Raw genomic sequence first — 57,671 nt, 5'->3', positions numbered from 1 at the left:
TGAATGGATATGCAACTGCGCCGTGGTATGCCCCTTGTCGATTACGGTTTTCTGAAACCAACTACGAGAAAAGTACTCCTTACGTACACTGGCTTTGTTGTCGTGTCCTTATCAGAAAGAGATTCTTCATGATGAAACGAAGCACTTGCTTACAGACACTCTCTATCAAGGCCGCAGTATGTTTAGCCGTACTTCTCATGGCGACCGGCAATCCGATGTTAGCCCAATGGGTGCAAACCAACGGACCGCATGGCGGTGATATTCGATGCATGGCCGTCTCGGATACGAATCTCTTTGCGGGGACTTATGGTAGCGCCGGTGTCTTTCTTAGCACCAACAACGGCGCAAGTTGGACTGCGGTCAATACTGGCTTGACGAACAATATCGTCTTGTCTCTAGCCGTCTCCGGCACGAATCTCTTTGCCGGGACTGAAGGCAGCGGCGTCTTTCGTTCCACCAACAACGGCACAAGTTGGACTGCGGTCCGTATCGGCTTGCCGAGAATTAATGTCCGGTCTCTAGCCGTCTCCGGCACGAATCTCTTTGCCGGGACTGAGGTCGGTGTCTTTCTTACCACCAACAACGGCACAAGTTGGACTGCGGTCAAAACCGGCTTGACGAACTCCGATGTCAATGCTCTAGCCGTCTCCGGCACGAATCTCTTTGCCGGGACTGAGGGCGGCGGTGTCTTTCTTAGCACCAACAGCGGCACAAGCTGGACTGCGGTCAGTACCGAATTGAAGATTAGTTATGTCTTGTCCCTTGCCGTCTCCGGCACGAATCTCTTTGCCGGGACTTATGGCGGTGTCTTTCTTTCCACCAACAACGGCACAAGTTGGACTGCGGTGAATACCGGCTTGCCGGAAACTATTGTCCGGTCTCTAGCCGTCTCCGGCACGAATCTCTTTGCCGGGACTTGGGACGGTGTCTTTCTCTCCACCAACAACGGCGCAAGTTGGACTGCGGTCAGTACCGGCATGACGAACAGTTATGTCCAGTCTCTTGCCGTCTCCAGCACGAGTCTTTTTGCCGGGACTGAGGGCGGCGGCGTCTTTCTTTCCACCAACAACGGCAGAAGCTGGAATCCGGTCAATACCGGCTTGCCGAAGAGTGGTGTCAGTTCTTTTGCCGTCTCCGGCACGAATCTCTTTGCCGGGACTAGGGTCGGTGTCTTTCTTTCCACCAATAACGGCATAAGCTGGACTCAGGCGATTACCGGCTTGACGAACACTGGTGTCACTTCTCTTGCCGTCTCCGGCACGAATCTCTTTGCAGGGACTGGGTACGGTGGCGTCTTTCGTTCCACCGATAACGGCACAAGCTGGACTAATGATAATTCCGGATTGACGAACACTCAGGTCATTTCTCTTGCCGTCTCCGGCACGAATCTCTTTGCCGGGACTTACGGCGACGGTGTCTTTCGTAGCACCAACAACGGCAGAAGCTGGAAGGCGGTCAATACCGGATTGACGAAAAATTTCGTCTTGTCTCTTGCCGTCTCCGGCACTAATCTCTTTGCCGGGACTGAGGGCGGTGTCTTTCTTTCCACCAACAACGGCACAGACTGGAGAAATGTTGGTCCCGGCTTGACATATGTGGTTGTCATCTCACTTGCCGTCTCAGGGAGGAATCTCATTGCAGGGACTTACGACGGCGCCTTTCTTTCCACAGATAACGGCACCAGCTGGAGTCAGATCAATTCCGACCTAACAAAGCGACGTGTCAGTTCATTCGCCGCCTCTGGCACAGTTCTCTTTGCGGGGTGTGAGTTCGGCGGGGTCATTCTCTCATCCGATAACGGCACAAACTGGAGTGAGGTCAATTCCGGCTTGACAAATCAGATCGTCTATTCACTTGCCGTCTCCGGCACGAATCTCTTTGCTGGGACTAGTGACGACGGCGTCTGGAGGAGACCATTGTCGGAACTGATAACTTCTGTGGAAAGCCAAAGCAGTCATCCTTCAAGCATTGTTCTCGAGCAGAACTATCCGAATCCCTTCAACCCAAGCACAATCATACGATTCACTCTTCCGCATTCTGGGCCGGTATCCTTGGAAGTATTCAGTGCCTTCGGCGAGCACGTAGCAACGCTGATCTCTGAGAACCTTTCCGCCGGTACCCATCAGACAGAATGGGATGCACACGGCCTTCCCGGAGGAGTGTATTTCTATCGCTTGCAGTCGGGCGCTTCGGTTGAAACTCGATCATCGATTCTGATCAAGTGAATGGGGAGGGTGCATGTCCAACCATAAGTATTGTCTGATAGCAAATGCCTTCGTGTTCCTTTTTGTGATTTCAGCTGTAGAAGCTGTATCGCAGCAGATCATTGGATCCGGTCGTCATGCCTCTATTCTGTGCGTGGATGGAGCCGTTTTCTCTTGGGGTGAGAATCGAGATGGACTTCTTGGTGACGGGACAATGACTCCGTCTCAGGAAGCTGTTCGGTCGAAGGTGCCCCCAGCTACTCGGCTGATCGGTAGGCATGATGGTGTCATGGCAATTGACTCTGACGGTCGCGTCTACATCTGGGGAGGAATGACTTGGAATCAGTTCGGGATGCCCTCGTGGGAGTGGAGGGAAGCAATGCCACAGGCACTACCGTTCGTGAACAGTGTTCGAACTGCCACGACAAGTGATGCGAATGCCTACTACCATTTGAGGAACGGTAGTGTAATGGTCAGTGGTGCTAACCTACAGGGGCAATATGGAAATGGCACAACAACACCTCTTGATTCCGGGTGCACGCCGGTGCCACTTGACAGTGTACTTGATGTCTTTTGTGACATTGCAACGGCATACGCAGTACGTCAAGATGGATCGATATGGGCTTGGGGTTCAAATCAAGAGAATCAAATCGATAGCTCAACCAATCTGTACTATGACAAGCCAAGAAAGATGTTTCAAACACCAGGTGTTGCCTTGACCTTAGGAACGTCAAGTGGGTTCATGAATGTCTTCGGATCTATGCGAGTTGTCACAGTTGATGGTGACGTGTGGGTATGGGGACAGAACGACAAGAACCAGCTAGGTGTATCGAACACGAAGAGAGTTAAGGTGCCGACGAAGATCCCTATGCCAGGCAAGGTTATTGCCATCACTGGTGGTCTATACCATACCGTGGTCTTGCTTGAAAATGGTACGGTGTGGACATGGGGCGATAACGGCTTTGGTCAGCTAGGAAATCCGTACTACAACAACACAGCTGAACCTGTGAAAGCGATAGGACTTGCCAACGTGGTTGCGATCGGCTCTGGTTCGTTCTCATCATATGCCATCATGCGCGACGGATCTCTACACGGATGGGGCGATAACACGTATCGTCAACTTAACCGCGACGATGCACCGCGTCAGTATACAGCCGTGCCACTTCCCGTGCCATGCGGACTTGTATCTGGAGTGGCTGTAGATGGTCAGAAGACCACGACTCAAAGCTCTCCAAGCCCCGTGATCGATATCCTGACAATTCCAATTGTTGAGGGCTCTACGCGAGTCGAGATCTTCTCGATCGAAGGAAGAACCGTTCACATTGTACAACCCTCACCAACCGATACAATGGTCAGATTCGATCTGTCTTCTGAGTCTTCTGGGCTATATACGATTGTTCGCACGCGCGGAAATGTTGTGACAACCGAGGTGGTGATCAAGTACTGATGGCATCGGCTACCTTGCCTCTTTCAGTCAAGCCGTAGTCTGTTGAAGATCCCGCTCGTTGCGCCCACCTCATTCCGCCCGCAACCGTCCACCGCAGCAACTGATATGCAGAGTTGCTAAACCCAGAGCGAGGGACCTACGTGGAGATCCCACAATTGTAGTTTATTACACGACTGATGGAGTAATATGCTACAATCTTTAGCTGTTGTCTGACGAAATATGAATTCAAGTGTATCGATGCTCCATTGAGAGAGATCGCCAGTGTACGTTTGGGCTAGGTACTGAAGACTCCGAGCCCCCTAACTGGAGATTCCGCGTCAACCCGCCATTTTTCGGTTCGCTGCATATTGACTAACATTACTGGTGGATCAGCGAACCGAGCAGGTTGGCAATCACGTAATGAGAGCAATCACCATGTGGATCTTCCTCCTCGTAGCATTGATCGTTGGTTCCGTACAACTGAATGCTCAGCCCCAACTCCGCATTGAGAAACTGGGCTTGCCCCCTTATATAGGAAGTATGAAGATCTTCGGGGAGAAGGCCTTCATGAATTCGTTCGACGGATTGTATGTGTTTGATGAAGCTTCTCGGACTTGGAGATCGCTTGGACAACAGTCGAGTCTCGTTGAACTGAGACAAATCATGACGGTACATCCCAACGGACTCGTTGTATCGCATGTTCCGTTGGGAACACTTCGATTTCAACCGAAGACCGAGGAGATCATACTCGAGGCAGGAGTGTATCACCAGTATCAATTCGTTCACTCAGATAGCATCGTAGGGCTAGTTCAGACGAGTGGCGACCGATCAGTGCGATTTGTTTGGAAACGATGGCCTTCGCTTGAGGTGATCAGAACTGACACGGTGGACCTGGGCGAAGAGCACGCCTTCTCTGATGTTATCCCATGCAGCGACGGTTCCATACTCACCCTTAGTCCAAACAAACTTGTTCGATTTCGTTACGAAGACAAACCCGCCGTTATTCCGCTCGGTGATAACGTGCTGAGTGGTAGGCACTCATATTACGTCGACAGCAGTCGCACGCATATTGCCCTTCACGCTGAGCGTGGGATCCTACTATCGAGTGATCAATTCGCATCTTGGACAATGTATGGCGACTCGTCGGCATCACGCTCTGCAAATCTCCACCTGACCTCTGACCCGAACAACATCATCGTGATGAACCGTGGGTTGCTTACTCGCTTCAACCCTGCCAATTCGCGTGTAGATACGTTGGTAAGGGGCTCTAACCTCTCAGATAACGTGAGCGCAAGTTCAGATGTTGTTATTGCTAGTACTCGTGACTCTATTCTATTCATCCTAGAAACCACAACCACCACTGAGCACGCGGGTCTTCAAGAACGTGGTGCACAGTTTCTCTATGGTGTCAATGATGGAATAGTCGCAACAACTCCCGAGGATGTATTTGTCCGCCCGTCCGGAGATGTGTGGACTCGCTGCCCGCTTGACAAGAATGTCTTTGCTAATGCACAATTTTCACCCCTTGTCATCCCTTCAGGCGGAACGAGTGTTGACGATTTCTGGCTGAGTGTGCATGGGTTCTTTCCAGTCCACGTTCGCCCCCGAACATCAATCTTGAAATCCGATGTCTTCTTTCCGGGGTACAGTAGCAATGGATTTCATCCCAGCAGTGATCGTTACTATTTCACAGTTCTCTATGCGCTCGAAATGCCATGTGGATCGAATCAGGTGATGTGGATCGAAGGCAACAGTCCATTACGCACTCTTTTGTGTAAGGACGATCTGCGCTACCTCATGGTTTTCAATGACCGCGATTACGTAGCGTTCACATTGAAGGGTTCACTGTGGCGAACTGTTGATGGAGATCTTGATAGATGGAGTCAACATCCTATTCCGGTACTTTCACTGCGACCTCAACCACGGATGATGACGAAGGGTAATCACGGCTTGTTAACGGACCAGCGAACCACAATGTGGACCCATGATGCGGGCTTGACGTGGGAGTCAGCCGTCGACTCTTTAGAAGCCCACTCCACCCTAACACGAGCAGGCGATATCATATCGGCGCACATTCAAGGCGATTCTAATGCAGTCCTCATCATCGATGTTCTGCGGAATGGCGTGAGATCGACGTATGCCTCTTTGACCTCTGATTTTGTTGACTTTGCGAGGATCTCGATCCAGGACATTGCTTTCGATGACAATGAACGTCGCCTGTACTTCACCACGAACTACTACACAGCATCCATTCTCTTGGACGGCATATCGAGCGTAGAGCAAGAACCAAGAGAGGCACACCTGGAAGTCGGAATACCGCTGGGCATCTATGATCTCTTAGGACGTAGAGTAGCCGGCGACGAGTCAGAGGTTGAAACACCCGGCCTATATCTGCACGTTCAGCAGTACGGAGTTCGCAAGATCATTGTTCAGCGATGAGAAGGGGTAGTGGCATCTCGTAACTTGATGGTCAAGACAGGCGGATTCTCCACTTTCTTCGAATTCACTTAAGAACCTCAGTAGTGAAAGGTCGCGCATTGAACGGATCCAATATGCTAGGTTCTCCTATCGCAGTTCTACTGTTTATTGCACTTTCGTACCCCGTGTTTTCACAGTGCGAACAGCCATTTATAGGAGACGCTGTAGAGGCTCTGTACTATAACGAAGGCATGGACCCCACAAGAAGTCCCAGATCACTCGTGAGGATCGATTCCATCAGAATCATTGATGGCACACGCGTCATCTCAAGCACGTATTGTAGAATTACAACTGATACTTGTCTCTATAGCTCAACGACGTACGTTGCTTCCAATGGGTTTGTCTATTACGGACAATCAGCCTTTGAAGATGGCAATGAGTACCTCCAACTATGTTTGCCGCTTGACTCCGTTCTCGTTAAAGGAAACGTTTTGTGGAAACGAGTGGAGGATAGATGGTCCGTGCTCTTTGGAGACTACAGACCATTCAAGACGTTTCTTTCGTGGACCATTACTCCATATGGAGACACGATCCCGAACTTTGACAAGCTCGTGTCGGACACCTTTGGCGTTGTATTGCGCTACTCCCCTGAAAACGGTCAAGTAGTAGAACGCCTAGTTGCAGCTGTGATAAATGGGAGGCACTATGGGAATCCTGTGTCCGTAGGCGAAAGTATCATCACAGGTGACAGAATCCAGATCAGAACAAACGACGAATCGATCGTCGTTTCGAACCATGATGCAGACTTCTCCAAAGAATATGAAGTGACAGTATCCGACTATTCTGGTAGAGTTTCACACTCTCACAGATACGTGAATGGCACGCAATTGAGGATCACTGACAACACTTCAACACTTCTCTTCATCTCAGTAAGAGATGTTAGAACGCAAAGACAAGTTGCAAGTAGAGTATTTCTGAACCCAAGGAGGTGATCTGCACCCACTTTCATTGACAGGTAGAGTTTGGAGATTCCGCTTAAAGTGCTCTCCTCACGGCGCCCGTAACCGTCCACAGCATCAAATGGTATGCAGAGTTGCTAAACCCAGAGCTAGATTGAAGTTGCCGAGACGCTGAATTGCCTTCGAATGTGGTAGCGGGAACGCTGATTGTGATGGTCGAAAGGGAGCATTCTCCTGGTGCAACAACCGGAAGCGTCGGATGTAATGAAAGGACAATGTTGATGAAAAGAGTTAAGCGATGAGATACTGGTTCAAAGAGAAAGAAGATGAGCTCCTGCTGATAATGTTCATTTTGTCAGTGGCCGGGTTTGTGCTGAGTTTCTATTATGGAGAAATGACTCGAGAGCGTATAGCCTATGCATTTATTACAGCGATAAACTCACTATTCGTCATAGTCGGACTACTTTCACTTGCTCTTAAGTCTATTGAGAATCGAAAGCAGCCAATCAGCAATTTCTTGCACGACAATAGATTCAGATTGGCAGTACTCCTCGCTTGTGCTGTGTTAGCGGTTCTGTCAACACTCGTGCTCTCTGGCATCTATCTGAAGGTGTATGTTGTAGCCCTGATTCTACTACTTACCTACGGAATAGTGAGAGTATCAGGCCGCATACGACGTGTTGTCAGGTCGATGCGTGATCTCGAGTGAGAGACGATCTGCATGTGGCACAGCCACCCGATAGGACGTATAGTGCCATGCTGACTTGCCAAGCCCCTTGCTAGATTGCAGTTGCCCAGACGTTGTAGTTCGATGGTTGGTGATCAGTTCAGCGCGGAAGTTGTCGCTCAAGTAAATGGGATTGTCCACCGGCCTCGGTTCCTGATCGAATATCAGAAGTAATGAACAAGGGAGCCATAGTATGAGCCATAGTTTGCAGTATTCACTCAGTACACAATCATGAGGAATGCATTCTTGTGCTTGCTGTTCTTTTATGAGATTGCATGCTCAACCTTGCAATCGTCAAGTCCGTCCGTACGCATTGTTGCATACTATTATGGTAGTCCGGCAGACCGTGTCATGTCATTTGTGACGGCTCAGAAGATTGATCCTGAGATTGCATATACTGAGCGTGTTGTTGTAAATGATGCTGATCGTGTCGCAGCGTTGTTGAGTGACACCATACAATTCAAGGGTGAACAACGCGTGCTATCATATAGATGGTATGTGATTGTTCGGGTTCAAGACTCAACAGGATTAGAAATAAGGAGGATTGGGATGGAGCCACGAAAGGGTGCTGTGTATATAGATGAGCGCCGAGTCGCTCACAGTGAATGGATGATTGCGACAATAGCATCACTCTTTAGTAGGCCCGTTGCAGACACAATAGCAAAGTACTCCACGTATTCGCCCTAGTGACGTGAGTAGAGATTCCGCTCACGATGATCAACTCGTTCGTCCGATATCGTCCACCGCATCTACTGGTATGCTGATTTGCCAAACCCAATGCTAGATTGTAGCTGTTCCGTCGCTGTTGATGTTTTACAGCAACCAAGGAGTCTCCATGAAGTCGCCCTCCGCCGAGTTTCAGTCTGTCGTTAAGGCAAGTTTCAACCTTGCCCAAGAAATGGAAAGCGAGATCATCACGTCAGCGCACATTCTCGGCGCGATAATGCTTGCGACAGAGGATCGAACAGCGCAATCATTGCTTCGTATGACTCCCGACCATGAGACCTTGAAACAATCGATACGTAGTGAGGCACGTACGCACGGAAACGACGTGCCGGACAAACACAAGAAGGCTCCGCAACAAGTACCACAGGGATCATTGCCGATGACGGACGAAGCCGAGGCAGTGATCGTGGGTGCGATGAAGGTCAGTGCGAAAGCGGATGTGCCGGCTGATACTCGCCACATCGTTGTTAGCATGCTCGATAGTCATGAGTCGTTGGCCCACATGATCTTGAAGGGGCAAGTGGATGTTCAACAGCTGCGGTCTGAGTTGACATCAGCTGATCGTTGACCCCTTAAGTAGTCTTTCCCGTCGCAACATGCCATACTCATGCGCACAACCCGCTTCGAAGTCCCTTGTTGACCCCTTCTCGTGTCCTCTTTCTGGACGGTTGTTCGCCCAGTACCCATGAATGGGTGTTTTAGCGCGTACTTGCGGATATCTGTCCGTAATTGCTGGGGCGATGGCATACCTTCGCGTCACATCCCGTACGTGGGTGTAGGTGCGCGTACATTGCGTGTGTTTGCTCGTACAATTCAGGAATCGGTGAAGAAAGCCTGGTGGATCATGTGCCGACCTGCCGTATTGGGGAGGTGACCGTTGTCCGTAAGTTTACTCTCGTAGCATGGCCGAAAGGCTCAACCCGTCGAGGAGTAGCTCAGATGTATACCAGGAGATCGCTTTTTGTGCTGTTGCTCATCGTCACGATGAGTGTTGCGATGTATGAGTCTTCAGCTCAAGTGCTCCAAGTGCGACAGGTTGAGGGATTGGTGGGCAAAGGGGCATTGAGAATTGTTCCGGTCAAACCCAACGTTCTTGTTGGAGTCGATGCAGAGCTCTGGATCATTCGTTCGGATGATGCCGGGCGAACATGGCGGAGAGTAGACACATCCTTCAAGCCACGAGTCAACGACATATGCTTTGTTGATGAAGATCGGGGCTATGCTGTCTGTGATTCCGGTAAGTTCCTGCGCACCGACGATGGTGGTCTTACATGGACCTCGAGTACTGCGAGTCCTGGTAGCCCATATAGAGGATACTCGGTCTATCCGTTGTCTCGTGATACGTTGCTCGCTCTGTTTAAGAATCGCCTAGGAACAACAGAACTTCTTCGGACTGATGATGCCGGTCAATCATGGAATGTGGTGACGGACTTTGAGTTCCCAGACGTACATGGGGCGTATGATGCTATACGATGTTTTGATTCTCAAAAATGGATCGTGAACTATGACAGACCAGGTGGTCGATATCCATTGATTACTAGCGATGCAGGCAAGACTTGGAAGCTTGGTAGTAAATTCCTCAGAGGCTCGCAGGACATTCTAGTAGTGAATGATTCTGTTGCATTCGCGGCAAGAAGTACTTACACCCTGAATGGTGAAGTCGCCTTTGAAAAGACAACAAATGCTGGCCAAACATGGACGCTCGTTAACCTAGTGCCGTATAATGTGTATGGACGCCCTGTTCTTTCAACGATGTTGGTAATGAACCGAAAAGAACAAGGGATTGCCGTTACGAACTATGCGCGAAACAAGTCCGATGAAGACTTTCAACAAGTAAATGGACCAAGATATGCCTGCGAAATACGCAGTACGCTGGATAACTGGGTGACTTGGAAAGAGTGGCCGGTGGAACGCCCTCCCATGTTTGGAGTAGCGAGTATCTGCGTCGATGAGTTGGGAGTCGTTACGGCTATTGGGGCCGATAACATGGTGTATCGGTCGAACATAGTTGACGATACACTTAGAATGATAACCACGCGACTAGCTGACAAATACTATGATGCCTTGATGATCACTGAGAACACGTGGGTGTTAAGTGGCGTTGTCTATGTCGATCGTCACTCGAGTTTTAATATTCCTCGTATGACGCAAAACGTTCTCGTGAGAACCACCGATGCTGGTCAGTCCTGGACAAGTAGGGTCTTGAATTCGGAAGTCCTCTTTTCAAAATGGGACAATGACGAAACGCAACTGATAGTAGAAGGCAACTGGATCTACAGGCCCAAGCTCGAGTACGCGGATTCCGAAACACAGCTCGTCACAGCCGGGAGAGTTCTCTATCGGACAACCAATGCTGGTGAGACGTGGGATTCCATATACACTCATGCGATCAAATTGCAGTCGGTCTCTTTTGGTGACAATACGACCGGTTACGCTTTAGATACTCTGAAGCGACTGTACCGATCTACCGATGGAGGCTTGTCGTTCTCAAGAATACCCAATCTTTCATCGAGTATTGCCGCGTATTGCGCTGTCGACTCCCGTATGGTATTCGCGAGTGATACTGGAGTTAATGGAAAGTTGCGCAAGAGTGTTGACGGTGGGGAGAACTGGACTGTTATCGAGATGGATAGTGGAGGTGAAATCACGGGGATGGATGTATATGACGATGATCATCTAGTGATTTCACGTTTCGCGTTTCATCTAGCACCTTGGAAAGGTGATCGGTATTACGTCTATTCAACGACAAATGGCGGTTTAGCGTGGAGTCCACTCGATTCGGTATACCAAGAGGGCCAACCTCCAAAGATGGTTGCAGTTGGTGGACAGTGCAGATTTAGATACCTATCAGAAAGCTCGATATTGTTGTTGTCAGACTACACGGCCTATAGCGATTATGACAGGACTTCATGCGACGGCGGCATCACATGGCAAAGTGCTGGTTTGGGATACGGCCTCTATAAGTCATTGTCAAATGTGGTCTCCGGTTCTTGTCTGTTAAACTCTGTCGATCCAATTCGCTCGGCTGGACTACGAGTGATATCAGGATGCGGCGTTGCCGTCGGTGTAGAGGAGATCCCAGAGAAACATGATGTAAGCATAGCGAACAGAGATCACGCGTCGTGTGAGATACTCTCTCGCGAGGAGCTTCGACGTCAACTTGAGGCACTTGAAACAACCCCACTGATCTTCGACATGCAAGGTCGCTCGATCTTACATCTCGATGAACTCGTGATACCACAAACGATATTCATCCGGACAGGTACACAATCGCGTCTGGTGTTGGTTCTGCATTGACAAAGGGTCATATATCGGTTGATAGGTGCTAGTTGCATTGATGTTGTATCAGATGCTCTTGATGCAGTTGGAAAGAAGTGGGGCCTCGTTGGTAGGACTGTACCAAACAATAGAGTTAAAGAAATTGTCGAAGAGAACAATGCCGAGGATGTAGACGGCCGCGCAATCTCAGAAACCAAACTCGATAAGAAGTGAGAGGAGTGCAACCGATGAGTGGAAGGCGCATCTTTGTTATGACATCCGTCTCTGCGGTTGTGTGTCTAACAGTGCTTGGAGCATTGTATCTGCCAAATATTATGCGTTCTGGAACTACTCACGGATCGAGCGACGTATCTGATTCAAAAGAGCGAGGCGTGTTCATTCAACAGTATCATACGGGCATGAAAGTCGTTGTCGCATTTGATAATATTGCAATTCCAATTGAGGAGATATGGATTGAGAAACACTGGACATACGGGAGCATAACTGGAACTATCGATATTGATACGGCAACATCTCGCACCATCTTGTGTATTAGATGTAGTGGAGGCCAAGGTAGGAACAATAGAGTCACAACGGATGACCAGTGGATTGATATTGTCGAAGGCGATGCTCGTCTTTCGTTCTATCATTCATCGTTGAAGTTTTTTGGAATATGGACCAAGGCTATTCCCGACACTTTGCACTTTGCAATTGTGCGATATCCAACCAAAGAGATTGAAGGCGAGATTCGAGGAGTGGTTGACACTGGCGCCGTGTTGGATGCTTGGGTACGAAAAGAATGATGAGATTGGAGTTGCACTCCTACCTTTGGAGATTCCGCACTCACTCACCACCTCATTCCACCCCCAACTGACCACCGCATTTACAGGTATGCTGATTTGCTACACCCAATGCTAGATTGCAGTTCCAAGGTGTTGCAGGTCAATCGCTAGTGTCAGGTTGGCGCAGTGAAACACAACAGAAAGATAGAGATGGACGATAACAGATCTGCGGATAGACAGCAATGAACGATGCAGCTAAGGGCTTCCGGTATCTCTTGCAAAAGAGACGCAATGCCATTGCATTATCATTGGCTGCTGTCACGGTGGCTTTCCTATTGTTCTACATGAACTGGAGTAGTTTAGGGTATGCCTTTATGGTAAGAGATGGAATGCAAGAGCAGCCCCTGACGATCGCGGACGCACAAAATGCAGGGTTGTTTATCTGCAGGTATGATCTAACATACAAGGGAGAAAATGAACATGATTCTACAGTACTCTATCTGGGAGAAGCATGGGTTCAGTGCACGGGTACGTATCGTGGCTCATTGCTAACTGGAGATATTGTGAGAACCAGCGACTACACACTGTGTGTTCGGTATTCCGACGAATTGCCTTCGTATAAGATCGTGAATCTGCAAGATGGTCGTCGAGTCCATATAGATAGAGCATGCCGCATTATGAACTTAGACATCAAAACAATAGATGAGAAGTATGATTTGGTTGTTCAGGAGTGGGGAGGCCACAGCAGTGGACGTCCGACAACACAACTCGGGGTGATAATACTTCGGCTAGACCGTCAGTATGAATATTGACGATGTCACGCCCGGACAATCGGCGTGCATGACTCGTGAAATCAGCGAAGAACTGACCCCGGATCTTAAGGTACGCTGTTTGGCTAAACCCAATGCTTGATTGCAGAGGCCCAGACGCTGCAGGTATATCGCCGGTGCTTATCCCAACGCGAAACATGATGGTCAGTAGAAGCGGAATCTTCACTCCCCTCACCACTCCAGCACGAACCGTTCTCCGGTCCAGCGGCAGACGGAGCCGTCGGCCATGCCGAAGAGCATGTTGTTCCGGCGGTCGCGGTAGATGGTCCAGATGTGGGTGTTGGTCAGACCGTTCGACGGTGTGTAGTTCGTGAACTGCTTGCCGTCGTACTTCCACGCTCCAGTGTCTCGGTCGCCGAACCAGAGGTTGCCGTTGATGTCTTCCCCAATGGCAAAGACATGCTCCAAGGTGCCGGTGGGGGATGGATCGCCTCTGTGGGTACTTTTGGGCGACACCAAGCCGTGTTTGAGGGAGAAGTTCTCGAAGTGCGTTCCGTCGTAACGGATGACGCCGATACCGTTATTGCCGATCCACAGGTTGCCCTTGCTGTCGGCATAGAGTGATCGGACATGCAAGCGCTCGGTCGCGTCGTTGAATCCCAACGTTGAGTCGGTGATCCCATTGAACGTGCCGTCCTTGAATTCGACCACAGCCCCATACGACCCGAACCAAACGGTTCCGTTTGTGGTGCGCACCGGCTGCGTGGAGAGTGAAACGTCGCGCTCAGGGTCCACCGAATTGCCGATCGGCACCGTATGGTAGTGCAGCGATACTCCATCATAGCGATACACACCGGGATCGCGCTTGGTGCTATTGGCTCCAGTGAGTACGTTCTCATTGAACCAGATGTCGGTTCGTGACGACGACCATGGTTCCGGTTCACGTCCAGCCCGCAACACAAACGGAGTGATCACACCGTTCATGCTTCGACTCAAGCCCCTTGCCCCTTCGAACCAGATCCCGCCCTGGGCATCTTCGTTGATCGAGCGGATGCTCATATCAGTGAGCCCATTACTCGTGGTGTAGTACCGAAGCCGGCTGCCATCATACATCGCTACACCCTCGCTGTGGCTTCCGAACCAGACATTACCCTTTGCATCCTGAAGGATGGCGCGAATGCCACTCGTGAATGTCAGGCGGTGAGTAGAAGTATCAGTACTGCCCGTGCGTTGTTGCTGCGCAGAGAGTTCGGTTGACGGTGTATCGCAAGCGGCAAGTGCGATCATACATGCGGCGATCGCACCAAGCAGCGGCGGGTGGTGGTGTTTCATACCAAGCAGAATGGTGAAAGGCGGTCGGACGAACATGGGAAGGACGGCGTGTACAGCCCACGAAGCCCACAATCCCGTCGCAACATGCCATGCATATGCGCACTACCCGCTTCGAAGTCCCTTGTTGACCCTTTCTTGTGTCCTCTCTCAGGCACGTTGTTCGCCCACTACTGGATATTCCGCATAAACTGAGCAGTGTTTTCCGCGTGTAATTGAACACCTGATTCCGTTGCAAAATGAACACCACAATTGGTGCTTTCAACGATGCAAATCAGCGTGTTCAGAATGTGCTCATTCGATGTGTAGGAAAATTGATTTTGTTGATGAAAAATCAGTTCGTTGAATCGTTGGGCTGGTTGAGTTTATCGCCCTTGCGTTTGCGTAGGGAATCACCTGCAAGTTCGAGGCGATGTGCGTCATGAATGATGCGATCTAAGATAGCATCGGCGACGGTTTGTTCACCGATGACCTCATGCCAGACGTCAACAGGTACCTGCGAGGTGAGGAGCGTCGAGCGTTTGCCGTGGCGGTCCTCGATGATTTCCATAAGAATGGCGCGGCTTTGTGCGTCCAAGGGTTGGATGCCGAAATCATCGATGATGAGCAGATCCTGGCGTTCAATGCGGGCAAGATCCTTGATGTAGGATCCGTCGGCCTTGGCTAGTTTCAGCCGCGCAAAGAGCTTGTTACTGTATTCGTAGAGTACCCGGTAGCCAAGCGTGCACGCCTGGTGGCCGATAGCCGAGGCGATGTAGCTCTTCCCGAGACCGGTGCTGCCTGTGATGAGCACGTTTTCCTGCTTGGCGATGAAGCTGCAGTCGGTCAGCCGCAGGATGTGGTTCTTAAAGGCATGCCGCTCACCGCTGAAGTCAATGAGTTCAGCCATCGCCTTGTAACGGAAGTGGGCATTCTTGATGCTACGTTCCTGTTTGCGGTTGGCGCGCTCATCCCACTCAGCGGTGATCAAGGTGTCGATCAACTCGTCCGGCGTGATCAACTGATCGGTTGCCGAAGCCAGGCTACTCTGAAACGCTCTGGCCATGCCGTGAAGCTTCATCGCCTTTAGGCGATCAAGGGTTTGTTCGTTCATCGCAGGTCTCCGAAGTTGGTAATGAGGATGTAGGGCGGGAGAAGTACTCCGGCCCCCTGATGTTTGCATGCGTCGGCATCGATGGTTTATCGGTGGCCTCTTCGTCCTCGCGCTGCGCATCGAGTCCGCGCGCGAGGATGTCAGCAAGAGTTTTGTAGGTATACAAGCCCACGCTGTCGGCACGTCTGCAAGCGCGGATCAATCGCTGCACGCCGACGCGCTTAGCCAGTGCGATGATGCCTTTGCACATACGATAGGCCTTATCGGGGTGTTGCTTGCGGTTGAGGACGTTGCCGATGTAGCTCTCCACCAGCGGATCGATCGTGCGTGCCTGCTCGAGAAAGAATTCCGGCGACCAGGCATCCATCTCTTGATGAGCACGCGTCTGGTGGGCCGCCACCTTGGTGTAGGCGTGAGGTGTGCGATCGCGCATATGCGAGGCGATACATTCATGGCGATGGTAGACATCGACACTCTCGCCGTCATAGAGTATCCGAACCCTCTTGCTGATGTACCCGTGTGGGACGCTGTAGAAATGTCGGTCAACACTGAGGTAGACGTAGCCATGCTTTTGCACGGTAACGGTGCGAGAGTAGCGCAGCTGAAACCGATGGGCCGGTAGCGGTTGTAGCGTAGACTGCTCCACCTCTTCAAAGTACGATCGCCTCGAGTAGGTGCGGCCCGTCAGCAGACGGTTGTTGTAGCCCTCCAGCAGCGGCGCTATCATTGCGTTGAGGCCCTCGAGACCCACCGGCGGCGTGTCTGGCAGCTCGACGAAGATCTTGCGATACGTGATCTTGACCGCATTCTCAACGTGCGCCTTGTCCTTGGGCCGGTATACACGGGCTGGGACGACAGCCATGCTGAAGTGATCGGCAAACGCTTCATAATTGTCATTGAGCGTAGGCTCATACTTGTCGGCTTTGATCACGCCGGCCTTCAGATTGTCCGGCACCATCGCTGCGGGGGCTCCGCCGAAGTAGTACAGCGCATTCTCACAGCAGCGGATGAAGTCCTCTACACGCTGCGAGGCCACAGCTTGCACGTACGTCAGCTGACTGGCCGGCAGGATCGCCACAAAGCACTCAGCGTAAACGAGCTCACCCGTGTGCGGATCGATCATCGGAAGTTTCTCGCCGGTGAAGTCGACAAACATCTTGTCTCCGGCCTTGTGCTCGAGATGCATCGATGGTTTGCTGCGACGATTCCACAGACCATAGTGCCGATAGAATGCCGTCTTGCCGTACCCATCGGGGTGCTGTTGACGGTAATCTTCATAGAGGCGCCCATGCGTCATGCCTCGCTTTTTCATGCGCCTGTCATTGCGCTCGATAAACGCATGGAGGATCGCCAGGCGTGGATCAGTCTCTTGGGGTGGTTCAAGGCTGAACACCTGTTCCAGTTGCTCATTATTACGCTGCCGAAGATCCTCGGCCGTAAGGCCGAGGCGCTCCAGAAGAGTGACATACTTGATGACGGTATTGCGTGACACGCCCGTCATGGCGCTGATCTGAAGTTTGCTCCTTCCACAGAGATGGAGCTTCAGGACTTGTTTGAGTTTACTCATAGAGATCGGTGTATTTGCCATGACAGCGTGATCCTTGAACAGTGATGTTCTCGGAATCTGCCGATCATGTCAACCAATCTTCCTACACTATCGAATGCATTCCAGAGTGCTGGCGTGCGATTCCGCTGCGTACTTTGCCGGCCAACTCACTGCTCACTTTGACGCGGAATTCACTGCTCACTTTGGCGCGGAATTCACTGTTCACTTTGACGCGGAATTCACTGCTCACTTTGACGCGGAATCCGCTGCTCACTTTGACGCGGAATTCACTGCTCAGTTAGCAACGGAAAGAGGTGTTCACATTACGCGGATTTTCCAATCCATAACGGCACGGACGCAGAATCCGTACGCCGTTCGCAGCCTTTCCCATCGAATACACGCTCCCACGAAACTGCACTGCTGTCAGATGATGGGGCAGTCAATGCAGATGAGACGCAAATTGATTTGATGGAATTGATCAGTTCTTTAACTGACAAGGAATACAGCGAAATCCTAGCACTCCATTGGTTTGGTGAGTGCGATGAATCTCTTGACGTAATGCGAGATCGTTCTTACCAGACTACACACAGACCTGCTTCATTTCTGACAGAAGCTTGTCTTCATCGCACGTTACCGGCAGCCTTGATTCGATTGATGAATCAGGATTGAGAAGTCCTTTTGGTGGCTATTGGACGGTTTTGACCTTCCAACATCCCTGTTTCCAGACAAGTATAGCTCTGGTGTCGTTGATGAGCCTGGAGCCTTTGAGTAAAGGTTTTGTCAAGGTGACAGGTAGCTTCGAAAGACGCATGTTGCAAACAGATAAAATGACAAATGAGAAGTAATACAAACGAATCAATGGAGAACGCAATGACCAGAACGAATTCAATTCACCCATACTCACGAATACACGGGTTGCTTGCAACCTTGCTGTTTGTGTTGGTTTGTGGACAAGCACAAACCTTAGCCCAAGAGCTACCAACCTTCGGGAAACCCTTATGGACATTGAATCTCGATACGCTCCGTGCGCGGGGTGCCGTTGACTTCGCATCCGATGTCAATCAATTGTTCATTGGTACTAGGAAAGGATGGGTCCTAGTCATCGACGCAGAGAGTGGTGTTGTGACTGACTCATTTAGCGTCCGAGTTATTCCGAGATACCGAAATCTAACTGGTGTGTTAGATGTCTATTCTGTTCGTTGTTCACAAGATGGGCGAACACTAGTTGTGGGGGTAACTTCTACGAGGAATCCTGTCGAGCTGACATGCGACATCTTTGTCCTTGAGTATCCGTCGTGGAGGGTTGTTGATACTCTCCTTTACAGTAAGTCTGATACTCCTGAGCCATGGGACTACAGTCAATTCGGAATATCACCGTCAGGGCGATACCTCGCTCTGCCTGATTCTTCTTGGCGTGATGGAGCATCTGATTGGACACTCCCGAGGATGAAGATATTGGATCGATCAACGGGTAGAAGCCGAGTAGTTACCTGGGCATATGACCCAATTCTGGACTTTGATAGTAGTGAGTCCACTATTGCATACTGCGAGGTAGTCAATACATCGCGGGGGTATTATATGAATTACGTGCGTACGCTTTCTCTGGTGGAGGATACATCAACACCACAAGGATGGGATGTATATGGAACGCCCTCTCTTTCATCAGATGGGTCAAAACTCATGGTTTCCGGATATGGAAGACATGAAAGCCAGGAAGAACTCAACCTTCTACCCCATGTAACGATTTACGATATGAAAACCCGTGATACAATCTGGCACATGCGCGGTGATCGCACGGGGAATGGCAGCGATCTTGCCGTTGCATCGTGGTCGAAGGATTGCAAACACGTGCTTACTAATCGAGCTTCAACAAAACTAGTTCCACCAGAATGGCACGGGATAGTAAAGTATAGAGTAGGTGAAGAAAAGCCATTTGCCAAGCTTGATACCAGCACTTGGTTTGTATTCCGGACAATAGGTCAAGACAGAGCAGGCGTGGGACACCCAAACCTCACCCGTGGGTACTTCGTTCTAAACAGCCGCGTTCTTGCTTTTGACTATTCACCTGAAACCACAGGGTCTCAAGAACCCGGGTCCGCAGCGGATGACGTCATATTTCCCAATCCGACTTCTGGTTCAGTGACTGTTTCTTGCAAGTCGGATTTACCAGCAGTTTCATGGAGTGTATACACTTTAAGTGGAGGAATTACTGCAAAGGGGGTTTTGGAAGACTTTGCACCAGACTCACAAGGCGTCTCACGCTATCAGATACATCTTGCTGAGACACTGCCGCCTGGCAAGTTCCTCCTCACTCTACAAGATCGGCTAGGAAACAATGTTTGCACTTATCAAATGGTGACAAAATGAAGATCTCACCCCAGATAATCACCCTGATAGTTGCAGTCGCCTCTTTTGCTGTCTCAATTCCTCCACTCTTTGCACAGCCCACGGCAGAACGACTCCCGGGTCTTGTGTGGGACAGCAGAAGTCAATGGGACTTCAACCCTAACCTCGAATACGTAGTTGCTCCTAACTCAACTGACTTCACAGTGGGTTGGAATTGGGGAGGACCATACACTCCTCTGGGTGAGCGTTTTCACGCCCCTAGGTGGCACATCGCGGACCATTTTAACAATCTTCGAGATGTGTTTGACCCAATGCAGAGGGTCGTCAGGGATAGCTATATATCCGGAATGAATCTTGTGCCAACAGTTCGACGATTGAGTGAACCCGTTGGAGCAGGTTCACGGGCGCAAGTTAACTCTATGCCTGTAGAGGCATGTGCAATTGAGTATGCCCCATGGCTCGATTACTCAAGCACAACAAATGACGTAGTTCTGCTTCCGACGGACGAGAGTGGCAGTGTGTTTGGCTTTGCAAGTCGATCGATGGGTCAAAGGGTTGGAACAGGCACTATTCAAGATCCTTTTCGGCTTAGTCTTGTCAATTCACTAAATCAGGGCAACCAAGTAATGGTCTTGGACGCGCCAACTATTGATGACGCTATGAGGTACAAGCACGAGCACCGGACACTCAGAGATCAATTCGACATAGTTATACCGGATGGGGATGTAAGCAACGCCAACACAGAGATTCTGCGTGTTGCCGTTACGCTGCGAAGAGCGGAAATTGACCCTGCTGGAGGCAACCCCAATGACGTTGTTTTAAGAATTCGCCTTCCTTATGTTCTCGGTCCAGCCAATGGAGCTGAGCGCAATGAGATCCCGGCTCCGGGCAATAGACCACTAGCCCAATACATACGGTTTGGGGTCTTGCCTCCAGCTGGTGTGCCGCCACTGTACCGGAACGGCACGCTGACCTGGGGCGTTGCTCCCAACCTGCATGGAGCAGTTCCAACCGCTAGAATCTCCGATACAAGAAACAATGGGTTCGTCGTACCAGAAAATGACAACGTTCTCGATTTTGAGATACGAAAAAACATGCTACCAGATATGGTTGGCAACACTGCTGATGAAGTCACAATCTATGCTGAGTTCTTCTGTGATCGTATTGGGAATCTAATAACTCCGGCTGAGAATCGCCTAGATGCTATAAACAATCCTAGACTGCCTTTAATCAACAGTGGGGTTCCTGCCGACCGGATTGACAGGCTTGGAATTGAGGTCTGGTACGAAACAGATGTTGATCGGGGATTGTCACTTGAGATACGTTCCATTCGAATCGAAACGCCCCTTGCAACAGATTTCCTCTTTGGATTTTACGACGAGGAGATTCGTCAAGGCGTGAATGAATACGTGACTCTCGTAGATGAGAAGCTCAACACTAGTGTCGGAACCTTCGTCACTCCGGTTGGAGGCAACAATGATCCAATCACTATCTGGAGATTTTACGGCAAAGATGAAGCAGAACCCATGCATTGGGCATCGTTTGGACGTGTCAACAGACTACTAGACGGGCTCGTCATAACTGAAACCGGCACTAAGATGATCGATAAGCAACATGCGTCAATGAGGCAGACTGTGTTCTGGCAGGGAGCGGGATTCAATACAGGCAACGTCATCGCGGGATATCACTTTCAGCAAGGGTTTGACAGATGGGGACAAACTTGGACACCGCGCCCAATCAACCAGAACGAGACGCTGGATGCTTATGATAGGTACCTTAGAATTGAGCGTGCGAAGTGGATACAGTCATATGCATCGTTGCGGTTCGGAATGGTCAATCTCCGCTATCCGGTGCCACAGAATGCGTTTACCGTCGGAGCCCATTTAAACACGACTTTTCAGGACGACCCTGATACATTCTTAGAATGGCGTCCAAAGGATCCGCTGCCATTGACACTTCCAATAGTCGGAGGTGAGATCAGCGTTGGGAATCAACCTCTAAGTATTCCCAATTTGGAAGCTCACTATCTAGATAACCACGTCGATCACAATGGCGGAATTCTCGGTTCACTTGAAGCTCGGCAACGGGTCAGCTATGCTAATGAAGAGAACATGTTATGGGGGATCGATGCGTATCGACCGGGTCAGTACATCCCTTGGATTTCGAACATCTGGCCCCAGTATTATCTGCGGACACAGTCTGGGTTTCAGTCACAAGACGGTAGCAATGATCATCATTGGGCAGGGTTTGCAAACAACCGACCTAAGTCAGCCTCCGAAATGCGACTAAGTTATTGGCTGCCGCTTGTTCTTGGTGCCAAAGGAGTTATGATTTATAAAGGCATAACAAGCACCGAGCAAGGACATAGCATTTTACCTCCCGACCCTACCGATCAGGTCGCCAACCCTCGGTTAGAAGGAGGTCTGGATCGCTTTATCAATCTAGAGGCAGGGATCCATGTATTAGGCGTGGTTGATCCCGCATTTACAATGGTGAATGGTCCGCTAACTGTGGCTCCCTTCGACGGAAGAACCCCTGAGCAGCTCGTTAACGACGAGGCTATAGGTCGTGATTGGATTGAAGCCGGAGACAATGAGAATGCATCTGTTTATTTCCTCGATAGAAACGAAAACATTCCTAATCACCCAACGATAATGACGACAGGGTTTCAGGAAACGGTCGACAGTCTAAACGCAGGTAACCTGCCGCCTTTGAATAATCCTCGAAGAGTATATGTTGGCGGACTAACTCTTAGGCAGATCACAGATGAGGTGACAGGAAGATTGGCAGCAATGCCGCAGCTATTGGGACGCACAGATATTACTGGTGCTCAACAAAATCATCCTCTCACAGATCTTCGGTTGAGGGGATGGTTCGGCAAGGGTTTTTCAACGATCACTCGATTCCATCCTGATGGTAACAATCCGGCTCGAAATTTTGACAGGGTCATTGACCTCGAAACAATCAGCCAACGCCTGAAAACAAGGCATCCCCGCAGAATCAGAGACAGGATCCCAGGAATTGATGTTCCGGGGCACTTTGACTACGAACCGTATGATTCCTCATTTGTTGATATCACAGTTCACGAAGTTGTCGGTGAGTCTATGGACAACACCTTCGTTGTTGGGGTTCTTAACAGGCGAACTGATCCTAGGATGTTGCAGACAGGCTTATGGCATCAGATCGACAACACGCTGGCAGATAATGAAAGGTGGGGATTTGTAACGCACGAAATGTGGCTAGATAGTATAGACTTAAACGAGAACAGGCGATTCGTGCAGCGCGGGGCTCGCGAGATCACCTTGCCGTTTGAATACAAACCAGCTGACGGTCGCTACAAGATGCTTCGTTTACAAGAGATGGGTGGTGGAATTGACACAATCATCGGGCAAGACAAAGAGCTTGCCATCAACTTTCTCCCGGGAGAGGGTAAGATGTTTAGGGTAACCGTGATGCCAGGAGAAGTGGTAAATGACCTAAAAGGGTGGCTCTCTCATAATACTCAAAGAAAGGCTGTCGTCTTTCCAAGTCTTGTAGGCGGAACATTCGCCCAACGATACGAAACAGTCAACAGGACGCGTCCAAATTGTGCGAATATGATGGAAGCGACTGTTACATCATTCGTAAGAGCCCGTGAAGGTGCCAGCTTCCGCTATCACGTTGTATATCATATGCGTGCCGGAGCACAAGAAAATGGTTACCTGACGGTGTATTACCGGAGGAGTGAGCCACTTTGGTTCTTCCCCAATGATGCAACAACAACAGATGAAGGTGGCATTTACAATCCAGAGATCGTTTGGGAAGAAGACCCCATCCCACTCAATCAAATCGTGCGTTCAGGGCAGGTAATTACGCCTCCCCCATCTTGCGGCTACCCGTCGCTCGTAGTTCGAGAGTCACCAAATATTGCACCACTTGCAACGAACCCATTGGTTTATGTTGTGTATGGATGCGAAGGCAACCTGCCCAATGAAATACTAATCTGCGAAGCTCAATTGCCTGCAAACACTTCAAGCGTTACTCAGATTAACCACTATGGGTTAAAGAAATCAGTTGTTCTCTCGACTGCCTCTTCTGACAATACCTGCGCCTTAGAGTCAGCTGACCGATTAAGGTATTGGGGAACGCCTGTAGTGAACGCATCACTCAACGGCAATTACTATGCTTGGAGTGACTATACCAAAGGAATCGTGGTTGGCTTTAAGAGACCTGAATTGCGCGATTTTGATCTTAACCAAGGAATCGCGGAACTCAAGTTCTCAGATGATCCCCATGTAAGGGCACAGTACCCCTCGATGCACTCGTACTCTAAGCTGTCACTTGGGGAAGAAGACTGCTCTCTTGTTTGGCAAGAAGGTCCGGCACAAACGTGCGCAGCAGGCACCGGCATTTATTATTCCCGCCTCCATTCTGATGGTATCGGTGTCTTCCCCTTGTTATCACCATCCGGGAACTTAGGATTTGCAGCCGGTGCTCTTCCCACAAACAATGATCAGACTATTCTGTATGTCTCTTCTGATCCCTACGTAGCGGCACCTTCAGTTAACGAGAAGCCAACTCTCTATCGAAATTTGTCTGAGTTTGATGATGCCGATATGGAACCAACGAACCCACTCATCGCAATTGGTTACCAAAACCATAAAGCAGAGCGGATAGCATGGGAGCACAGACACTATCCTATCGGGAACCCGAACTATTTAACGAACAACAGTCGAATGATTATTCGTAGCAGTATTGATGTATCGGACTTCTGCCCTCCAGAGCCGAATGATGCAAGGACGGTGTTTTGGCAGTCGGCAATTGGACGAATTTTCTCCGTGGGAGTTGACCTCATCAACCCTGAGCTCATTCAAGGCGAGCAAAAGACTACCTTCGCTCATGATACCCTCACCGCAAATGCAGCTCGTTCTTGGATGGCTGGAGACACTTCTGTCGTTTTGAGTTTCAATTCTGAACACGGATATGGGGGATTGCCACAAGTGTATCACATGACCTTTGCCGGTGGCTATCACCTAGCAGGTGACGTAAACATGGAGTTGACGTCTACACAGTTCTCAGATGCAGCAATCAATGTTTCTCTGGCAGATGGACTGGTAGGCAGACGAGGTGGTCGAGTGCCCCATGTCAGTGCACGGCACAACATCACACGGAGCCAGTCCCTCTTAAAGAATAGGCGGATATTCGAGAATGCGATTGGCGAGACGCCTATTCAAGGATACGCACCTGCGCCGGACGTTGACCGCACCGCACAAGGATTCTTCAAGCGTCGTGAACAAATCGAGAGCGAAGCAGACCGAGTGTTTCGTGGATTCCGTTCACAACAAACAAGTGCACTGTTGGCTGACATCCGAATAGATGGCAAGTTGATATTGCTATCAAGTGATCGGGCTCTACCCCAAGAAGCGCGTAAGGGCGTGCGGACTCTCTACACAGACTGGTTCAGATCCATAGAACTCTCTGATCTCGAACTCCGATCGATTCCGAGCGGAAATTCTGCAACGAGAGCTTCTGCATGGATCGAGCGTAGAAGCGACGGTGAAAAGCTCTTCCTTCCGGTTCTCAATGTGACTGGCGCAAACCCTGGTGCTAAAATTGCTCCATCACAGAAGCATGAATGGAAACTCCTGACTGACACTAAAGAGGAGTATCGCATCGCACTGACGTGCATCGACGAAGACGCAATGGTAGCAGAGGACGTAGAGATAAACTCCGGCATGTCGGACAAGCTTTTTGCAAAGACAAATGTGGACCAAGAGGAACTCCCAACAAGAATATTGAATCTTCGAAGAATGGAAGAATGGACAGTGGCTTCCATGACCTCAGGTTCTGTGCAGGTGTTTCCAATGCCAGCCACACAAGAGGCATCAATGGTGATTACCAATATTCCAGCGGGTCGAAAGCGCTGCAATGCAACCATAAGTAGTGCTCAGGGAGAATTGATTCAGAGTGTCAGTTTTGATGCAAGACTGGAATCAAGTGCCATACTCGATTTTTCAGTGGCATCGTTGGCACCAGGGATGTATACCATCAAGATTGACGGAACTTCTCTTGTCGGCACTTTCATTGTTGCTCGATAGAATAGAAGATCGCTGGTCTAGTATAATTGAGAAGCCCCAAAAGCCAAACCGACTTTTGGGGCTTCCTTCTTTTTGGGATTCGTAGCTAAATAGCAAGATCATTCTTAGAGTTGAAAAAACACTTTCCCTTCGAATTGAGCAGCAGCATATTGTTGGTTGCAAACTTTGGACACCACGGTTCGATGTAGACTACTTCGGTCACTCCTCAGGTCAACTCCGTCTCCAACTCCACGCAAGGATCCAAACGCACCCAAGCCAGGACCCAAGAACGTACCGGTTCCCAGGCACAAACGGACTCCTCCCTCGAAGTAAGAAGGGGAGTTTCTCAACACAAACCCAATCTTCAAGTGCGCAATGCACCAGAGAATTTCCTTGGGAGATAACTAAGGGGGGTATTTCACCCCCCTTATTGTGATTCTGCTACTTCGATTCGCGATTGGATCGCAGGTGATTATAGATTGATATGACTTTATCTATAATTCCAAGCATAAGCAAGACTGATGGTAGATTAACCGTTCCAGCAACCAAGTCGACGTCAACGATTATGACGACACTATTCAGTACTACTAATAGCACCAACTCAATTATTTCATTCATACAATAATCCTATAAAATTTATGACTGTTATTATATCTCGTCAGATTGATCCGAGTTAAGATTAAATCTGGTCCCAACCTGACTTCCAATATTCTAGCTGACTTCGAGCATTCCTCCTAGATGCTTTGCTTTAACGATTTGAAAAAGAGTACGAACTAGTTCGATCTGTATGACCCAAAGACTATCAGTCGTTTTTAACTGAAGAGGTGCACGCACGCTTGAGTGGACTATCACCTATCTACCTAAACAAGGACCTTAGTCTTCCTGCTTAACGATGTTTAACGAAGCTGTGTTGCTCCAATACCCTAGTTATATAGTGAGATCAAATTTTACGCGTCGATACTTTTGACGTTATTGCTTGCTTTGTACACTTAACCTATACAAACAATATAACAAACACGCAACTATTATACAATGCGTATAAGTACTGGAATCCCACTAGCCACACTGCTTCGCACTATTTGAAATCTTTGTCATGTGTTAGAAATTATTGACTTCGAGTGAAATGAAAAAGGGGTCATCCACAAGTGAACGACCCCGTCTTCTGTCTATCGAGTTGACGTTACTTGATCTTACAATCCGTGACATTGGGGAAGCCCATCTTCCCGTCTCCTGTTCCAACTAGGGTCACGACGCTTCCTTTGGATATGCTCGCAGCCCCGGATTCATCTTCAAGTGCACACCTGACCTGACCGAACATGTCAGCTCCTTTGAGAGCGACGTACACGGTCCCAAGCGTCTTCTCAACGCTCTCGACCTCACCCGAGATCTCGATGATCTTGTCCTTAAACTTACCGTCCGCAGCTACCTCGTTACCATCGTAAGCTTCATAGTATTCTTTAGCAGATACCTTGATAGCGGCAACTTCCCTGGGCTTTTCCGAGGCGGTACTGCTTGACCCTGACGTCGAGATCTGAGCTGTTGCTTCACCCGTTGCAGAGTCCTTTTTACCGGATTGACTAGCGATCCCAATGACAACAACACCAACGATTAGCCAGACCCACCACTTTTTGTAGAACGGCTTCTTTGTAGAAATGTCTGCACCCATAGTTCCTCCTTACCTGATAGTGAGAACAACGCGCTTATTACGCATTCCATAGTTTCATGATCGCTCTTCAGACCGCTCCATTAGTCGGACTGTTTGTCCTACGGTTTCATTGACCGCGTGAATGGCTTGAGCCACAGCTAGCATTGCATTGAGGTTGCGGCTCTCGTGAATTGCCTTGTAGAGACTCCGCCTACCACCCTTAAACCCGAGATCAACGGCAACTTTCCCAAGCAACCCTTTGTAGGGAGGACGGCGGAAGTTGGTTGCATCTATAAGGATGCAAAGCCGCTGGAACTCATGATGTTCCGCGTTCGGTGTCGTTTCGGTAACTTTCCGTGTCCGAAAAGTTCCTGTAGCATCCTTAGTAGCCAATCTGCCTCCGTCATTTATTGACGTCCTATGCCGGACTATGACATGGCAAGGGTAGCTACGAACGTATCCGGCAAAGGTTGCCGTTCTGTATTGCAAAGGTATCCGTTTTGGCTACATCCTCCAAAAAGCCAGCCCAACGCACTAACGCCAAGGCAACAAGAGTTGTCACGCTCACTCCTGCCCAAGCTGTAGCACAAAGGATGAGGGAGGCACGTGAAGCACTTGGAATGACACAAGCGGATGTTGTCCGAGAGACGGGTCGCAGCAAAGACTATATCTCGAAAGTTGAGCGAGGTACTCTTGGTATCAGTATTGAGATGATGACCTATTACTGCATTGAAAAAGGAATAGACCTCTCCTGGCTCGTCTGTGGAAGAGGAGGAATGTTCCTCAAGGACAAGTTGGATGATGGCAGTGAAGACGCAGAAGCCCTGTTGAAACAAGCTGTTGCTCGGATCAATAGGGCTATTGAGTTTACACATGGGAGAAGTCCTAAAAGGTAACCAGGCGCACCTAGAACTCTTTAAGTCCTGCATCGGTAAGATCACGCATTGAGACTCGGGGACGGTGACCGGTCAGGGACTCAACGCGATCAGCAACGTAAAGGCGAAGCTCCTGGACATACAAGCGGTCACACGGGTAGTGATCACGGTAACGGCTGTGTGTGAACTCCTTGACCGCTCGCAGAATCAGAAGAGAACGGTAGTGTCCCCAGCCGGGCATGTTCGTGATGGGGTGACGTTGGGTGCTCACGACTTTAAGACGTGAACACCCCCCACTAGCAAACAAAACGGCGTTTCCTAATGCGAATCGTCAGAAGTAATCACTCCAAAGGCACCGTCTAGTGGTTCGAGAATTGGCTTCGTTGATTGCCATTGCATTTGAAAATACGTCTCGATCTCATCAAGATTCTCGTGACCGGTAATCTCACGGATAACAGCGTCTGGCACATGGTTCATACGTGCAATGGTTACAAATTGTCTCCTCCCCGTGTGACTCGTCACAAGTTCATGCAATGGTCGTTTTTTGTGAATCTCCTTGCCACCCTGGGCACGAACTGAATCTACCTCTCTTGATAATCCTGCTACCTTGCACACACGTTTGATGTTCTCATTCAATTTCTGGTTTGAAAGTTGTGGAAGACCTTGTGGATAAGCCTGAAGTAACTGACGAGTCATGCTGAATATGGGAATGCGAACGGTCTTGCCGGTCTTCTTCGTTGGGTGTAGGAACTCACTTGCCAACGGATCAACAACACCAATTCGCTGAACATCGCTGTAGCGAAGTCCAGAGACACATTGAAGGAGGAATAGGTCCCGGGCTCTCTTGAGATGCTCCTCCCGGTTATTGAAAGTCAAGGAAGCAAGTAGCTTAAATTCGTCTTGGGTGAAAGTCACTTTGGACTGGCGACGGACTTTGTGACGGTAGACGGAGAGATCTGCCTCTCCTCCGTATCCTTGTTTCCTAGCCCAAATCAATACTGTTCGCATCCGCCTCAAGACGTTTTCAGTTGAGGCGTCAGACAGATTGCGTCCCTTAGGAGATGTTAAGAAGGTCTTCAATCTTCGTGCGGTTCTGTCTGCAATACTCTTGTCCGTGAGTTCTGCCAGCGTCAGCTTTCCGTTGTACTCGATCTGGCTAAATTCTGCGATGTCTACCGCCATCGTGATATAGTTGTTGACTGAGCTTTCAGCATTGAAATCGTACCCGCCTCCAGGTAGCGAGCGGCTTTCGAGATAAAGTCCTACTACACCACCAAATCTCTTTGTCGATGATCTCTTTTCTCCGTTCTCCATAATGACGAAATATTGAAAGTCACTAGAAGTAGTGACTTTCCCAGCTATTGCACTCAAAACCTCGTTCTGGTTAACAATGCGACCCTTCTTGGTTGAGTTCAAGTAATACTCATCAACGAGGTTCCCGATCCGGCGAAGAATCTCATTGAGCGCATTGTTCGTTCCTAAAGACGCATTATTGGTGCTTCTAACTCGACACTTTTCACGGTCAAAGTCTTTAACCTCAACAGAGATACCCGTGCTCTTGCGAACTCGACCGTAGGGGATGCCCAGGTCTCTCCAAGCACCGCAGGTAACAACACAGACTATCGAGCCATACTGTGGCTTAGAACCTGAACCAATAGATTTCGTCTTCAATTGAAACGAAACGTGAAGGGCGTAACGCCCAGTACCGAATGTCTCGGCAAGCTTCCCATATTTTGACATGGAGTTCCTCAAATGGTAGTGTCACAAGGTGGGGCATTTTTCTACCCTGCTTTAAGACAGGTTTGCCGCAAAAACTTGGTGACCTAACACTCTTGGAGGACCAGAAACACAGTAGAATCGAGGCTGGAACTAATCCGGACCTAGATAAGACAAAAGGCTACCCAAGAATCTTGAGTAGCCGCAGTGATCCCGTTGGGACTCGGAAGAAAACCCGCAATCGCTTGCTGTAAAGCCCCTTCCATTTACTGACGGTCGTTTACTGACGCTCATACTGACGCTATTTGACCCTATTCGGGGCTTCGAACCTAGAGAAGATTGTGGGAGACAGATGATGATCAATTGTGAACGTTTTAGGCGGCATCTGCAAAGGCAGAATGTCATGAGCCGCATGCGACTTTATATGAATTTTGTCGTCTTGCTTCGAAGTAGTTATTGAGCGACACCTATACACTTAACAATCATCTAGGGATGGACGACAAACGGAACTCGATACACTCGAATTACGGCGAACTCGCCACGATATGGACGTCCAATCAATTTGATGTGTCTTTGATAAAAAATGACGGCATCTGATTCGACAGAGAACAGTCCGTTCTCATTCAGCACAAGTGACTGTAATTCTGAGTCTTGAATCACCGGGTTTTGGTGAACATAGACAATTAACGAAGCCTTCTCATATGCCATGATGTTTGCCACATCATAGCCTAGAAACACCATTTGAGACTTCGGAATGGATCCATCGTAATCGCCAACGATGTTCTCGATGTATACAATCTCATAGTTAAACACATTGTTTGGCAAAAGCGCTACTATCTCGGACGCCTCATCAAGCGTGTTTAGAAGTGCGGCATCGTCTGCCCGATCAACGATGATATCTACAAACCGTTCTCTAGCAGCGCCCTCGCGTTCGTCACGTGGTGGGTAGTCAAAAAACCTAGTTATACCAAGATAGTGTTTCATCTTAAGCGGCACAGGCACAAGCCAGCGAGGATCCTCAGGTGTTGCCTGTTGACGTTCCCACCAAGTGGGTGCCTTGGTGCCACCAATGCCCTCACGGTAAACGACGAGGTAGCCGCTTATGCCGAAGAGTTTTCTTCTATTCATTGTGGAATCGTAATTGTTAGCGAGAGGCGCAGGTTTCCGTCTGGTTGCGATGTTAATCGCTCCTCGGACTTCCTAAACACTCCCATTGTAGTTGAAGTGCAGTTGTAACCATTCGGCTCAAAATAGGCATGTTCCCTTACTGAGATGATCAGCATGGGGTATCCACTCGCATTAGCCACTCCATTCCGCCCGAAGCAGTCCACCGTATCTACTGCTATGCTGAATTGCTGAGCCCAAAGCTAGATTGCAGTTGCTCAGATGCTTTAGTTGTATCAAGCGTTGTCTTCTCCACGCGGATCTTGCCGGTCAAGGCAGGCGGAAAACGCTGTAACACACAAAGTAGTTAAAGTGTGGAATTGTTAGGCTTGACGATTGGTAGTCTCTTACCGTATGTTGACGTCGATCATGAAGAACAAACCAACCAAGGAGCCGAAGCCAAGGCCCAACGATATGAAAGCTGCGAATCTGCATGGCGAAGAGCCGCTAGAGGTGTTTGATAGAGTTGTAGCAGCGCCTTCGATCTCGAAGAAGGAGATTAAAAAGCGGTCGAAAAAGGCTACTAATAGGGTTAGTGCTGAGGACTTGAACGACATGAAGTCTAAGCCCGCACCTTCATGGAAGTTGACGGAACAAATTGTTGCAGGACTTGAGCAGTATGTTTCACCCAATTCAACAGTTGAGCATAATAAGAGGCTGCCAATATTGAGCAGTCCAACGCGAAGGTTGCGTCAATGTGATGTGGTCATTACGTATGGCCCAATGTCTCGCAAACATGTAACGATAGTTGAGGTGCAAAAGCAGAATAGGAAGCCTACACTCAATGAATTTGATGGTTGGATAGCAAAAATGAAGCAAGTGGGTGCCAATCAATTGATTTGTGTATCAGAGCAAGGATTCCCCGCATCAATTGTCGAAGCCGTCAAAACGCAGCACGGGAATGCAGTGCTTCTGATGACACTTTCCGACTTCGATTACATCGCCAATCCGCAACGGTTTAACGTTGTAAACTATTACTTGCTTAGAAAATCCCATTATGAAATCGAAGAGATAGGCCCTATACATTTAACGATCTCAAAGAACGAGCCACTGTCTACCGACGATGAATCCGAGTTGAAATCGCTTTTCCATCCATTGGACTTTCACCGTAAGATGTTTTCTTTCGTCAACGAACCAGGTCATATCAGTATGGCTGAACTGTTGGCGCGTGCTGTTGATAGTCACCCCGATTATGAAGCAGTAGCTTCTAGCAATTCAGTCGTGAAGATGCCTATCTCAATATCTGAGGAAAGTAATACCTATCTAGATTCTGGACGCGTTCGATGTAGAATCGAAGAGTGGACCTTTGTTTTAGTCATAACTTTCACACATGAGGCCCGACCAAATAATGTTTCGCAGTATGCGTACAGGCAGGAGATCGAAGGTGATGTTCTAGTCTGGGTATCATCATTTGAGATGACAGTTGATGGTGAAACGACGAGGTATGAATTGTGGACGAAGAATGTCAATGGTGCATTAGAGATGCAGATTCGCAAGTACGTAAATCCATTGGAGATTCCGCTTGATTCGACCGCTTCATCTCGTGATCGGTGACCACTTCATTCCGTCCGTAACCATCCACAGCACTACTGGGCTTCAGATTAGCCAATACCCCTATGATAGATTGCATAGGCATCGAGGTTGCAGGCCATTAGCCGGTGATTGTAGCAGCGCGGAACATGATGGAGGAGTCTGATGGAATCTCCAGCAGGCAGAAGGACAATCGTGACTTCATGCAATCATATCGATCGTCGAGTTGGTTCTTACACTGCGAGGATGCTGTTCGTTGGCCTGTTAGTTCTTTGTTCATGTAATCGGCAAACGCCCGCAGAAGTCGTCAAGAGTAGCTCTGGTAATGCTGCTGTCCTTATTCTTCAGATTCAGAATCAGGATACAACTGCAATCGCGATCTGCCCAACGGTTCTAGTCGTTCTGGATAGTGAGGACTTGGAATCCGTAGTGCCTTTCGGTCGGCGATCATTGCCTATGGTTGCCGAACTGTATGATAGGGCATACATCGGTAGGAGTGGAAGCAACGAACAAGCGCAGTTCTTTCCGATCGACAGCGTCGAGTATTCGTTCATTGAATTGCAGGCCGGTAGATCACTTACCTTGATCTGCTCAGGACTGGAGAAGCTAAAACCCGCGAGCCCTGATAATGTGCGTATCCGGATTCCCGTATGGGCAGCCTCCGATCTAAGGAGGGATTCCAATGCTGCGGAATCAACGGTTGACACTGTCCGTCTTGTATTCCATGCCAGCAATGAATCTAGTAGACAGTATGTAAGCAATGTTACGGTCCCTGAACTCACCCCACGATACGATTCCAAGTCAGTCAGATGGCTAGAAAGTAAAGTCGTAAAGAAGATCACGACACAGGCCACGTGGCGATGAAGTTGAGATTCGACCTGTGGGACATCCACTCGCATTAACCACTCCATTTCGCCTATAGCCAACAACCCTTCCTCCGCAATGTTATCCTGTTCATTCCGTTGCTAGATTGATGTATTCCGGTCGCACCAGGAAGATCACTAGTGGTCATTGCACAGCGGATGTTGGCGGTAGGGGCAGGTGGATTCTCGAGCAGTTTAACAGGATCGCATCTAATCGGAAGGGCAACTACGCCGTGGTATGCCCCTTGTCGATTATGGTTTTCTGAAACCAACATCAAGAAAAGTACTCCTTGCGTACACTGGCTTTCTTGTCGTGTCCTTATCAGAAAGAGATTCTTCATTATGAAACGAAGCACTTGCTTACGGACACTCTCTATCAAGGCCGTAGTATGGTTAGCCGTATTGCTCATGGCGACCGGCAATCCGATATCAGCCCAATGGGTGCCAACCAACGGACCCTACGGCGGAAAGATTAGTTGCTTCGCCGTCTCCGGCACGAATCTCTTCGTCGGGACTGAGGTCGGCGGTGTCTTTCTTTCCACCAACAACGGCACAAGCTGGACCGCAGTCAATACCGGATTGACGAACACTTCTGTCACTTCTCTTGCAGTCTCCGGCACGAATCTCTTTGTCGGGACTTATGGCGGCGTCTTTCTCTCCACCAACAACGGCACAAGTTGGACTGCGGTCAATACCGGCTTGCCAGGCAACGACTGGCCGAATACTGAGGTCACTTCATTTGCCGTCTCCGGCACGAATCTCTTTGCCGGGACTGCTAGAGGTGTCTTTCTCTCCACCAACAACGGCACAAGTTGGACTGCGGTCAAAACCGGATTGACGAACACTTGGGTCTGTTCTCTTGCCGTCTCCGGCACGAATCTCTTTGCCGGGACTCTTTGGGGCGGTGTCTTTCTTTCCACCAACAACGGCACAAGTTGGACTGCGGGCAATACCGGCGCGCCGAACACCGTCTGGCCTAACACTCAGGTCAATTCTCTTGCCGTCTCTGGCACGAATCTCTTTGCCGGGACTTATGGCAGCGTCTTTCTCTCCACCAACAACGGCACAAGTTGGACTGAGGTCAATACCGGCTTGACGATCACTAAGCTTATGACTCTTGCCGTCTCCGGCACGAATCTCTTTGCCGGGACTGATGACGGTGTCTTTCTTTCAACCAACAACGGCACAAGCTGGACTTCGGCGAGTACCGGATTGACGAACACTGAGGTCCGGGCTCTTGCCGTCTCCGGCACGAATCTCTTTGCCGGGACTGATGACGGTGTCTTTCTTTCCACCAACAACGGCACAAGCTGGTCTGCGGTTAATACCGGCTTGACGAACACTCGGGTTATGACTCTTGCCGTCTCCGGCACGAATCTCTTTGTCGGGACTTATGACGACGGTGTCTTTCTCTCCACCAACAACGGCACAAGCTGGTCTGCGGTTAATACCGGCTTGACGAACACTCGGGTTACGACTCTTGCCGTCTCCGGTACGAATCTCTTTGTCGGGACTTATGACGACGGTGTCTTTCTTTCCACCAATAACGGCACAAGTTGGGCTGCGGCGAGTACCGGCTTGCCGAACAATTATGTCTATGCTCTTGCCGTCTCCGGCACGAATCTATTCGCCGGGACTGAGATCGGCGGTGTCTTTCTTTCCACCAACAACGGCACAGACTGGACTGCGGTCAATACCGGCTTGACGAACGCCGATGTCAATGCTCTAGCCGTCTCCGGCACGAATCTCTTTGCCGGGACTGATCGCGGTGTCTTTCTTTCCACCAACAACGGCACAAACTGGACTGCAGTTAACTCTGGCTTTACGTCGGGCGTTGATGTCCGTTCTCTTGCCGTCTCCGGCACGAATCTCTTTGCCGGGACTTGGGTGGTCGGTGTCTTTCTTTCCACCAACAACGGCACAAGCTGGACTGCGGTTAATACCGGCTTGCCGGACAATCCTGTCTATGCTCTTGCCGTCTCCGGCACGAATCTCTTTGTCGGGACCTCGGGCGGCGGTGTCTTTCTTTCCACCAACTATGGCACAAGCTGGACTGCGGTCAATACCGGCTTGCCGAACACCAGATTGACGAACACTTCTGTCACTTCTTTTGCTGTCTCGGGCACGAATCTATTTGCTGGGACTCGGATGGGCGGAGTCTGGAGGAGATCATTGTCGGAATTGACTACGACGGTAGAGAGCAACAGCAATCTTCCTTTAAGCATCGTTCTCGAGCAGAACTATCCGAATCCCTTCAACCCAAGCACAACCATACGTTTCACTCTTCCGCATTCAGGGCCGGTATCTGTGGAAGTTTTCAGTGCCTTCGGTGAGCACGTAGCAACACTGATCTCTGAGGACCTTTCCGCCGGTACACATCAGACCGAATGGGATGCACACAGCCTTCCCGGAGGAGTGTATTTCTATCGCTTGCAGTCGGGCGCTTCCGTTGAAACTCGATCGTCGATTCTGATCAAGTGAATGGGCAAAGGCACGTAACAGAAAATTTCTTATGAAGCCAACCACCTGCTTTCCTGCGTTTTTCCGTCGTGCAGCAACCGCGCTCGTTGTTCTTCTCATGACGAGCGGCAGTCCGGCATTTGCCCAATGGGTGCAAACAAACGGACCGTATGGCGGTGCCATCAATTGTTTTGCCGTCTCGGGGACGGATCTCTTTGTGGGGACTAACACCGGCGTGTTTCTTTCCACGAATAATGGCACAAGCTGGAGTGAGGTCAATCCCGGCTTGACCTTAACAAATAAGTCTGTCAGGGCACTCGCTGTCTCGGGGACGAATCTCTTTGCTGGGACGTATGGGGGTGTCTTTCACACCGAAAAAGACAGCACCAGCTGGAGTGAGGTCAACTCCGGCTTGACAAATAGGAGTGTCACATCACTTGCCGTCTTGGGCACGAATCTCTTTGTGGGGACTTCGGACCCCGCTCAAGTGAATGGCGGAGTCTTTGTCTCCACAAATAACGGCACCAGCTGGAGTGAGGTTAGTTCTGGTTTGCCAAATGATGATGTCAGGTCACTCGCCGTATCGGGCACGAATCTCTTTGCGGGGACTGGTGGCAAGGGCGTCTTTCTCTCCACCAATAATGGCACAAGCTGGAGCGGGGTGAGTTCTGGCTTGACAGGATCTGCCGTGTCAGGAACGTATGTGTACTCACTCGCCGTCTCGGGGACGAATCTCTTTGCGGGGACTAGCAACGGCGTTTTTCTTTCCACCAATAACGGCACCAGCTGGAGTGAGGTTAGTTCCGGCTTGATGAACAAGATTATCAATTCAGTCGTCGTCTCGGGGACGAATCTCTTTGCGGGGTCCTTGAACGATGGCGTCTTTCTCTCCACCGATAATGGTGCTACCTGGAGTCAGGTAAATTCTAATTTGACAAATACGGATGTCCTGTCACTCGCCGTATCTGGGCCGAATCTTTTTGCAGGAACTCGCAGAGGCGTTTTTGTTTCCTCTGATGACGGCAGAAGCTGGAAGGAGGTCAGTTACGGTTTGACAATCAGGGATATCTATTCACTTGCCATTTCGGGGACAAAGCTCTTTGCCGGGACTGATGGCGGTGTCTTTCTCTCTACTGATAACGGCATGAGCTGGACTACGGTCAGCTCCGGTATGACAAGTAGTAGTGTCAGGTCACTCGCTGTCTCGGGCACGAATCTCTTTGCGGGAGCTTCTTCGTACGGAGTCTTTCTTTCTACGAATTACGGTATCAGCTGGAGTAAAACCGGCCTTTACATTGCCGATGTCTATTCACTCGCCGTCTCAGGCATGGAACTATTTGCGGGGACTTCTCAGGGTGTGTCTCTTTCCACCAATAGTGGCAATAGCTGGAGTGTGGTTCGATCTGGCTTGAAAGACCTAGTCGTCAGATCTTTGGCAGTCGTGGGGACGGATCTCTTTGCAGGGACTAGAAGCGGAGTCTTTGTATCCGACAATAGCGGCACAAGCTGGAGTGAGGTCAGCTCTAGATCGATCAACAAGGATGTCTTGTCACTCGCCGTCTCGAGCACGAATGTCTTTGCTGGGACACCTAGCGGCGTCTCTATTTTCGCCAATCTCGGAGGAACTTGGACTGAGGTCAATTCCGGTTTGACAGATATGACCGTCACGTCCCTTGCGGTCTCGGGTGCAAATGTCTTTGCAGGGACACGTGGCAGCGGCGTATTCCACTCCGCTAATGACGGCACAAGCTGGCGTGAAGTCAACTCCGGCTTGACAGCAATGGATGTCAATTCACTCGTCGTTTCGGGGACAAATCTTTTTGCAGGAACTCGGATGGGTGGCGTCTGGAGAAGATCATTGTCGGAACTGACTACTACTGTAGAGAACAACAGCAGTCATCCTTCAAGCATCGTTCTCGAGCAGAACTATCCGAATCCCTTCAACCCAAGCACAACCATACGATTCACTCTTCCGCATTCAGGACCCGTATCTGTGGAAGTTTTCAGTGCCCTCGGCGAGCACGTAGCAACGCTGATCTCGGAGGACCTTTCCGCCGGTACACATCAGACCGAATGGGATGCACACAGCCTTCTCGGAGGAGTGTATTTCTATCGCTTGCAGTCGGGCGCTTCCGTTGAAACTCGATCATCGATTCTGATCAAGTGAATGGGGAGCTGCGTGCTATGGTGGGAATCCTGCTCGCAATGACAACCTTGTTCCGACCGTAACCATCCGCCGAATCAACTGGTATTCAGAGTTGCTAATCCCAGAGCGAGGGACCTGCGTGGAGATTCCACAATTGTAGTTTATTACACGACTGATGGAGTAATATGCTACAATCTTTAGCTGTTGTCTGACCAAATATGAATTTAAGTGTACCGATGCTCCAAGGACAACGAAGTCCATGCATGTTGCACTTGATGATCTCCAACTTGAGCACCTGTGGGTAGTGTATCCCGGAACACTACGCTATGCATTGTCCGACAAGATCACAGCACTTCCATTGAGAGAGATCGCGAGTGTACGTTTGGGCTAGATCCTGAAGACTCCGAGCCCCCTAACTGGAGATGCCGCTCGTTAGTGACCACCTCATCTACTTGTAGGTTGATTTGCCAAACCCAATGCTAGATTGTAGCTGTTCCGTCGCTGTGGATGTCAAACAGCAACCAAGGAGTATCCATGAAATCGCCCTCTGCCGAGTTCCAATCTGTCGTTAAGGCAAGTTTCAACCTTGCCCAAGAATTGCAAAGCGAGATCATCACGTCTGCGCACATTCTGGGCGCGATAATGCTCGCGACAGAGGATCGAACGGCGCAATCATTGCTTCGTTTGACTCCCGACCATGAGACCTTGAAACAATCGATTCGTGGTGAGGCACGTACGCACGGAAACGACGTGCCGGACAAATTCAAGAAGGCTCCGCAACACGTACCACAGGGATCATTGCCGATGACGGACGAGGCCGAGGCAGTGATCGTGGGCGCGATGAAGGTCAGTGCGAAAGCGGATGTGCCGGCTGATACTCGTCACATCGTTGTTAGCATGCTCGATAGTCATGAGTCGTTGGCGCACATGATCTTGAAGGGGCAAGTGGATGATCAACGGCTGCGGTCTGAGTTGACATCAGGCGTATGATCCCGAGCATCGTTCTTCATCTGGTATGGTGTTTAGCGATCGTTGTGTGCTCAACGGCCTGTCAGCGCAACGAGGTGTCTGAGCACTCCAACACGCAGGTGGCGTCTGCGCAGATACGGTACAATCCTGATTACTATCCTGCTACGACGATGCAGGTGACGGGTGTCCATGCCCCGGGTGCAAAGGCCTACGTGGCTCCCCCTGTGGGGAATGGGGCTTCTTGGAAGTACTATCATCCAAATGCGGCACGTACGGGGAGGATTATTGGGATGGTCGACTGCTTGATATGATCGAACGAGTACCTGGGGGGGAGAACGAAAGTATACGCCACCCCACTCGGGAGCAACTAGTCGTAGGGCTAGGCGTATTTTCCGTGAATAACACAGAAGGTGCGTTGCCTGATACGATGGTTGCACTAGAGGCTGATCTCAAGTGGATCGATAGTTGGTCCATATCGTCGACCCTTCGTGCACTCCTTCACAAGGTCGAACATGCACGGCGCGACACATGCTCAAAATATATGGTACCGGATTCGGTCACATATGCTTTCAACGGTGAGATAGCCACACCGCCTAGTTGCTTGCGGAAAGTTGGGTACAGATTGCTTGCGCTGTTCCGATTCTGGAATGGCGTTCACTATCTGTTCCCGTATCGGACGATGATGGATCGACCTTGGGAGGAGGCACTCCCTTCATTCATACCAAGAATCGCTGAATCAGATTCAACGCTGTTGTTTGAGAAGGCTATACTCGAGCTCTCCACCTGGCTGTGCGATTCGCACGTCTACGTAAGTGGTTACCAATCGAACCTAGCGTCGATGTTTGGGAATACTGAGTTGTGTATGGATGTGAAGTTCATACGGAGCAAGGCATATGTGGCGAGCGATTGGAATGATGCATTCTCCGACAGCAAAATTAAGCGCGGTGATGAGGTGCTGGCAATATCCGGGAAGTCCGTGCAATCGATCGTTGATAGCTCGAAGCGCTATCTGCCAACATCAAATACTTCCACCCTGTATCGTGATGTCGCAAAGTTGATCGTACGTACTGATATGCCTTCCGTTAATGTGCTGGTACGAAGAGGTGCTCGAACACTTACAGTTCCCGTATACTCACAAGCGCACGGGCCTAGTCCTGTCTCTGTGCGCAGGGAGCGGTTCTTTCGACGCGTGGGTACAGGTAACTACGGGCTCATTGATATGCATTTATACTCCGTCGATAGCCTCAAAGCGTACGATCGAGAATTGCGTGCATGCGACGGGTTGATCGTGGATCTGCGGGGCGGTGATGGGATAGTCGGCCAACGCGAACTGGGAACGTTCTTTCTCCCGTGGCCGTCCTTACCTGCAATTTTTGCGATCGCAGATTGGAAGAGACCTGGACGCTTCATTTACACATCCATCCCCCAAGTGTTCGGTGACACTACCGACGGACACTAAAGGGTAAACTTGTCATCATGGTCGACGAGAACACACAGAGTAGCCTTGAGTACACCGCAATGATTCTCGCATCAGCACCAGGAGCTGTCGTCATCGGAAGTCAAACGGCAGGTGCCGATGGCAATATCAAGCGGCTGCAACTCCCTGGGAACGGTATTCTGACGTTTACGGGTATAGCCGTGTTCTATCCTGACGGTGGTGTAACACAACGCACAGGCCTTCGCATCGCTAAAGTGGTCAATGTTACCAGGAAGTCACTGACTTCCGATCAGACCGACGAGGTCCTTGATGAAGCAATGCGCCTTGTTCGGATGAAGTAGTCACCATGCTCTCTTGAATCTACGATCGATAGCCACTACGTACCGTCCGCAACTGATCACTCCGTCCGTCGGTGTTTTGATCTGCCATATCTAATGCCAGACCAATGCCGAAAGGTCACCGCATATGCCCCGACCGTGTTCCTTGAAGCACAGAACATGATGATCTAGTCATTCGATCTGTGCATTCGCTGTCTAAACCATGCCATTCGCATCGCAACATGCCAAACGCATGCGCACAACCCGCTTCAAAGTCCCTTGTTGACCCCTTCTCGTGTCCTCTTCTTGGACGGTTGTTCGCCCGGTACCCATGTATGGGTGTTTTAGCGCGTACTTGCGGATATCTGCCCGTATTTGCTGGGGCGATGGCATACCTTCGCGTCACATCCCGTACGTGGGTGTAGGTGCGCGTACATTGCGGGTGTTTGCTCGTACGTGATGGGAATCTAGTCAGATAGTGTGCATTCTATTAGCTTCCAAACATGTCAGCACGGCTTCCCGCGCGTAATCGACCAATCTAGAACGTCGTGTGGCCACGGCAATAGTGGCTTTGTTGTCCTATTCACGGGGTTTGTTCAAGTTGCAGTGCGCGAGAGCATTGATCTACGCTTAGGAAGGGGCTTCGAATCAACATGATGCGTCGTAGACCTATGATATGGCTTGCCTTGATCGCAGTCACGGCTGGCGCGTGCCTAATCGCAACTGGTCTTGCAATTGCTCTATCAGAAAGCAGATCCTCTGGGATCGGTTGGGGGGTGCCGACAGGTATCATCCTCGGTCATCTCGTTTTAGCTGCCATGCTCCGTACGAATGTCCTCGTCGCTCTGGGTCGGACCGTTCTTTACGCTGTATGGGTGTATTTCGGCATGAAAGCCATTTCGTCAGTCAGTTATCATTGGCCACTTAGTAAAACGGTCTTTGTCCCGCTTTCTCTTGGAGTCATAGTGTCTGGTTGGGAAATCTCGGCGTTGGTGTTCGCATCGGTGGCAACGTGGCGTTCAGGTCACAGAGCACAACAGAGATCTGAATGATGCTCGGACGGATGCTAATCGGCCCCTCACCACAAGCTAGTAAAACACAGAACGACGGTCCCCGCGGGGTCGTGTAAGAGGCGTATAGGCGGTCACCCAATACACACGACAACGTCCTTGAAGGATGACAATAGATCCGCATACTGGGTGTTGTGTGGCTGAGCATTCTTTCCAATGAACCTGCTTCGAATGCACCAAACACAGGTTTCCTCATGTGCTGTGTTAACTTCATGAATAGCAATGAACCTACATCATGGACCTCCAAACGCAAGGTGACAACTATGCGAACTCCGATGGTTGACACACAACATCACAATTGGGATGCTGAATCATGAGTGCATGGGGCATTTGCGTGCTAGTGATGATCTCACTCATTCTAATCGGATGTGTTAACGAGCCGAAGCATCTCGAAATTGATGTATCATCATACTCAGACTATACCGTGTGGGAATCGTATGAAGAGTATTCAGACTCGGACCTAGGAGCAATCGGTCGGGGGAAGGTAGGTGTTCATATTCAGAATGATGGTCTCAAGGACACGGTGAAGCTATCTAACCTGCGAACCAATGAGACCGCCTACCTTGCACCCTCAGAATACTTGCTTAACCGTGCGGTGTTTCTCTCAGGTGTTGCCGAAGGAGATTCGATCGTCGTTAGTGTGCACGAAAGAGCACTAGTACGGGTATTAGGGCCATCTGATTGCGGTTTAGTGATTGTCCTGGCATTCAATCACTATCACCGTAGTATCGAGTACTCCCTGTCACTTTACAATCAGTTGGCATATTAGCAACATCGTATGTTAGCTCGACCGCATTCTGTCTCTACCTGATCATCACATACAGTGGTATGTCACACCTATATCGTAGGAGCGAGAGGGGAATCACGCCCTTACCTGGCATCTCGCGAGCTATCGTCACAACATGAACTTCAGATGTTGATAACAGACAGAATATCACGTGGTATTCTTTACCTCTACCGTAAGACCACGAGTTGTTGATGATGCATGCCGACACTTGTGGTCAGTACTACGTGATAGATGCCTGTCTCCAAAGTGGCGATCTCGAAGGTCGAGTGTCCGTCTTGAAGTGCGACAGGTCCGAACACTCGGCTGCCGTGTATGTCGTAGACGGAGACACTTCCGCCATGATCGCGACCTGAGAAGTGAACTTCTACTGAGGAATGCGGGTTCGGATGGATGGAGAATCGCTCTGTATTGGGCGATTCTGACACGCTTGTCGAGATCTCGCATGGTAGCACGATTCGCTCCGGAAACGGACACGTCCTTGGCCCGCCTTCCTTTATCCAAGACAACCAGTTATCGCCCCATCCATACATATTCCCGTCCCTTGTGAGGGCAAAGGTGGTATTCTCCATGCGGCGATCTCGACGACATCACTCAATCCAGAGGCGACGACTGGAGTTGACGATGACTCGATCATGTTTCCGTTCGCGTCCAGGAGTCGACCAAGCTGACCATGCTCGTTACTTCCAAACGACACCACAGTGCCATCATCAAGTAACATTGCCGTGTGGTTGATGCCACCTGCAACAGAAATCACTCTGCGTGGTAACGAAACAGTTCTGGGAGTAGTAACGAAAGCCTCAGTTGTACCCATCATCCCGAAGCGATTGAATCCCCAGACAACCAGATCACCACCCTCAGTAACGAATCTATACTGATTGTCATCTGAACTGCACCCAGTACGAAAGCGCAGTTCTGGCATCATCTGAATTGGTATTGTCACCTTCTTTTGGCCGGAAGAATCGATCATTGCGTAGCCATTCCCACCCCAGCCCCATAGTGTTCCGTCCTTCTTGATCGCGAAGAACGATAGTCGATTGATAAACAGATGCTCAACCTCACTGATGTTGACCGTAGCATATCCGGAATCCAGGTGTGCCTCAGTCCCATTGCCATACTGTCCTGCATTATTACGGCCCGTTACAAGTACCGAATCGTCCTTACTGATGAATAGGAACTCAGTAGAATAACCAAGCACGCTCCTAACATTTGAAACTGACGTGACCTTTCGTGGAGTTGCCTCTACCAACTGCCAGGATGGCACTCCGAGCGTGAGCCAGTGGTTCGTGAATGCGCCCCACGCATACACCTCACCTGTCGGCGTTACAAGAGCACCGCCGGCCTGATGAGCGAAGATCCCGCTGATCGGACCTACATAATCAAGTCGAGTTGCCGCTAAACCACTCCGAAGCAGATCCGTTGCCATGTTCAGCTTGTCCGTTGGAGCCCCATGAATACACGTTTCCGTCGGCACACACGAGAGAAACATGATTGTCCGATATTGCCAATCTCTGTGCCTGAAGGGGAATCATGGAAGCAATGAAGCAGAGTGCTGCCGCTAGGCACGTCAATATTCCTCTCTCCGCAAATGCAGAAGGCTGCTTACGAGATCGACATGGTTGCTTCATCGATAGTTCTCTCGTCGAGTATGCAAGAATTGAACCTCCTGCGTGAATGACCACTAAGCTAGGTCAAATCAGGAACGATTCCCTCCGCAAAGTCGCCCGAAGCCGGGTGTGTCCGTCTGTTTCGCGCTCCGAACCGTGACATTCGTGTCGCAACATGCCATTCGCATGCGCACAACCCGCTTCCAAGTCCCGTGTTGACCCCTTCTTGTGTCCTCTTTCTGGACGATTGTTCGCCCAGTACCCATGTATGGGTGTTTTAGCGCGTACTTGCGGATATCTGCCCGTATTTGCTGGGGCGATGGCATACCTTCGCGTCACATCCCGTACGTGGGTGTAGGTGCGCGTACATTGTGGGTATATGCTCGTACGTGATGGGAATGGGCCTATAGTTCCGCTACCAGTGATCGCGTCGTCTGCGAATGACTTGGTCGACATCTCGAGTGAGAAGAAAAACGATGCCCAATGATAGATTGCAGCCGGTCGATGAAGCATGATGTGCTCGTTCGTCGCCCTCTCACGTGTAGAGGAATCATCAACGATATCACGGCTTGTGTCAATGACCTGTTTGAACAAGGCCCTGCGTCCTTGCGGTTGCTTCCCTCAATAGCTGTGATGAAGGGACTCTATGAGTATTAGGGTTGGCGATTGTATTATTCCTGCTCTCGGTGATGACTGTGCCTTTGTGTACTGGGAGCTGTATTGGTGGAACCACACCAATCGCGGAATCTCGATCGAGATATGAGCTTGTCGCCTTGGCTTTGTGTGAAACGGTAACGCAGGACTCTGTCAAAGACACAAAGTCACCGAGAGGGCACACGCAATACTTGACAGTCCTCAAGGCTAGGATGTGCGTTCTCGTCTCCGTAAAGGGAACGAAGACCCTACAACGAATTGAGACCATTACTGCTGTTGGCAAAGGATCGTGTGGGATCAGTATGAGGGAGGGTGAGACATACTACATTGCAGCTGATAGAATCACTCCCGAAGATAGAGTGTGGGTTGGGACGGATGAAGAACCTCCGTTCGTCTTGAACAGGTGCAGCGGATCACGGGTTGTCAACGCAGAGATCATCGACACAGTGAAGAGTCTTGTCAAGTGAGCGAACAGGGGACTAGAAGAAAGTGTCAGACCAACTCCGCACCGCTCAAACAGTATGCACTATGAAGCAGAGATTCAAAAACCAATGCTAGATTGAAATAGTCAACTACCATTAGCTGTGTCATTTGATGTCGATATACAGAGGAACTGTGATGAGCAGTATGCCCACTATTGCGCTATTGATGACGCTAATTGTTCTCAGTGTGTCATCACATGCTCAGGTCTATGTAAATGTTCGCATGTACATCTCCGATACGCTGCAGTATGAACGCGAGTACGTATCAATCTCGCCGGATTCAATGGCAAGGGTGTATCGACCTATGTTCTCTCACGACACAGCAATCGCTCCGGTGGCATTTGGCATTCCTCTGGCGGAGACGGTCGAATCTCGCTTTCTCAATGACGTAGTTGAGACGATCAATGACGAAGCAGTAGGGGATACAATCTATAAGTATCCACTTGAAGCCGGCAAGATTCGAGGGTGCTCGGTCGATACATTTGTTATTCGGAATGGTGACACTGTCAACACAATACGTGTTTCCAACATCGTTGCTGAATGGCGATTTCTACGACGGTATAGACGCGAAGAAACGCCGTGGGGTACGTACACGCTTCGGAGCTCATCACAATACACAGATCCAGCGATGTATCCCATGAAGTTCTTCTATTGCACAAGATTGCAGGGTAGTGTTCTGGAGGGTGTCCTGCGGACTCTTGAACGAGCTTTGCCATCCATGGTAGTAGAGTTACATAGTGCGCCTTAGTGTATTGTTTGAAATCCCGGCCACATCATTCCCTACATTCTGCATTCGCTGAGCAGCGCCCTGCTGCGGAATGTGGCGATGCGATGCCCAGTGCCAGATTGCGGTTGTTTTTGCCGCTGTAGAAATATTGTTTGTGGTCATCGAGACCAGTAACATGATGATCAGGGCAGGCGGAATCTCCAGAAGGAACTCTGCGGCAGATGCCTGCGGAATATGCACTACTTTGCATCTGAACAAGGGGAACGAAATGACGCCTAAGCTTATCGTTGCAATGATCTTACTCTGCGCAGCATCTGTACCGATGACAACCTGTAGCTGTGTTTTCGGGCCTACGCCAATGGTTAAGGCGAAGGCGAGTTATGGACTTGTTGCTCTAGGCGCTATGCGAATCGGTGGAATCAGACACTGTCAAGGGTAATGGGCGGCTACGATCTTACAAAGGCGAAACGGCATGCCTCAAAGCGAGGATGTGTATTGTGGTCAATGTTAAGGGTGCGAAGAAGTTCGCAAGAATCGACGTGATTACTGAAGTAGGGAAAGGATCCTGTGGTGTGGATATCCAAGTGGGTAGGACGTATTACATAGCTGGAGATGTATTGACAAGTAGCGAGCGAATATGGACGACAGGTGATGATGAGAGATACTACTTCATACACAGGTGCAGCGGATCAAGAGTAGCCACATCAGACGTCATTGATACTCTCATCACGATCACTAGATAGTGCCGCCTAGTGTTGATATCCATTTGTAAGGCCATCTTCACCAACCTTACTCCGCCCGTACCTGATCACCGCATCCATCGGTGTGTAGATCAGCCGTACTTTGTTCCAGACCCATGCCGATCAGTAACCGCAAGTGCTGCGACAGCGGTCATTGTTGCACGGAACATGCTGGTCAAGTCCCTCGATCTATGCATTCGCGCTCCGAACCATGCCAATCCCGTCGCAACATGCCAAACGCATGCGTACTAACCGCTTCGAAGTCCCTTGTTGACCCCTTCTTGTGTCCACTTTCTGGACGGTTGTTCGCCCAGTACCCATGTATGGGTGTTTTCGCGCGTACTTGCGGATATCTGCCCGTAATTGCTGGGGCGATGGCATACCTTCGCGTCACATCCCGTACGTGGGTGTAGGCGCGCGTGCATTGTGGGTGTTTGCTCGTACATTATGGGAATGGGGCTTGCTACACTCGTCATCAATGACGTTGACCGCCATCATGATCGCTGGACTAGGCATGTTTTCAGCACGTGATGAACGCCCAACTGTGCTAGCCGACGCTATATACATGGACCATCCGCTCCACGCCTCCACCACATTCCGCGTTCATGTGACCAGCACGACCAATCACGCACTGGTCACCAAAAAACGAGAGGAGAATCCTTGCTCATTGACCATCAGAATCCCATCATGAGTGATCACCTGTCTTCACGCTTCACTGTAGAAGCGACAGCAATCTAGCATTGGGCTTAAAGGATCAGCCAACGGATTGATATGATGGTCCGATGCGTGCGAATAGCGGTGGCCTCCTGCGAGGAGTCTCAACCACAGCGGATTCACGTGTTAAGAAGTATGCTGATCGATCCATCTCTTCAGATCGCCGAGGTAACCATGTGCTGCGCTACTGTCTCCGACAACGATCAACCAGTCGGTTGCCCGAGTCACGCTAACGTTGATCAAACTGGCGGCTGTTGAGCCTGTCGTGACCCAACGAACTCGGCCTGGCTTCGATTTGCTGGTGATCACAGTCGAGATGATCATCGTATGGCGCTCGTTGCCCTGAAATCCGTGAGCCGTGTCAATCATGACACCGGGGCTATCCTTGTCACCTAGGAACCCCGTGCCCACCTCTCGTACGGAAATGATCAGTCAACTCGTGCTTTTGGTACGTGAATGGAGTGACAACACCGATATCCGAAGGCAGGATGCCATGCTCCAAGAGGACTTTGATTTGAGCTATCACAGCATCGATTTCATCAGAGTTGACCTTGTCAACCTCTGTGCCTCTTATGTCGATCCACTTCAGCTGTGTGCCTTCACTATTGGCTGTCCGTCTAAGTCGAAGAGTGCCTTGGTAGAAGGTGGTGTTGCTGAACTCAATGATCTCCGGGACGCTCCTGTGGTGATCGGTGAGACGAACAACGGTATCAGAACCCGCTCTCGAAATCTGATACTCCACGAGAGATTGAAGACTTGACTGAGGGTTCACCCATAGTGCTAGGTCATCTGAGTCCACGCTACACTCAATGGCTATGTCAATGAGTTTCGATTCTACTAGCGATGACACTGGTTGAAGCTGCTTGAGGTCGCCAACCACTACAAGCTTCTTGGCTCGAAACAAGGCTGGCAGTGCAACGCCTATTGAACATTGACTCGACTCGTCGATTGCTACAACGTCCACGATCCCAGGACTCGGAGGGTAGTACTTCGATACAGAGTGAAGAGTGCACGCTAATGGCGAGAATCTGTTGACTGTGGCTAGGTTGGGTGGGATCGAAGTATCAACAAGTCCGGTGTCGTATTGATCAGCATCAGCATCTTCTTTCTGATGCCCAGTTCGTAACAAGCTCGTGCAGAGGATACTCCGGTGTTCTTGTAGCTTCTAAAAGTGCTGCCTGCTAGTGTTCTCGTCGAAGCTGTCAACGAATATGGCAAGCAACTCACGCGGCTCGCTCCATAGAATGTGCTCGTCAACGGTCACTCGAATACCGTTGCCTGCTGGTGGCTCGAAAGGGCACGAAGCAATGCCTCCCAACCAGGAGATAATGAGTCCGCGATGCAGAAATCGAACCAGCTAGCCAGCTCCTATCAGAAAAGACTTGCGAGTAAAAACACGAAGCGCACCAACTCGACCCTTAAACGACTCCCTCAGGCGCTTGAAGAATGAGTTTGCCGCTTCCTTCAACTGTCGGTAGTCTTCTGCTATCACTCGCGCTGTCTCTGCCTCCTTAAGCGCATGATCGTAATCTGAAACATCAAGAGACTGTAACACAGGGAACTGGAGTAGAATCCGACTCAGCGCTTCATTGGCTTGAGCAAGTTGCTCCTTGCAGCGGTAATACTCATCCAGTTGCAGACCCGAATCGTGTATCTCACCGTCAAGCAGTTCGAGTTGTTTAGCCCAAGAGGCTACGTCAGCCCTATCGGCTTGTGGTGGGGCATTCGCCCCACTGGCGGAAACTCAGTGAGAGTTGTCCGAAAGTCCTCGATAGTCTTTACACTGCCGATCTTGAAGATGGCAGGGTAGCGGACAAAGTTCGCAAGTTGGGAAACAACGTTAGAGACTGCAGTGTTGTTCGTGCTCGTGATGAGCATTGTACGAGGTACGGCAATGCAGTCAGCGGTAAGACTTGCCAGTACCCGTGTTTTGCCAGTTCCTGGTGGGCCCTGAACTGCAACCACATTCACTCCCGGATCGCGCACCAGTTGTAGAACTCGAGACTGTTCATAGTTGAGAGGACTAGCTATTCGTACTCTGTAGTCGGGTGTTGTTGCACACCCTAGTTCTGAATGATGGGACAGAAGATTCCATGCAAGGTCACCGGGCGTTGATCCTGCTGCGAGAGTGCTTTGCCAACTACTTTGGACCGAAAGTAAGATCGTTGAGAAGACGCCTCGTCATCATCTTATCCGGAATGAAAAAGCACCGCAGCATGCAGCAGGTCGGCATTCGCCGGGAACTCACTGACCAGCTCCATTCCGTGATCAACTACTGTCTCGGGTATGTAATCGATCTGTTGGAGAACAAACTGAACTCGCTTGAAACCTTTGTGGCTCTCAGCACGCCGTAAGAAAGGCGCTGAACTCCTCGTCGTCCATCAGAGAAAATGGGCGAAACGTTTGGAGCAGATCAGCGTTTAACTCAATAGCCGACGGATTCTCTGGGATAATGCGCGCTTGATTCTCGCTCATTAAATCCAACGAGCATCCTATGTAAAAGAGAGTGGGAAGCGGAGTGGAAGGAGGTGTCAGGGTCCCGTTCGCACATTCCAGAACAGACCGTATGCCAGCTCGCTCTCGCCTGCAAGCGCCTTTGGAACAATCTCCTTGCCAATCAGCACAGTCTCGCCAAAAGACATCAAAGTCTCCTGGTTCTGTGGTATAGTAAGATGCTTTGCCCAAGCTTTCCCATCGCTATGCAGATTGATATCCGGATTAGCTTTGGCCTCGGCAGCTAACTTGCGTCTATAGAACTCTACGAGACGGATCTGGACTGGCAGTTGTTCGATCGCTGGATCAGCTTTGGCTTCTGTCTCGTTGGGCGGTTGGACCCCTGGCCACCAATGAGAAATGATTCCCTTCGGGCCAACGAACTTACGAAGGGCAATAGCGAAGGGATCCCCTTGACGGACGAGGCCGAGCTCACTTGCCAGAAACTCGGCGTCCGCATCGTCAAGATAGATCTGTGGTATAGGATTTGTCTTCGGATCCCTCACACCCGTAGCCGCACTCGCTATCTCTTCGACTATATCGATAGTATCAGGAACATGGTGCAGAGAGCTAACGGCAGTTGGCTGGAAATAGGACGGTACGCCACCTATAATGCGCAGCTCGGGATGCGTGAAAAGGATCGTGCGGGAGATCTTGTCCCAGTTTGATGTCTTGGCTGCTGACGACGGCAAACCTGCAGATCGCTCGCGTAACCAGATCTTTAGTGTCTCTCTGTTGAATTCAACCTGGCTCAACGGATTCGGCTTCCTGCGCTCGAACACGAATCCTCCAGGCGCTCTTCCGTCCCACACGCCATCCCTCTCTGCGGGAAGCTGCGGCAAAGCAATCTCACCCCACCAGTGCTTCATTTCTACGACAAGCATTGCGTTCCGCTTCACTATCAACAGGTCCGGCTTTGAGCGACGTGTTCCGCTTCGCCCAACATGAGTGAACAGATGAGGCTCGACGAAGATCCATAAGGGGGATCCATCTCCACTATGCGGGTCGTTAGGAGGTAGACTGACAGCCTGAAGCCTGTTCACGAGGTTCCGCAAAGCTAGATTCTCAGCGGTCGTGGCAAAGGACTCGTTGATGTAGAGTTTAACGTTAAAGCCCATCGTATGTAGCCACTCGTGTGAAAGGGATAGAAGTGCTGTGCTTTGTGTGGCGGCAGCAGGGACTCCGCGTTATGCGACTACCCTAATCAGCATAAAAGTGACAATCATACACAGCACTACAACACAGAGGCAACTGCAATCTAGCATCGCGCATAGTAGAATCGCACTCTACATTGTCCTGTGGTCATTTGCATGCGGAATTAGGTGGTCAGCGTGAGCTGAATCTGCACAGCAAAAGACGATTGTGTTGGCTGTGTGGTTCAACACGATTCTTTTGTCAACCGAACAACTTTCGTCAAGCCGTCGACACTATCCCGTAATGTACAGAAGTATCCGTGTCCATGTATCGAAATCACATGCCGTTCTATGAAGTTGTTAACCTTACGCAAATCCAACCACAACTGTTGACTGTTCTTGGCATTAAATGCGTGATTGTCAGTGGTGTCATAAGGATTTCGTTCATGTACCCACCGGTGTAGGCGCCTATACATTTGAATGAGCTCTTCATGCGTTATCCTTCGCTCCGGAATGCCCAGCACGACTGTCCGTGGACCTGACTCCTTCATCTCCTCCTGGGTCGAGTTGCGCCAGATGCTAGGACTTGGATACACTCTCAGATTTCTGTTACGTAGACCCAAAGGATCTTATCAGCAGCCCAGTGACCGACAACATCTCGAGGAATGGAAATGGATGCGTTATCTAATGCAAGCAAACATCCAAAAGCAATACCTTCGATGACTTTCCTTCCATGAAAGGCGGCCGTCTCACATATGTGATAGTCGAGTAAGGGCATTGATTCTAACAGTACAACTAGGTCTAATCTTCCCCTCATAGTAGTCATTAGGGATAGGTATTGAGCGACTGGATTATTGCGATGCCTATTCATTGACCAGAATAATAGTCAAAACGGTGACATCGCGGTGAACGCTGCTTGAAGATACCGCTCACGTTGACCACCGTATTCCGAACACAACTGAACACCGGGAAAATGTAAGGCGCGATTCGTCTAGGCGCAATACTAGATCATAGTTGCTGCAACGTTGGAATGCAATTTCAAGTACCCGCTTGTGTGCGGTCTTGGGTGTTCACTTGTCGCGGAGTTCCTAGATGATTCCGACATGTGAAATGGTCTCTATTGAAGAATATTTAACTCAAATGATAAATAGGTATTATTGTCAGCCATCAATTCCACATGACGCAGATGATTTAAGTAGGGGTCGCCATCTACCGGAGTAGAGGTCAGCAGCACCGGCTTACGAAAATCGATTTACGGGGGAAACGTGAATATGAATCAAGATTTAGAAACCTATCTTCAAGCGAAGTTTGGACATTATGCAGATGCTGATCATGGCTTCTGCAAATGGTACATCAGAGCGCGATTCGGTAAAAAGGTCAAAGCACACTACACCGATAAAAGCGGTGATGGTGGCTTTGATGCAATCGTAGAAGACGACGGTTTCATCTACATCATCCAGTCGAAATACAGTCAAGTGGACCCGCCAGGACGCATTCCGAAAGAAGACCTTCTGAAATTTGTAGAAGACGTAGAAAGAATTCGCGGAAGCAATAAGCATCGTTGGGAGGAGCATGTCAAGACACTACGAGCTGATCTCAAGAGGCTGTACAACGAAACTAGAGAAAAGGTGCGATCAAAGAAGTACGATTGTCGCTACATCCTAGTTACCAATAAGTGTCGCTCAGATGATGAGATACCCGAGTATATCGAAGTAGAGGATGTAGATAACATCACGCCACTTTGGAATTTATACTCTTTGGATTTTACGCCTACTTCCAAGCCGATTAAGCTTTCAATCACCCAGTACTTCTCTAAAAAAGTAGGGAACACACAGAGCTACGTGGGTCTCGCTAGTCTTGGCGAATTAAAAGGGCAGCTTGACAACTAAGATCTGCACCGCCTTTTTGGTTCAGAATGTCCGTACCGATCTCCACACGAAGATCAATGAGGATATCGAGGCAACATATGTTGGTGATCCCGACCACTTTTGGATGTTCAATAACGGTGTTTACATCACGTGCAGCAGGGCTCACATCTCGGGTGATCTATTTACGCTTCACTCGCCCTCAGTTATCAATGGTGGCCAGACCGTTGCATCTGTATTCAATTCGGCAAAGACATCTGATGCCCAGGTCCTCATCCGAATATGCGAAGTAGATGTTCAAAGAGAGAACAATCTGCTACGTAATGTGATCCTAAGGACCAATACGCAGAACCCTGTAAAACCCTACAACCTAGTCGCACATGACCGTACGATGTTGAACATCGCGCGCTATTTGGATCGCTTCAAGATCTACTTCGAACGTCGTGAGTCAGAGTGGAAAAATATTGATCGCAGTGCTTACCACGAATACGAAGTCGTTGACATTAGGAGTCTCACACAGTGGATGGCTACACTTACAAGCACGTCAAATATTGGCACTGCAAGACAAAGCGTCTCTAAACTCTTTGATCGTGAAGTGTTTAACAAGATTTTCAGTTCATATGAGACAGATGATTACACTTCACCCGCATACACACAACTTGCAGTTTGTGTGTGGGTAGGGAAGTTGGTGGACAGTTGGATAAAGTCTATCCCCACAGCTCACAAATTGAAGAAGAAGAACTCTCAAGTGGCGAAACTCATCATTTTCTATTCTTGTCTAGATGCGTGCAGAAAAGTTCGATTCGATGTAGAAAGAGCGACAGATATGCTAAGCGGTCATCAGTTCGGACGAAACGATCTTCCCGCGAGCATAAAAAAGGCTCTTGCAGAATTGCGTGACTCCATTGAGAAGAGCGCAAGTAAGCACTATCCCGAAGAACAGTTAGACATCTTGACTAAATCAAAGGAAGCCAAAGAACTCTTGACTTATGCATACGCAGGGAAGGTCGCGACAAACCTACAGCAGGCTATAAAGCGGGATGGAACGGCGGTGCGGTAGGATTGTAGTCTCGAGAATGAGCGCTCTGCTTGTGTGGAGATCAAGACGGGGTTATCGCTCGTTCGGGAGAACACTGGAGAATCCGTGTGTAATGCTCATCAAATTCCGCTGGTGGTTACTCCTCAGTACCTACAACAACCTCGACAATCATTGCGATATATGCTCAACTAATAATTATGGAGAGAAGGAGCAAAGAGAAAAAATGAGATGGTAGTAGAACTCAGCCCATTGTTCATGAGAACGTTTCCATAGTCCTTTTAACGATAGTCCATCAGCCCCCCCCCCCACACACACACGACACAATACGTCGTCCCAGTACAGTTCAATGGGTTAGTGCCAGAAGTGTAAATTGCAGGGTTGTAGATATGTGTTGGGCGTATACCGAGGGTGCTGTTTGTGAGTAATGCTTCTGCCGAGTCAAATCCGTTCTTCAGTAGACCGATCCTGAACTCTCCGTACAAACGACCGGAGTTGCATTGGGAGTTGGATGGGTCCGGACAGCCGACACAAAAGATCCTTGAGTTTCGACGTCCTGCCGACTTCATAACACCGATCCCGAAGCCGAAGAAGCGAAGGGCAGCTGAACAGGAAGTTCTTGGGTTTGAAGAGGGTGACGGGATATCAACAAAGGGACAGCAGTACGAAACTCGGTCGATCATCAATGAGGTTCGTGGACTGGTAGAAGCATGGCGGTCTATTCCGCAGCAGGCTCTATGGCAGGTAACGCCGGAAACGGCACGACTCCTTCACCATTGGCGACATCATGAATTCGGTGGTGTCCGCCCGTTCTTCTGTCAGATCGAAGCGGTTGAAACGGCGATATGGCTTGCTGAAGTAGCACCACACACTCAAGCCGGGAAGAGGATCTTGGAGTATCTGGCCTCGGCCAATAGGGATGCGAATCCTGACCTCATGCGCATTGCATTGAAGCTTGCTACTGGTGCAGGAAAAACAACGGTAATGGCGATGATCATCGCCTGGCAAACTGTGAATGCGGTACGCAGGCCTTCTAGTAAGACTTTCACAAGGGGCTTCTTGGTCTGTGCTCCTGGTCTAACGATCAAGATCGACTCCAAGTATTGCAGCCGAATGATCCGAATAGCTATTACAAAGATCGCGAACTCGTTCCGCATGACATGCTTGAGGATGTCAACAAGGCGAAGATCGTCATCACAAACTACCATGCGTTCAAACTGCGCGAGCGGATCGAACTGTCGAAGGGTGGACGTCAACTTCTGCAAGGGCGGACAGGGAGAAGCCCCTTGACACTTGGAAACCGAGGGGCAGATGATCCAGCGTGTGATGCCGGACCTGATGGGGTTAAAGAACATCATGGTCATCAATGACGAGGCACACCACTGCTACAGAGAAAAGCCGAACCCCGATGACGATGGATCTGATCTCAAGGGTGACGAACGAAAGGAAGCTGAGAAGAACAACGAGGCAGCTCGACTTTGGATCTCTGGCATCGAAGCGGTGAACAGAAAGCTTAGCGTTCAGCGTGTGATGGATCTCTCTGCAACTCCGTTCTTCCTCAGTGGTTCCGGATATGTTGAGGGAACGATGTTCCACTGGACCATGAGCGATTTCTCGCTGATGGACGCTATCGAGTGCGGAATTGTAAAGCTGCCACGCGTGCCGATTGCAGAGAACATCCCGGGAGACGAATTGCCGATGTACCGCAATCTCTGGGCGAACGTAAAGTCCGGTCTACCAAAGTCGGGGCGTAGAAGTGGAGAGGAGCTTGACCTCTTAAGCTCCCAACAAAGCTCTTAACAGCACTCGAAGCGTTGTATGGTCACTACGTAAAGACCTTGACCTGTGGAAGAAGGAAGGGATCACTGTTCCTCCATGCTTCATCATCGTCTGTCAGAACACCGCGATCTCGAAGCTGGTGTACGACTACGTCTCTGGTTTCCAGCGGAAGATCGATGACACTACCACGCGCTTGGAGAACGGACGGCTTGCGCTGTTTAGAAACTTCGATGACAACGGAAACCTCTTCGAGACCGAACACGTTGCTCATCGATAGCGAACAGCTAGAAGCCGGTGATGCACTTGATGACAACTTCCGCGCCATGGCAGGGGACGAGATAGAGAGATTCCGGCGCGAAATGGTTGAGCGCACTGGTAATGCAAGATCTGGTGAGAGCATCACGGACCAAGAACTCCTTAGGGAGGTGATGAACACGGTAGGGAAGCCGGGTCAGCTTGGCGCTTCTATCCGTTGTGTTGTCTCGGTCTCCATGTTAACTGAAGGATGGGACGCCAACACTGTAACACACGTATTGGGCGTACGTGCATTCGGCACACAACTTCTTTGCGAACAAGTGATCGGCAGAGCACTTCGTCGTCAGTCGTATGATCTCAACGACGAAGGATTGTTTGATGTAGAGTATGCTGACGTCTTTGGCATTCCCTTTGACTTCAACGCGCAAGCGGTAGAGGCAACCGCAAGCCGCCCCGTCGAACAATTCAGGTGAAGGCAGTTCGACCGGAGCGTGCTCACCTTGAGATCAGGTTCCCTCGCGTGGAAGGCTACCGTACTGAGCTGCCGGAAGAGCGCTTAGAAGCAACCTTTACCGCAGACTCGGTCCTTGTGCTCTCGCCTGACCTGGTAGGCCCATCGTTAACACGTAACGAAGGGATCATTGGCGAAGGTGTGAACATGAATCTTGAGCACCTGAGCGAGATGCGTCCGGCAACGATCCTCTACAATCTCACGCATCGTCTGCTGTACAACATGTGGCGCGACCCAGGTGAAGAACCAAAGCTCCACCTCTTTGGACAACTCAAACAGATCACCAAGCAGTGGCTCGATACATGTCTGGAGTGCAAGGGCGGTACGTTTCCAGCGCAGCTCATGTATTTGGAACTGGCAGACATGGCGTGTAATAAGATTACGGCGGGAATCACCCAGCATTTCCTTGGGGAGCGTCCCGTGAAGGTGCTTTTGGACCCATACAACCCCACTGGTTCAACCAGCTATGTACGGTTCAATACATCGCAGACGTTGCGATGGGAGACCAACGCGGAGAAGAGTCACGTCAACTGGGTCATCCTCGACAGCGATTGGGAAGGTGAACTCTGCCGGGTTGTAGAATCACACCCACGAGTTCGCGCCTACGTGAAGAACCGCAATCTTGGATTTGAAGTCCCATACCGATACGGCACCGAGATGCGTCGGTACCTGCCGGACTTCATCGTTCTCGTTGATGATGGCCACGGCCCCGACGATCTCCTCCATCTCGTCATCGAAGTCAAAGGCTATCGAAGAGAGGATGCAAAAGAAAAGAAGCTCACCATGGACACCTACTGGATCCCCGGTGTAAACAACCTCGGATCTTATGGCCGGTGGGCCTTTGCGGAATTCACAGACATCTACGAGATGGAAGACAACTTTGAAAAGCAGGTGGCTCAGCGATTTGACCAGATCCTTGCGGCCTCAATCGAACGGAACACACCACATGGCTAAGAAACCACCCAAGATCGTTGAAACGCTACGTCACGACGATAGCAAGCGCAAGAACATCCCTACTGCCGAATATCAGTCGATGGTGCAAAGGGGCGATAAGGACG

At 50.0% G+C, this 57,671-nt stretch carries 40 protein-coding genes and 1 pseudogene; 27 read left to right on the top strand and 14 right to left on the bottom strand.

The annotated features are described in order from the left end of the window. Positions 1 to 128 precede the first annotated feature (128 nt). From IPI29_03270 to IPI29_03255, 4 genes are all read left to right on the top strand, one after another. On the top strand, positions 129 to 2,225 hold the full coding sequence (locus IPI29_03270) for a T9SS type A sorting domain-containing protein (GenBank protein MBK7411556.1): 2,097 nt from the start codon (positions 129 to 131) through the stop codon (positions 2,223 to 2,225). A 13-nt stretch (positions 2,226 to 2,238) separates the two neighbouring features. Beyond that, positions 2,239 to 3,651, top strand: a complete 1,413-nt coding sequence (locus IPI29_03265) for a hypothetical protein (protein MBK7411555.1) — start codon at positions 2,239 to 2,241, stop codon at positions 3,649 to 3,651. A 399-nt stretch (positions 3,652 to 4,050) separates the two neighbouring features. Beyond that, positions 4,051 to 6,069 (top strand): hypothetical protein, encoded by a 2,019-nt coding sequence (locus IPI29_03260; GenBank protein MBK7411554.1) that lies wholly within the window; start codon positions 4,051 to 4,053, stop codon positions 6,067 to 6,069. A 260-nt stretch (positions 6,070 to 6,329) separates the two neighbouring features. Continuing rightward, entirely contained in the window at positions 6,330 to 7,040 is a 711-nt protein-coding gene (locus tag IPI29_03255; protein ID MBK7411553.1) for a hypothetical protein, read from the top strand. 628 nt (positions 7,041 to 7,668) lie between these two features. Here IPI29_03255 and IPI29_03250 read toward each other — a convergent pair. Further along, positions 7,669 to 7,875 carry a hypothetical protein gene (locus tag IPI29_03250; protein MBK7411552.1) on the bottom strand — a complete coding sequence of 69 codons (207 nt, stop codon included), beginning with the start codon at positions 7,873 to 7,875 and terminating at the stop codon, positions 7,669 to 7,671. A 694-nt stretch (positions 7,876 to 8,569) separates the two neighbouring features. Here IPI29_03250 and IPI29_03245 point away from each other — a divergent pair. The 4 genes from IPI29_03245 to IPI29_03230 all read left to right on the top strand — a co-directional run bounded on the left by IPI29_03245 (position 8,570) and on the right by IPI29_03230 (position 13,312). Beyond that, positions 8,570 to 9,028: a hypothetical protein gene (locus tag IPI29_03245; GenBank protein ID MBK7411551.1), complete on the top strand. Its 459-nt coding sequence runs from the start codon at positions 8,570 to 8,572 to the stop codon at positions 9,026 to 9,028. 371 nt (positions 9,029 to 9,399) lie between these two features. Continuing rightward, on the top strand, positions 9,400 to 11,757 hold the full coding sequence (locus IPI29_03240; protein ID MBK7411550.1) for a hypothetical protein: 2,358 nt from the start codon (positions 9,400 to 9,402) through the stop codon (positions 11,755 to 11,757). A gap of 380 nt (positions 11,758 to 12,137) precedes the next feature. Beyond that, a complete protein-coding gene (locus IPI29_03235; protein ID MBK7411549.1) occupies positions 12,138 to 12,521 on the top strand; it encodes a hypothetical protein in 384 nt (127 codons plus the stop codon). A 221-nt stretch (positions 12,522 to 12,742) separates the two neighbouring features. After that, positions 12,743 to 13,312, top strand: a complete 570-nt coding sequence (locus IPI29_03230) for a hypothetical protein (protein ID MBK7411548.1) — start codon at positions 12,743 to 12,745, stop codon at positions 13,310 to 13,312. Between the two features lie 189 nt (positions 13,313 to 13,501). Here IPI29_03230 and IPI29_03225 read toward each other — a convergent pair whose 3' ends face one another. The 3 genes from IPI29_03225 to IPI29_03215 form a co-directional block, all read right to left on the bottom strand. Continuing rightward, positions 13,502 to 14,602: a diguanylate cyclase gene (locus tag IPI29_03225; GenBank protein MBK7411547.1), complete on the bottom strand. Its 1,101-nt coding sequence runs from the start codon at positions 14,600 to 14,602 to the stop codon at positions 13,502 to 13,504. A gap of 331 nt (positions 14,603 to 14,933) precedes the next feature. Further along, positions 14,934 to 15,692, bottom strand: a complete 759-nt coding sequence (locus IPI29_03220) for an ATP-binding protein (protein ID MBK7411546.1) — start codon at positions 15,690 to 15,692, stop codon at positions 14,934 to 14,936. Next, positions 15,673 to 17,280 (bottom strand): IS21 family transposase, encoded by a 1,608-nt coding sequence (locus IPI29_03215; GenBank protein ID MBK7411545.1) that lies wholly within the window; start codon positions 17,278 to 17,280, stop codon positions 15,673 to 15,675. Before IPI29_03215 ends, IPI29_03220 begins: the two co-directional genes overlap by 20 nt. 1,545 nt (positions 17,281 to 18,825) lie before the next feature. Here IPI29_03215 and IPI29_03210 point away from each other — a divergent pair. After that, entirely contained in the window at positions 18,826 to 19,605 is a 780-nt protein-coding gene (locus IPI29_03210; GenBank protein MBK7411544.1) for a hypothetical protein, read from the top strand. Positions 19,606 to 19,931: 326 nt separating this feature from the next. Continuing rightward, the gene (locus IPI29_03205) at positions 19,932 to 25,661 is read left to right on the top strand and encodes a hypothetical protein (GenBank protein MBK7411543.1); all 5,730 of its coding nucleotides are present in this window, start codon (positions 19,932 to 19,934) and stop codon (positions 25,659 to 25,661) included. 1,159 nt (positions 25,662 to 26,820) lie between these two features. Here the strand turns inward: IPI29_03205 and IPI29_03200 are convergent. Then, positions 26,821 to 27,306 carry a hypothetical protein gene (locus tag IPI29_03200; GenBank protein ID MBK7411542.1) on the bottom strand — a complete coding sequence of 162 codons (486 nt, stop codon included), beginning with the start codon at positions 27,304 to 27,306 and terminating at the stop codon, positions 26,821 to 26,823. A 479-nt stretch (positions 27,307 to 27,785) separates the two neighbouring features. On the opposite strand from IPI29_03200, the gene IPI29_03195 reads away from it, so the two are divergent. Next, positions 27,786 to 28,181: a helix-turn-helix transcriptional regulator gene (locus IPI29_03195; protein MBK7411541.1), complete on the top strand. Its 396-nt coding sequence runs from the start codon at positions 27,786 to 27,788 to the stop codon at positions 28,179 to 28,181. Positions 28,182 to 28,245: 64 nt separating this feature from the next. Beyond that, positions 28,246 to 28,446, top strand: coding sequence for a hypothetical protein (locus tag IPI29_03190; protein MBK7411540.1), 201 nt, complete (start codon positions 28,246 to 28,248; stop codon positions 28,444 to 28,446). A 32-nt stretch (positions 28,447 to 28,478) separates the two neighbouring features. Here IPI29_03190 and IPI29_03185 read toward each other — a convergent pair whose 3' ends face one another. After that, positions 28,479 to 29,576 carry a hypothetical protein gene (locus IPI29_03185; protein MBK7411539.1) on the bottom strand — a complete coding sequence of 366 codons (1,098 nt, stop codon included), beginning with the start codon at positions 29,574 to 29,576 and terminating at the stop codon, positions 28,479 to 28,481. A gap of 786 nt (positions 29,577 to 30,362) precedes the next feature. Beyond that, positions 30,363 to 31,004 carry a hypothetical protein gene (locus IPI29_03180; GenBank protein MBK7411538.1) on the bottom strand — a complete coding sequence of 214 codons (642 nt, stop codon included), beginning with the start codon at positions 31,002 to 31,004 and terminating at the stop codon, positions 30,363 to 30,365. Positions 31,005 to 31,409: 405 nt separating this feature from the next. Here IPI29_03180 and IPI29_03175 point away from each other — a divergent pair, with 405 nt between their 5' ends. Then, on the top strand, positions 31,410 to 32,594 hold the full coding sequence (locus tag IPI29_03175; GenBank protein ID MBK7411537.1) for a hypothetical protein: 1,185 nt from the start codon (positions 31,410 to 31,412) through the stop codon (positions 32,592 to 32,594). A gap of 97 nt (positions 32,595 to 32,691) precedes the next feature. Here the strand turns inward: IPI29_03175 and IPI29_03170 are convergent, their stop codons facing one another. After that, a complete protein-coding gene (locus IPI29_03170; protein MBK7411536.1) occupies positions 32,692 to 32,850 on the bottom strand; it encodes a hypothetical protein in 159 nt (52 codons plus the stop codon). Positions 32,851 to 33,026: 176 nt separating this feature from the next. Between IPI29_03170 and IPI29_03165 the strand changes: the two genes are divergently transcribed. From IPI29_03165 to IPI29_03135, 7 genes are all read left to right on the top strand, one after another. Next, positions 33,027 to 33,434: a hypothetical protein gene (locus IPI29_03165; GenBank protein MBK7411535.1), complete on the top strand. Its 408-nt coding sequence runs from the start codon at positions 33,027 to 33,029 to the stop codon at positions 33,432 to 33,434. Positions 33,435 to 33,775: 341 nt separating this feature from the next. Next, entirely contained in the window at positions 33,776 to 35,914 is a 2,139-nt protein-coding gene (locus tag IPI29_03160; protein MBK7411534.1) for a T9SS type A sorting domain-containing protein, read from the top strand. Between the two features lie 31 nt (positions 35,915 to 35,945). After that, positions 35,946 to 38,060: a T9SS type A sorting domain-containing protein gene (locus tag IPI29_03155; protein ID MBK7411533.1), complete on the top strand. Its 2,115-nt coding sequence runs from the start codon at positions 35,946 to 35,948 to the stop codon at positions 38,058 to 38,060. A gap of 513 nt (positions 38,061 to 38,573) precedes the next feature. Then, the gene (locus IPI29_03150) at positions 38,574 to 39,029 is read left to right on the top strand and encodes a hypothetical protein (protein MBK7411532.1); all 456 of its coding nucleotides are present in this window, start codon (positions 38,574 to 38,576) and stop codon (positions 39,027 to 39,029) included. Next, a complete protein-coding gene (locus IPI29_03145) occupies positions 39,026 to 39,319 on the top strand; it encodes a hypothetical protein (GenBank protein MBK7411531.1) in 294 nt (97 codons plus the stop codon). Before IPI29_03150 ends, IPI29_03145 begins: the two co-directional genes overlap by 4 nt. A gap of 83 nt (positions 39,320 to 39,402) precedes the next feature. After that, positions 39,403 to 40,467: a hypothetical protein gene (locus IPI29_03140; GenBank protein ID MBK7411530.1), complete on the top strand. Its 1,065-nt coding sequence runs from the start codon at positions 39,403 to 39,405 to the stop codon at positions 40,465 to 40,467. A gap of 17 nt (positions 40,468 to 40,484) precedes the next feature. Further along, positions 40,485 to 40,787, top strand: a complete 303-nt coding sequence (locus tag IPI29_03135) for a hypothetical protein (protein ID MBK7411529.1) — start codon at positions 40,485 to 40,487, stop codon at positions 40,785 to 40,787. Between the two features lie 2,000 nt (positions 40,788 to 42,787). Here IPI29_03135 and IPI29_03130 read toward each other — a convergent pair. Both IPI29_03130 and IPI29_03125 read right to left on the bottom strand, forming a co-directional pair. Beyond that, positions 42,788 to 43,045, bottom strand: a complete 258-nt coding sequence (locus IPI29_03130) for a T9SS type A sorting domain-containing protein (GenBank protein MBK7411528.1) — start codon at positions 43,043 to 43,045, stop codon at positions 42,788 to 42,790. 68 nt (positions 43,046 to 43,113) lie between these two features. After that, positions 43,114 to 44,106 carry a hypothetical protein gene (locus tag IPI29_03125; protein ID MBK7411527.1) on the bottom strand — a complete coding sequence of 331 codons (993 nt, stop codon included), beginning with the start codon at positions 44,104 to 44,106 and terminating at the stop codon, positions 43,114 to 43,116. 984 nt (positions 44,107 to 45,090) lie between these two features. On the opposite strand from IPI29_03125, the gene IPI29_03120 reads away from it, so the two are divergent. After that, complete coding sequence (locus IPI29_03120; protein ID MBK7411526.1) at positions 45,091 to 45,345, top strand: hypothetical protein; 255 nt, start codon at positions 45,091 to 45,093, stop codon at positions 45,343 to 45,345. Positions 45,346 to 45,496: 151 nt separating this feature from the next. Then, on the top strand, positions 45,497 to 46,108 hold the full coding sequence (locus IPI29_03115; protein MBK7411525.1) for a hypothetical protein: 612 nt from the start codon (positions 45,497 to 45,499) through the stop codon (positions 46,106 to 46,108). 1,559 nt (positions 46,109 to 47,667) lie between these two features. On the opposite strand, the gene IPI29_03110 is transcribed toward IPI29_03115, so the two are convergent. From IPI29_03110 to IPI29_03100, 3 genes are all read right to left on the bottom strand, one after another. After that, on the bottom strand, positions 47,668 to 47,910 hold the full coding sequence (locus IPI29_03110) for a hypothetical protein (protein MBK7411524.1): 243 nt from the start codon (positions 47,908 to 47,910) through the stop codon (positions 47,668 to 47,670). A gap of 19 nt (positions 47,911 to 47,929) precedes the next feature. Continuing rightward, positions 47,930 to 48,670: an ATP-binding protein gene (locus IPI29_03105; protein MBK7411523.1), complete on the bottom strand. Its 741-nt coding sequence runs from the start codon at positions 48,668 to 48,670 to the stop codon at positions 47,930 to 47,932. Between the two features lie 563 nt (positions 48,671 to 49,233). Further along, complete coding sequence (locus IPI29_03100; GenBank protein MBK7411522.1) at positions 49,234 to 49,506, bottom strand: hypothetical protein; 273 nt, start codon at positions 49,504 to 49,506, stop codon at positions 49,234 to 49,236. Between the two features lie 233 nt (positions 49,507 to 49,739). Between IPI29_03100 and IPI29_03095 the strand changes: the two genes are divergently transcribed. Then, the gene (locus tag IPI29_03095) at positions 49,740 to 49,895 is read left to right on the top strand and encodes a hypothetical protein (GenBank protein ID MBK7411521.1); all 156 of its coding nucleotides are present in this window, start codon (positions 49,740 to 49,742) and stop codon (positions 49,893 to 49,895) included. A 177-nt stretch (positions 49,896 to 50,072) separates the two neighbouring features. Here the strand turns inward: IPI29_03095 and IPI29_03090 are convergent, their stop codons facing one another. After that, positions 50,073 to 50,933, bottom strand: coding sequence for a hypothetical protein (locus IPI29_03090; GenBank protein MBK7411520.1), 861 nt, complete (start codon positions 50,931 to 50,933; stop codon positions 50,073 to 50,075). A gap of 1,505 nt (positions 50,934 to 52,438) precedes the next feature. Here IPI29_03090 and IPI29_03085 point away from each other — a divergent pair. The 4 genes and pseudogenes from IPI29_03085 to IPI29_03070 all read left to right on the top strand — a co-directional run. Beyond that, complete coding sequence (locus IPI29_03085; GenBank protein MBK7411519.1) at positions 52,439 to 53,056, top strand: hypothetical protein; 618 nt, start codon at positions 52,439 to 52,441, stop codon at positions 53,054 to 53,056. Continuing rightward, on the top strand, positions 53,046 to 54,092 hold the full coding sequence (locus tag IPI29_03080; GenBank protein ID MBK7411518.1) for an AIPR family protein: 1,047 nt from the start codon (positions 53,046 to 53,048) through the stop codon (positions 54,090 to 54,092). The genes IPI29_03085 and IPI29_03080 overlap by 11 nt, the downstream gene beginning before the upstream one ends. A gap of 396 nt (positions 54,093 to 54,488) precedes the next feature. Further along, positions 54,489 to 57,567 (top strand): annotated as a pseudogene (locus tag IPI29_03075) (DEAD/DEAH box helicase family protein). Next, on the top strand, positions 57,560 to 57,671 hold a 112-nt coding region (locus IPI29_03070), incomplete at its 3' end, for a DNA methylase (GenBank protein MBK7411517.1). The pseudogene IPI29_03075 and the gene IPI29_03070, both read left to right, overlap by 8 nt.

Source organism: Ignavibacteria bacterium (assembly GCA_016707005.1).
In the GTDB taxonomy this organism is placed as follows: Bacteria; Bacteroidota; Ignavibacteria; order Kapaibacteriales; family Kapaibacteriaceae; genus UBA10438.
This window is presented reverse-complemented; position numbering and strand designations above follow the sequence as displayed.

Bases quoted from the DNA above. Each gene is read 5' to 3' on its own strand.
- IPI29_03270 (MBK7411556.1), top strand. From the start codon at position 129: ATGATGAAACGAAGCACTTGCTTACAGACACTCTCTATCAAGGCCGCA.
- IPI29_03265 (MBK7411555.1), top strand. From the start codon at position 2,239: ATGTCCAACCATAAGTATTGTCTGATAGCAAATGCCTTCGTGTTCCTT.
- IPI29_03260 (MBK7411554.1), top strand. From the start codon at position 4,051: ATGAGAGCAATCACCATGTGGATCTTCCTCCTCGTAGCATTGATCGTT.
- IPI29_03245 (MBK7411551.1), top strand. From the start codon at position 8,570: ATGAAGTCGCCCTCCGCCGAGTTTCAGTCTGTCGTTAAGGCAAGTTTC.
- IPI29_03240 (MBK7411550.1), top strand. From the start codon at position 9,400: ATGTATACCAGGAGATCGCTTTTTGTGCTGTTGCTCATCGTCACGATG.
- IPI29_03235 (MBK7411549.1), top strand. From the start codon at position 12,138: ATGAAAGTCGTTGTCGCATTTGATAATATTGCAATTCCAATTGAGGAG.
- IPI29_03230 (MBK7411548.1), top strand. From the start codon at position 12,743: ATGAACGATGCAGCTAAGGGCTTCCGGTATCTCTTGCAAAAGAGACGC.
- IPI29_03225 (MBK7411547.1), bottom strand. From the start codon at position 14,602: ATGAAACACCACCACCCGCCGCTGCTTGGTGCGATCGCCGCATGTATG.
- IPI29_03220 (MBK7411546.1), bottom strand. From the start codon at position 15,692: ATGAACGAACAAACCCTTGATCGCCTAAAGGCGATGAAGCTTCACGGC.
- IPI29_03215 (MBK7411545.1), bottom strand. From the start codon at position 17,280: ATGGCAAATACACCGATCTCTATGAGTAAACTCAAACAAGTCCTGAAG.
- IPI29_03205 (MBK7411543.1), top strand. From the start codon at position 19,932: ATGAATCTTGTGCCAACAGTTCGACGATTGAGTGAACCCGTTGGAGCA.
- IPI29_03200 (MBK7411542.1), bottom strand. From the start codon at position 27,306: ATGGGTGCAGACATTTCTACAAAGAAGCCGTTCTACAAAAAGTGGTGG.
- IPI29_03180 (MBK7411538.1), bottom strand. From the start codon at position 31,004: ATGAATAGAAGAAAACTCTTCGGCATAAGCGGCTACCTCGTCGTTTAC.
- IPI29_03175 (MBK7411537.1), top strand. From the start codon at position 31,410: ATGAAGAACAAACCAACCAAGGAGCCGAAGCCAAGGCCCAACGATATG.
- IPI29_03170 (MBK7411536.1), bottom strand. From the start codon at position 32,850: ATGAACAAAGAACTAACAGGCCAACGAACAGCATCCTCGCAGTGTAAG.
- IPI29_03165 (MBK7411535.1), top strand. From the start codon at position 33,027: ATGGTTGCCGAACTGTATGATAGGGCATACATCGGTAGGAGTGGAAGC.
- IPI29_03160 (MBK7411534.1), top strand. From the start codon at position 33,776: ATGAAACGAAGCACTTGCTTACGGACACTCTCTATCAAGGCCGTAGTA.
- IPI29_03155 (MBK7411533.1), top strand. From the start codon at position 35,946: ATGAAGCCAACCACCTGCTTTCCTGCGTTTTTCCGTCGTGCAGCAACC.
- IPI29_03150 (MBK7411532.1), top strand. From the start codon at position 38,574: ATGAAATCGCCCTCTGCCGAGTTCCAATCTGTCGTTAAGGCAAGTTTC.
- IPI29_03145 (MBK7411531.1), top strand. From the start codon at position 39,026: ATGATCCCGAGCATCGTTCTTCATCTGGTATGGTGTTTAGCGATCGTT.
- IPI29_03135 (MBK7411529.1), top strand. From the start codon at position 40,485: ATGGTCGACGAGAACACACAGAGTAGCCTTGAGTACACCGCAATGATT.
- IPI29_03125 (MBK7411527.1), bottom strand. From the start codon at position 44,106: ATGTTTCTCTCGTGTGTGCCGACGGAAACGTGTATTCATGGGGCTCCA.
- IPI29_03120 (MBK7411526.1), top strand. From the start codon at position 45,091: ATGTGCGTTCTCGTCTCCGTAAAGGGAACGAAGACCCTACAACGAATT.
- IPI29_03115 (MBK7411525.1), top strand. From the start codon at position 45,497: ATGAGCAGTATGCCCACTATTGCGCTATTGATGACGCTAATTGTTCTC.
- IPI29_03110 (MBK7411524.1), bottom strand. From the start codon at position 47,910: ATGATTGACACGGCTCACGGATTTCAGGGCAACGAGCGCCATACGATG.
- IPI29_03095 (MBK7411521.1), top strand. From the start codon at position 49,740: ATGAAAAAGCACCGCAGCATGCAGCAGGTCGGCATTCGCCGGGAACTC.
- IPI29_03085 (MBK7411519.1), top strand. From the start codon at position 52,439: ATGAATCAAGATTTAGAAACCTATCTTCAAGCGAAGTTTGGACATTAT.